Origin of the sequence: Oceanospirillum sediminis (assembly GCF_014164585.1) — a bacterium.
Taxonomy (GTDB): Bacteria; Pseudomonadota; Gammaproteobacteria; order Pseudomonadales; family Halomonadaceae; genus Oceanospirillum; species Oceanospirillum sediminis.
The window spans coordinates 57,672-115,342 of the sequence record NZ_JACJFM010000012.1 but is presented as its reverse complement, the minus strand read 5'-3'; the positions used below and the strand labels follow the sequence as shown (position 1 = coordinate 115,342).

Below are 57,671 nucleotides of genomic sequence, written 5' to 3'. Positions count from 1 at the left end.
CCCGGCAGCGGCATAACCGTTGAGCTATTTTATCTCATTGCTATTATTTGGCTCTATCTCACTTTATTATTCTGAACTAAGCTCTGTTTCTACCGGGAAATTCACCGAATTCGCTAAAAAACAACTATGATGAGCTTTATCATGCAATGCTCGTAGCTGCGACATATCCGGCTGCTTACCCACAAACTGAACATCAGGCTTAAGCACTACACTGGTCATCACTGTTTTCCCTGTATTATCAGCCCCCATAGTACCAATAGCCATATCTGTATACTGATCGACACAAAACCCAGCCTGTGCAGCATAACTGAGAAAAAACAGCATATGACAGCTGGATAGGGCTGCAACAAACGCTTCTTCAGGATCAACATTCTGTTCTACAGAATAAGGTAAAGGGACAATATGAGGAGAGGATGAAGCAGGAACCGTTACACCGCCATCAAACTGCCACTCATGTCCCCGACTATAGCGGTTGTCAGTAAATACCTGATCGCCTCTCTGCCACTGTACTACCGCATTATATTCTGCCATCACACTCTCCTCTTTCATCACAGCTCAGGGGCAACCCCTTTTACTCTGGTAATCATTCATTGCATGACATTGTGATATGAAATAAATTTGAAAGTAAGCGATATATATTGACCCTGCATTGAGAAAATCTCACACCATAGAATTCACCTATGCCTGATCATATCTCCCTGACTGCAATACGCACCCTGGCCATTGTAGCCCATGAACTCAGTTTCAGCCGGGCAGCGGAACAGCTGCATATCAGTCCCAGCGCCGTCAGTCATCAAATGAAACAACTGGAACAACAGCTGGGTTATGCGTTATTTGTGCGTCATTCTCAGGGTGTAGAGCTGACACAGGCCGGGCGAGAGCTGGCACGATATGCTCGACAGGCTATGCAGCAGGTGGATACCGGACTGAAAAAAGCCAGGCAACAGAGTCAGAAAACAACACTGACACTGGCGGTTACTCCTAGTCTGGCACAGAGCTGGCTGATTCCGAGACTGAATAGCTTTTACCAGATAGCCCCGGACACTGAATTGAAACTGTTAGCCCGTGATGCTCTGACTGATTTCAACCAGCAGGATACCGACTTACATCTACATTTCGGAGATGGTCAGGCTGTGGGCCTGCGCAGCGAATTTCTGATGGCAGAATCTATGGTCGCGGTATGCCATCACAGGCTTATCTCTCCTTCTGAAGACAGCAGTAATCAATCTGATGCTTTATCCCTTCGACAGCGACTTGAGAAGGGAGAGATACCTTTATTACATTACCAGGCCGGAGAGGAAGATGCTCCCGGAGGTCTGAGCTGGCAGGACTGGTTCAGTCGCAATAATCTGACCATGGCTTCAGACCAGCCTCACTATCATTTCAGTCATCTTCAGATGGTCCTGGAAGCCGCTCGCTGCCAGCAGGGTATTGCTCTGGTCTGGGAGAATTTACTGACGCCAGCTGACACCGCGTTAATCCGTTTACCTTTTGATCCGATCGCCCTGAAATACGGCCACTACCTGGTTGCCCCCGAACATCACTGGCAACGTGATGATATTAAACAATTCAGCCAATGGCTTAAGTCTCAGGCCTGACAATCATGATAAGACCATAATACTTATCAGCCCTCAGTTCCGAAAATGGCTGGAGCTTAACCAGAAACGTCATAGACTAAACAGGACTGCACTTATTACTTGAATCCAATGGATAAATGAGACCAGAGATGAATAAAACCGTCATCAGTCAGAATACTCCGATAATAATGACAACAAGTCGGGACATTATCGGGATAACACTGAATGCAGACGAGTGCCGTAAAGCACGGCTGGCCAGAGATGCCCGTTTTGACGGTCTGTTTTTTATCGCGGTCAGAACCACCGGAATTTTCTGTCGTCCAATCTGCCCGGCTATACCACCCAAAGAAGAGAATGTCGAATATTACGCTCACTCCAGTCAGGCACTGACAGCAGGCTATCGCCCTTGTCTTCGCTGTCGTCCTGACAGTGCGCCGGGATCATGGGCCTGGCTGGGCACCGAGACCACGTTTCGTCGGGCAATGAAAATGATTGAACACGGTGAACTTCAGGAGCACAGTTTGCCAGAACTGGCCGAGCGCCTGGGGATCAGTGATCGCTATCTGAGACAACTGTTTAATCAACAACTGGGGATATCCCCTAAACAGTACGCTCAGTATCAGCAGCTGATGTTTGCTAAACAGTTATTGCACCACAGTGATATGGCGATTGCTGATATTGCTCTGGCATCGGGATTCAATAGCGTTCGTCGTTTTAACGATGCCTGTCAGAAAATTCTTCAGCTGACGCCCAGCAGTATCCGCAAAGGCCGGATAAAAGACAGCACCCGAAAAACAGCGGATATATCCCACTCTGTAGCCCGTCCGGATAATAGCCTGATACAGCACCAGCTGGAACTGCATCTGCGGCCGCCTTTTAACTGGCAGCATCTGTTAAGTTTTTATCAACTAAGAGCCATCAATGGCCTGGAAAAAGTCACGAAAAATAGCTATCAGCGCGCCTTTATCCTGGATGGTCAGCCCGGCTGGTTTCTGGCGCAACAAACTCAGACGGATCGATTGCAGATTACCTTTGCCATTAGCAGCCTTCAGCAACTGAATCCTATGCTACAGACCATTCGCCGGATGTTTGATCTGGACTCTGATCTGACCACCATTGAGCAACATTTACAGCATACGGCTCTGGCCAGTAAGCTGACATCCGGCATTCGAATTCCGGGGGTATGGAGTAGCTGGGAAGCGGGCATCAGGGCCATTCTGGGACAGCAGGTTTCCGTTAAAGCCGCCATCACCCATCTGAACAATCTGACGCACACACTGAATCAGCGCTATAACCCTACCGCCACAATGCATCATACAGATACCATCTGGCAGGACTGTTTACTGCGCTTTCCTGAACCAGAATGGATTATCAGGGATGATCTGTCCTGCCTGAAGATGCCCCAGAGCCGCAAAGATACCCTGAAGCGCTTCGCGCGCTATATACAGGAATATCCGGATAAACACCCCCGGCACTGGCAAGAAATAAAAGGCATTGGCCCCTGGACCATACAATATGCCTGTATCCGGGGATTATCCGAACCGGATCACTTTCTGGAAGGTGACCTGATCATCAAAAAAGTGATGCAATCCCTGCCGGAATGGGATTCAGCACCTGTCTCTCCCTGGGGAAGCTACGCGACTTTTCAATGCTGGCAGTATTATAACGATCAGACCAGCCAATCCCATAATAAGACCGATATTGCGACGAATAAGGAATCCCGGAAGATGAACGCTTCGACTACAGTCAGTAAAAAACACACATCATCTGCTGAAACCAGATATTACACCCGGTACGACAGCCCTCTGGGATGCCTTACTCTGCAAACAACGGATCAGGGGCTGACCGGGCTATGGCTTCCGATTCATACCACACAACCGGATGATTTAGGGGAAAAAAAGGATGACCACCCTCATCTGATGACAGCGATTCAGCAGTGTCGTGAGTACTTCACCGGGGAACGCCTTCAATTCACAGTTCCCATCGCAGCACAAGGCACTCTCTTCCAACAAAAAGTCTGGCAGGCGCTTTGTGCTATTCCTTATGGTGAAACCTGGAGTTATCAGCAACTGGCCGATGCAATCGGTAATCCTAAAGCGGTTCGGGCCGTAGGGCTGGCCAATGGCAAAAACCCGATATCCATCATTGTCCCCTGCCACAGAGTGATCGGTAAAAACGGCAAACTCACAGGCTATGCTGGTGGTATTGAGCAAAAAGAAAAGCTACTCAGACTGGAAGGTGTACTGAACTGACCAGATATCATCACAACGGATATTGCTCTGCCGGAGCTATGTTCTCCGGCCTTTTCTTACTTTACCGACTCACCTCAACAGAGCATTCTTCTCTGTCCACCTGACAATTCAGGCCTGTATGGCCAGGTTTATTGTCCGAATATGTTAATGATATGACTGGCTTTGCAATTGCAGGCAGGATCAAATCCGGCAAGACTAAAGTCGCAAAAATGACGTGGTAAATCACGGGCTCCCCCACCCTGGATTAACACCAGAAATGATGCTGAAACCCTGACCAGGTTGTCAGCTATCCCCTGAACTCCAAAAACAATTACAGGGCTTTCGTATGTTCAGTATCTTACTTTCACCAGCTATAGGGCTGATGAATCGGATGAGCTATTTCTACAAGTTTGTCCTGATCAATGTGCTGTTTCTCCTGCCATTGCTCTGGCTGGCCTGGATTCAGCTGGCAAGTCTGTCAGCACAACAGAATGATACCCGGCGTGCTCTGCAAGGCATTCAGACACTGCGCACCAGCATTCAGCTGACTGTTGCTGCTGCAGATATCAGAGACATGCAATTCATTCAGGGAAACGAACAAATTTTGCAGGCGCAGATAAAGCCTCAGAAACAACGCTACCTGCAGCTGCTGGATCAACTGAGCCAGGCACCGGATAAAAAAACAGATCATAGCCAGGCTTTACAGAGCATTCAGCAACTCAGATCTCTGGTTAATACCGAGCACTCTTTCCAGAGTACCAGCATCAATATTGTATTTAATAAGTACCACCAGCTGGTTGCGGGTAGCTGGAATCTGATTCGGGAACTCAGTCAGCAATCCGGTTTATCCAGGGATAGCAGTAAAGCCAACTTTCAGTTGATGAAGCTAATTCTGGATCAGATGGAACCGGTACTGAAGCATCAGGGGCAACTCAGAGGTTATTCTACCCTGGTGATACGCAACAACAGTATCAACTCATCCATGATCGGTGCGATGAACCGCCTGTTGGATGAACTGATCAGTGATCAGGAAAACCTGAACAGTATCGCCTCTCCTATTCTGTCTTCCCGTACGATGTATGACCCTATTCTGATTCAGACTTTAAGTGCTTTGCCAGAACAGATAGAAAAGGCCACTGCCCGCTATGAAAATGACCTCTTGCTGGAAGAAAACCTAGACCATGACTGGCAGGCTTATTTTAAACAGGAGTCTGCGGCCCATAATGCCGCCTATCAGTTTATCCATCAGGCTATCGGCTTCGTTGAACAGAATCTTCAGGACCGTTTTGATGAACAGAATCAGTATTTTTATCTGGTACTGATTGGCGTACTGGCAACTATCTTTATTACCAACTATCTGATGCTTGGCTTTAATGTATCGGTACGTCAGGGGCTGGAGGAAATTCTGACCGCAACAGAACAAGTGGCAGAGGGCGATCTGACTTGCAAAGTAGAATTATCCAGCCGTGATGAACTGGGGCAATTTGCAGAAGAGTTCAACAGTATGACCCGCCGAATGCGCTCACTGCTCAGCACTGTCAATCAGACTGCCGGGTCTGTTGCCGGTCAGGCACAAACCGTCAGCCAGATTGCGGCTAATAGCCGACGTTCAGCAGATGAACAGCATCGCCAGATTGAGCAGATCGTTAACTCTTTTAATGAGATGGTCAACAGCGCTCAGGAAATCGCCGGACAAACCCAGACCGCATCCCAACAATCCAGAGAAGTGGGTCAGCAAAGTAGCCTGGGGCAACAAAAAGTTCAGAGTACCCTGAGTGACATTAACCAGCTTAATGCCGAGATCGAGGAATCGGTTAGTGTGGTCAATCAGCTGGAAAAAGACAGCGACAATATTACTCAGGTACTGGATGTCATCAAAGGTGTCGCCGAGCAAACCAACCTGCTGGCTTTGAACGCTGCGATTGAAGCTGCCAGGGCAGGAGAACAGGGACGAGGCTTTGCGGTAGTAGCCGACGAAGTGCGGACACTGGCTCAACGTACCCAGAACTCTGCCTCGGAAATAGAGCAGATGATTATGCGTCTGCAGGAAGGAGTAAGCAGTGCTGTACAGGCAATGAATCTGAGTCAGAAAAAAGCACTGCAAACCGTCAAGAACTCCTCTGCAGTCTCTGATACCCTGGAACATATTTCTCAGCTGATCGATCAGATTGCAGATTTTAATTGTCAGATTGCTTCAGCCAGTGAAGCACAGACCATGGTATCAAATCAGATTGAACAGACGCTGCACGGTATTCATCAGTCTGCCAGTGATACGGCACAGGGTGCCTGTGCCACCGTTGATGCCTGCCAGCATATGATGCAACAAACCACTGAACTGCAAAGTAAGGTCAGCAGCTTCCGCACCTGATAACAACAGACGGACTGTAACCATATAAGAAAAGCTTCTGTGCTGAATAAGGCCCGGAAGCTTTTTCTGCCTGTACAATATTGCATGTTATGCAACCCTATATGCTTGCGGCCCGATAGGCTATCGCTATTCTGGAAAGCAGATCCTGGCGCTGATCAAACGCCAGATAACACTTGCTCTCATCAACAGCCTCGCGCATTGATAATAATGACTGCCACAGTGTTTTTTTATCTTTTCAGATCAGTCCCCCTGAATCAGTACAGCCTGTTTATTTTTTTCCACCCATTTCAAAAATGTCCGAATAGATCAATTATTTTCTGATTTTATTATTTTTCCTGACTACCCGGTCTGACAAACTAATCGTAAAACAGGGTCAGGCATCGTTATGCTGCGCTCATAAAAGAGCCAAAAGCTAAGCCCTTTATATCCGAAAAAATTATTTTTTATTTTAAAACAGATAGTTAAACAACATTATTTAAAACCAGCCAATCAGAATAATCATGATAAACGGCGACTACAAAGGCTAAGGGCGACCCGATGACATCAGACACCTTATCATCGCCAGAAAATAAAGAGCGAAATATGACCGAAAATGCCATGCAAGAGCGATCGGCAGAAATAGCTGAAGGGCAGATTACTACAGCACATTTTAAGGTGCCTTTACCAGGTGAGCTGATCTGCATCGCACCCGGCATTTTCTGGTTGCGTATGCCACTGCCATTTAAGCTGGACCATATCAATCTGTATCTGCTGAAAGAAGAGGATGGCTGGACGCTGATTGACTGTGGTCTGGCCAATGACGAAAGCCAGACACTCTGGCAGACACTGGAGCAAGAGTACTTTGCCGATTTACCAGTAAAACGTATCATCGCCACCCATGCACATGTTGATCACATGTCTGCAGGCGGGCAACTGTGTCAGCGCTGGAACGCACCTCTGTATATAACAGAAGGTGAACTGAAACATCTGAACCTGCAAACGGATACTCAAACGCTGCAAAGCAGTTATCTGGCAATGCTGACGGCCAGTAATATTCCTGAAAAAGAAGCGAACAGCCTGAGCCAGATGGGCAGTCAGCTGGGCCACATGTTCTCTGAACTGACAGCACCTATTTTCTTTATGCAGGATGGCGACCACCTGACAATAGGAGATTACAGCTGGCAAGTTATTGTGGCAGAAGGACATTGTATCGCTCATGCCAGCCTCTACTGCCAACAAGCAGGTATTCTGATTTCCGGTGATCAGGTACTGCCTGGTATCAGCTCAAATGTCAGTGTTCGCAGTGATGATCCGGAAGGTAATCCTCTGCAACACTGGCTGAATTCATTGCAACGTCTGAAATCGCTGCCTGCTGATATACTGATTCTCCCCGCCCATGAAATGCCTTTTTATGGTCTGCATGAGCGATTAAATCAACTGGAAAAAGATCATCATAAATCGTTGCAACAGCTCCGAACCGCTCTGGATCATCAGGCATTGAACGGCGAGCAAAATCAGGATTACAGCGTGCTGGATCTGGTAAAAGTACTGTACCCCAGAGCATTATCTCCTTTTGAGACAGTACTGGCTTGCGGAGAGTGTCTGGCGCATCTGCATTATCTGAGAGACGATGGTTTTCTGGAAAAAACAACGGATACATCAGGGATATGGCGATTTACCAGAGCCAGCCTGGCTTCAGTTAACCCGTCGGATAAAAACACTGTGACAGGCTAACCAGTCATAAAATCACGACTGGCGATAAACCGCCGGAGGAACGCCTGTCCATTGTTTGAACGCTCGGGTAAACGCTGCAGGCTCTGAAAACCCCAGTCGTCGGGAAATTTCCGCTACAGGAATTCCCGGCTGACTCAGATAGTGAATGGCTGCATCCCGGCGTATTCCGTCTTTTAATTGCTGAAAACTGGTTTTTTCTTCCGTTAATTTACGTCGCAAAGTACGGGAAGTCACATTCAGCTCAGCAGCAATCTGCTCCATATTCAATGATACAAAGCCTTCATCTTTTTCAAGACAACGAACCACCTTACGGGTAAACACCGGGTAATATGCCTGACGTTTGAACCAATTCAGCGGGCTGCTCTGCAGATAAGCCAGTAAGGTTTGTTTAGTCTGCACCACAGGTGCCTGAAGATATTTACGATCCAGCACCAGGCGATTAACTGGTTGGTTATAGCGGATCGGACAAGGATAAATTAAGCGGTATTCGCTACTATGCTCTGGCTCCGGGTAAGTGAACCAGATCTCCTTCAGCTGAATTTTCTGGCCTATCAGCCAGCTGGGAAAACGATGCCACAACATCATTAACAGCTCACATAACGCATGATCCATATCCTGTTCCGGAGAAGTCAGGCGCATATCAAAATAAGCATCCTCACCATGTACTTCCAGTGACAATGTCAAAGCATCCGCGATCAGATTATAGAACCGGGTAATATGATATAACGCTGACTTCAGGCTTTTACAGTTAATGGCCTGACGAGCCATCAACGAGAAAACACCATAACGACAAGGCCTGCTACCCAGCCCCAGAAATTCATCATCCATTCTCTGCCAGGCTAACAGAATCAGACGACTGAACTGCTCGGGCGTCACTCTTAACTGGGGTAACTGCAACAGTTCCGGGTTCATCCCGGCATCCAGCATTGCCTGCCGGGCGTCAATATCCGACTGTTCCATAGCTCTGACCAGTGTCTGAACAAAATGTACCGAAATAGAATGATGTTCGATACTCATAATGGCCACCAAAAAAATCATACGTTCGTATTAAACACAGAGTAAAACAGATGGTGATGGAGTGAGCAACTGGCACATGTTATTAAGACAAACACTCTGAACGAGCAACTTTCATCTTTTTACCACTTAATATGATCTGGTCATAGCTCAGTTTGAACAGTATGCTCAGATAACGACGCACCCGCCATATCCAGAAAGGAAGCATGATATGTCTGATGGACTCACTACGGCTGCAGCAGTGTTATTAGCCGCTATTCTCTCACCCTTCGTCAAAGTATACGATGTATTATCGGGTACAGAGGCTGCAGAAAAAGCAGAAATTGAGCGGCGCACAGCTCTGTTTCATCCTCTTTATGAATCAAGAATAGCTGAGCTAAAAAAACGGGATCCAACCCAGGATGCCAGACATGTATTTAAGAAAGAAATTCTTTTTATTCCGGCAGAGCGAGAAGGAACAAGTTATCCAGGCATAACATGGCAGCAAACAGATTATCAGATACCCTCAGATAACTCCGATCGTTTAGCTGAAAACCCGTACATCCGGCCCTATATGTTTGCACTGTATCCAGTCAATGAGGAACCCTTAGGGGAAAAGCCTTATCACCATGTTAAATACACTATACTTGTTACAGATTATAAGTCTTCATTTAACAGGGAGATGTATAAGCTTGTTTTCCCGAATACACACTGACAGAGAAACAAGCAGTGACCGATCATCTCTGACGACCGGTCCTGCAAACTGAACAGCGTTGTATTGAATTATTCATAAATACAGGCATTCAAAATTCAAGATAACTCTGTTAGAGTGCGCTGCTCCGGTGGGTTGGATACACAAAGACCTGATACATTCTGCCTGATGGTTTGATTTACCAGTCTGGTTTAACCGGCTTTCTTTCCCGTTGATCCGGCCTCTCGAATCAATGCTTTTTTCAGACAATTAATTATTTTTCCTGAGTATAAACATGGACTTACTTGTTTATCTGAATGCTCTGACAGGATTGTTTGTGATCATTGATCCTATTGGCGCAGCAATTATTTTCCACTCTCTGGTACCTGTCGGAGATAAACGCCACAGAAGAGTAATGGCTATTAAAGCCATGCTGATTACGACAGTGTTACTGATTATTTTTGGTAACTTTGGCGAGGCATTTCTGGCCAAACTGGGTATCAGCATTGAAGCACTCAGAATATCTGGTGGCCTGCTGCTGTTTTACACCGCATTTAATATGATCACTCAGGATCAGGAGTATCAGGTTACCACCGAGAAAAAAGATATTTCGGTGTTCCCGATGTCCATCCCTCTGACAGCAGGGCCAGGCTCCCTGACTCTGGCAATTCTGATGTTTTCCGATGTGAATAATGTGACAGAAGAAATTTCGGTGATTCTGGCAATTCTCACCATTACCGTGCTGACACTGGTACTGATGCTGCTGTCCGGTTTTGTGAAAGTGCTGATCGGACGAACGGGTGACGAGATTCTGCGTCGATTCCTGGGAGTGATTCTGGCAGCACTGGCTATTCAGTTTATCTATGATGGTATTGTGCAAATGGTTGCCAGTGCCTCGCAAACTCTGGGAAGCTAACATCAGATAAAAAGCAGAGAGACATAATCTGTATCCTTATTCCGATAAGTGCCTGCACAGAAGTTTTCCGATATTTATACCCTTTGCTTCTCCGGCCACTGGCCGGAGAAGCAAGAAGTATTTATGTTGAGGTGCTTACCTATACTACGAATCTGGATCAGGGCATCGTTAAGAACCACGTTAATAACAATGTTCAGCATTACTTTAATAACAGCGAGAAAGCGACAGTATCATCAGTACACCACTGAGTATTAATAGCCCATTGGCAATATGCCGGAATGCCCGTTTACTGATTTTCTTCAGTATTGCTTTCCGGCTTTATATTATCCAGAGTAGCAATGCAGGTCAGACCACTCATATGAGCCCTCTTTCACATATACCTTTAAGCATGTGTTAATTAACGGGAAAATGAACTCTGCCGAAAGATGGTATTATGATGTTTCTATTTTATACGGTACATCTGTAGTACATGGCGATTTTTATAGCCTTCGCCAGCAATCAACATCAGTTCAGGCAAGAAGCCGATATATTCCTCTGCTGTCATCCGGAGAATATAAGAACACGGTTATTTCAGCGGTACACAACGGTGAGTATTACAATCGTCATGCTGATCGTTGGTTATTAACTCTGACACTACTATCATGTACGGTCAGCGCGGGGAAATATTATGCAGACCACACCCTTAACGTTCACTCCGAAAGAAAATCCTTGTGAACATCCAGCAGCAGAGCTATCCCGTCCGGCAGACTATTTTCTGCTGCAATTTCAGGCTATGGGCGGCAACTGTGAATTAATGATCGATCTGCCTGACAGTGAAACCGGACTGGCAGAACAGCTGTCCCGGTTAGTAGTCTGTGAGACCTGGCGCATTGAGTTTAAGTACAGCCGTTATCAAAAAGATAACTGGCATGATCATCTGCATAAAAACAGGGGGCAGTGGATTGATCTGGACAAGGAAAGTGCTCGTCTACTGGCCTTTGCGGATCAGGGCTGGCAGCTGTCTGATGGCCTGTTCGATATTACGTCAGGTGTTTTGCGTAAAGCCTGGCAATTTGATGGCAGTGACAGTATCCCCGATCATGACGAAATATCACCACTGTTGTCCTTTATTGGCTGGCAGAGAGTATTGCTCAGCCCGGCAGAGGAACGACCGGATGGCACGGTGAAACCGGCGCGTATTCATCTGCCAGAAGATACCGAGCTGGATCTTGGCGGTATCGGAAAAGAATATGCCGTTGACCGGGTACTGGGGCTCGCCATGCAGTATCTGCAGGAAGAAGTACCGGATAAACCATGTTCATTACTGATCAACCTGGATGGTGATATTGCCTGTTCGGGACCGCGTATTCGTGCAGACGATCAGCCTGCAGAAGGCTGGAAAGTCGCCATTGCATCTATGGAAAAAGATAATCGGGACATGACATTACTGAATATGGAGGGTGGTGCTCTGGCCTCATCCGGTGACAACCAGCGTTACCTGCTGAAAGAAGGCAAGCGTTATGGTCATCTGCTGAATCCTAAAACCGGCTGGCCAGTGGAAAATGCCGCGCGCTCTGTCACTGTAGCAGCCCCTACCTGTACCCAGAGTGGTCTGATTGCCAGCCTGGCATTACTGCAAGGAGAAAAAGCCGAAGAATTTTTGCAACGAACCGGTCTGAAATACTGGATTGAGTATTGATGCAAGCCTTTTTTCAGTAGATGTTTTCTCTGCCTTATCCGGGCCGCAAGGCCCTTTCCGGCTGCTTACGTCTTGTTTTTCATTCTGTTTTTTCTGCCTGAATTCTGATCCTTCTTTGTAAAACCAAAAGGTAAGCAATTGTTTAACTTTAATTAAATAAGTACGAATTTATTAAACTTAGCTTCACTTCCACAATAGAGCCATCAAATGAGTTCAATGTCGCTCCATTCAGAGGTGGCCCGTGGAAAACAAAAACACTAACAACCCGGCAGGTCTGACCCAGGCTCAGCTGGACGCTTACTGGATGCCTTACACCGGCAATCGTCAGTTTAAAAAAGATCCTCGCATCATAGTATCTGCAGAAGGTAACTATTATACCGATGCCGATGGTCGCAAAATTTTTGATGGTCTGTCAGGTCTGTGGACCTGTGGTGCAGGCCACAGTCGCCCTGAGATTGCAGATGCGATCAGCCGTCAGGTACGTGAGCTGGATTACGCTCCGGCGTTCCAGTTTGGTCACCCTAAAGCATTTGAGCTGGCCCAGAAAATTACCGAGTTTATGCCTGAAGGTATGAATCGTGTTTTCTTCACCGGCTCCGGTTCTGAGTCTGTTGAAACCGCACTGAAAATTTCCCGTGCTTACTGGCGTAAAAAAGGTCAGGCCAGCAAAACTCGCCTGATCGGTCGTGCCAAGGGGTATCACGGTGTTAACTTTGGTGGTTTCAGTGTTGGTGGTATTGGTGCTAACCGCGCTTTGTTCGGTCCTGGAGTAGAAGCAACACATCTGCCACACACCATGCTGCCAGAAAATCGTTTTGTTCAGGGACAGCCTGAAACCGGTGAACACCTGGCCAATGAACTGCTGGAACAGATTGCTCTGCATGATGCATCCAACATCGCCGCTGTGATTGTTGAGCCGATGTCTGGTTCTGCCGGTGTGATTCCACCACCAAAAGGTTATCTGAAACGTCTGCGTGAGATCTGTACTCAGCACAACATCCTGCTGATTTTTGATGAAGTAATCACGGCTTTCGGTCGCATGGGAGCCAATACCGGCGCTGAAGCTTTTGGTGTGGTACCGGATCTGATGACCACAGCGAAACAGCTGACCAATGGTGTCGTACCTATGGGTGCTGTTATCGCTAAGCAAGAGATCTACGATACGTTCATGGAAACCGGTGGCCCGGAATATATGATGGAGCTGCCACACGGTTATACCTATTCCGCTCACCCGGTTGCCTGTGCTGCAGGTCTGGCCTCACTGGAATTGCTGCAGAAAGATAACCTGATTGAGCGGGTACGTTCTATCTCGCCTCAGTTCCAGGAAATGCTACACAGCCTGAAAGGCACCCGTTACGTGAATGATATCCGTAACTTTGGTCTGGCTGGCGCACTGACGATTGAAGCGGCTCCGGGTGAACCGGCACTGCGTCCATTCCAGATTGCGATGAAGTGCTGGGAGAAAGGTTTCTATGTGCGCTATGGCGGCGACACTATTCAGCTGGGTCTGCCATTTACCACAGAGCCTGAAGAGATCGATCGACTGATCAATGCACTGGGCGACGCCATTAACGAACTGGATTAATCGATTTCTAAACCAGAGTACCGGGATATACCGGCACTCTGGCGGTATCCGATACAACACAGATTCAATACAACAACTACAGATAGAGATGCACACCATGACAATCGTTGGCCACCTGATTAACGGAGAAATCCGTGAAGACGCAGGACGTCTGCAAGATGTATTCAACCCGGCAACGGGCGAAGCCAGTAAGCAGGTTGCACTGGCAACTAAAGCCACAGTAGAAGAAGCGATTGCCGCTGCAGAAGCCGCTTATCCTGCATGGCGTAATACGCCAGTTGGTAAACGTGCTGCAGTGATGTTCCGCTTTAAAGCTCTGTTGGAACAGCATGCTGACACTATCTGCCGTATGATTGGTGAAGAACACGGTAAGATTGGTCACGATGCAGCAGGTGAACTGCAGCGTGGTATTGAAAACGTAGAATATGCTTGCGGTATTGCTGAGCTGCTGAAAGGTGAACACAGCCGTAACACAGGTCCAGGCATTGATTCCTGGAGCGAGTTCCAGCCTCTGGGTGTCGTAGCCGGTATTACACCGTTTAACTTCCCGGCGATGGTTCCGCTGTGGATGTACCCAATGGCGATTGCTTGCGGTAACACCTTTGTACTGAAGCCATCTGAGCGTGATCCATCCTCCACGATGTTTATCGCACAGCTGCTGAAAGAAGCAGGTCTGCCGGATGGAGTGATGAACGTAGTTAACGGTGATAAAGAAGCCGTTGATGTACTGCTGACGGATCAGCGTGTTAAAGCAGTGAGCTTTGTAGGTTCCACCCCAATTGCGGAATATATCTACAGCACAGCAAATGCCAATGGCAAGCGCTGTCAGGCACTGGGTGGTGCAAAGAACCACGCTATCGTTATGCCGGATGCGGATATGGATAACGCAGTAAATCAGCTGCTGGGTGCTGCCTTTGGTTCTTCTGGTGAGCGTTGTATGGCACTATCTGTAGCAGTTGCGGTTGGTGACCAGGCGGCAGATACACTGGTGGCTAAGCTGAAAGAAGCGATGAAGCCTCTGAAAGTAGGCGCTTATACTGACAGCTCCAATGACTTTGGTCCTGTGATTACTCGTGCTCATCAGGAGAAAGTTGTGGGGTATATCAACAGCGCTGAAGCCGATGGTGCCAGCGTAGTGGTTGATGGCCGTGATCCTCAGGTGGCGGGCTATGAAGATGGTTTCTTTGTTGGTGCAACACTGATCGACAACGTAACAACGGATATGGTCAGCTATCAGGAAGAGATTTTTGGTCCTGTACTGCAGGTTGTACGTGCGGATTCTATGGAAGCCGCTATGAAAATGATCAACGATCATGAGTACGGTAACGGCACCTGTATCTTCACCCGTGACGGTGAAGCCGCACGTTACTTCTCTGATCATATTGAAGTAGGCATGGTAGGTATCAACGTACCCCTGCCTGTACCTGTGTCTTACCACAGCTTTGGTGGCTGGAAACGCTCCCTGTTCGGTGACCTGCACGCTTATGGTCCGGATTCTGTACGTTTCTACACTAAACGTAAGACGATTACTCAGCGTTGGCCATCCAGTGGTGTACGTGAGGGCGTAAGCTTCTCCTTCCCAAGCTGATCGCTGTAAATGGTGCTACTAAGCACCGTATGGCAGAGGATTTTGCTCTGATCCTCTGCCTGCATTAATCTTGCACTCTTAGCACTAATTTTCCGGATCAGAAGGTCGCATACCCGGACCAGTTCACACTCTGCAAAGGCTTCTATCGAGCCTGTAACTGATATGCTGTCGATGATGATTCGGATGTTGCGGAATAACCTGCTTGCGGTTATTCCGCTTTTTTATGTCTGCTTGCTACTGAACATCTACTTGCGTCATTCAGCTTCCGGTATATCTGTACAGTTAATATGCCACCCTGGATATTTATGTCTCTTGTATTAAAGCAAGGCTTTTAGTTATAAGGCCTGCATAGATTTTAAAATTTATTCTCTTATACGTGATTGCGGCATTTAAAGTCGCCTGATATTTTTATACTATTTCAGGTTACGCGGATAAACTTTTACAAAATGTTTTTTATTGTTTCAAAACTATCAGGACAAATTAAATTCATACAAAACATAATATATTGATGGTATATTTGCGCGGGTAAAGGAACAGCCGAAAAGAATATATAAAATGGAAAACAAAGGAATCAATATGTCTTTATCTGATCACCTGTCCGAATATAGCATCACAATCTCCGAAGCACGTGACTTTATTGTTAGTAACATTGGTAATCCTGGAGAGATTTTATCTTTTGGGAGAAGTCATAACCTGACAGCACAGATGCTGGCAGATATTTACGGGGACCTCAATGCAGAACAGGTCCACAGTTATTTTGATGACGCAGGCCTGGACTATGACTCAGTCTATAACACTGCCAACAAGTTAATACTATCTGAAACACATAGTGAGATAATTGCTAGTACAAATGATAAGTCTGATATGTACTCGATTGAACTGCAAGCTGATCAGGCTTACATGATAACATTAGAAAGTGATGACATCGAAGCTCTGAATCTTATAATATCCCATAAGTGGGGTATGTATCCAATAGAACATGAAGTCATTAACGATGGAGCTATTCAAATAGAATTCACTCCTAATGTCACTTCAACTTACCATTTAAACGTAAGTTCAGAAAACTACATTATTGACAACGGTTGGGTAGTCAATACTGGCGACTATTCTTTAAATATATCTGAAAGTACTGTAGAAGATAATACTGGTAATCGGGCTGAAACTGCAATCAGTATGCAGGTAGGAGAATCTCTGGAAGGCGTTATAGAAACAGGCGGTGATCAGGACTGGATTGCTGTAGATTTACAGCTAGGCTCAGTATATGCTATCAGTCTTAGTGGTGATCTGACAGAGTTAAAATCCGCTATGACAGTCAATGGAGAGTGGAGAGATTCCATTTCAATGACTCTGTATGGTGGTACTAGCGACGTTCAATCAGCTAAGCAAGAGGATGGTGACCACTTGCTGGTATATACTCCACAGCAGACCGGAACCCATTATATTGCTATTGATCCTCAGGCTAATAGCGACACAGGTTCTTATCTGGTTGGTGTTGCAGACATCACACCTGACACACTATAAATTGTAATATTAATTGCAATGGCTAAGTGTAATATCAGTGATGATTTAAAACCATCTCTGATATAGAAGACTACAGGCAATAAAGTGGGCATCGCTGTATGTTACGCGACACCTTACTTTACTGCCTGCTCTATCCTATCCTTTATAATACTGAGTCTATATTGATAAAAATCCTGGGGTATACTGGTTATCGATATAAACATCATTCTGCAACCTTGCAAGTTCCGCTATACAGGCTATTGGTCTGGTTTACAGAATAGCTTCTTTAGATACAGATACCGGTTCTACATCATGAAATGCCACTTCTTCAAAAGCATAAGAAATATTATTTGAATCCGTCAGCAAAGTTTCTTTAGAGCTAATAGCAGGTTCAACGGCTTTCAGTACAATAACATCGTTACTGATTGTTGAGCTGCCACTCAGATTAGCTTCCTGAGAATAAGCTGCAGGTTCAATTGCTGCAAAAGGATTAGATTGAGTATCGGCCATTGCCTGAGTTGAAATAGCTGCGACAGATGCGATAACCAGTTTAGTAAAAGTATTCATAATGTATTCCTCGTAATGAGTAAGTCGTGACTTGATGTTGCGTATATTAATCTTACTGTTTTTTTTAGGTAGCCCTGTGATTGTTACTTGTGTGTTAACCCAGAGTTAAAAGCAGCAATCGATCTGCTCTTATAATCAAAAGTAAGGATTCGGATAACGAGGAAAACGATACGTATACCTGGATGCAGAGAGCAAAAGGTGTCGTCAGCTCAGGGTAATCAGGCAAAACAGTGCACGGCAGAAAAACAGAGCAGAGCCTCAGGAGCAAAACCACTTGCAAAAACGAGTCTGTCACAGAATAAGATAATGAACATATAACATCTTCAGCAGTCACACAGTGAGGCTATTCAGATTGAGTTGCTGAAGCTTTGAGAAAACAGGCTTGAAAACACCGTAGGCAGAATGTTTGTCCAAACCATAGAGGATTTTGATGATGACCACCAATGATCATCCAGAACAGATCAACCGTAATCATTCTGAAACCAGCACAGATATGACCGGGCTGGAATATGTGTCATTTGAAGAGATCGCCCCGACAGATTTTTTGCCCATACTGAATAAATCGTCAACCCGGACACACCTGATAGCCCATGAGGTATTTGATCTCGAAAGTGTCAATGCATGGATGCAAGGTAAAATAGCTGTTGATGCAATGCCAGGATGTCAGGTCAGGGCAATTCGGATTGATCATCAGCTGGTTGGGTGGTGCGGTATACAGCTTGAGAACGATCAGTATGAGATCGCCATAATTATTGATGATGCTCATTGGGGCCTGGGGAAAACTGTGTTTCGTGATCTTATGAGCTGGGCAAAGGCATTCGGGCACAACACGGTGTTTATTCACTTTCTGCACACCCGGCCAGAATATAAGTTTCTGCGCAAATTATCAAAAAATGTCAGCCAGAATGAATTTATGGGTCATCAGTTTACCAGCTATGAATTGGCCGTTTCTGCTTCTTCCCGTTAAAGAATAAAATGTCAGTCAGGGATAAATACAGGCACTCAGGTCAATTAAGAGGCAATAGGGAAATTTCAGAGCATGTCGCATAAAGGGGTATGCTCTGATACAGCAACATATCAACAACATATAAAGTGATAAATCGTGAATCTGTTGACCAGATCCACGATCTGTGAAAAGCATTATATTTTTGCACTCCGATAAATTACAGTCTGGATCACAAAGCTACATAACGTACCAGGTAACGGCAATGAGTGTACTCAGAACAAAAGGCCAGTATGCTACCTTAGGAATAATATTGTCATTATAAGAGATAATATTTCCCCAGATGTTCGACCGGATTGAAAAAAGATATGTATTTGCAGTGGCTGTAACCAGTAGTCCATACATAATGATGTAGAAATACTCTATATAAACGATCCCCTCACCACCAAACTGTTCACGCAATTGAATATGAGCAAGCATAACGACAAAGAACAATGCAGAACTAGCACCGATAAAACCTGAAGTATTAAATCCAAATCTATTTGATAACTCATCATTACTACTGACTGTCAGCAAGGCTGCAAACAGAAGCGCCGACACAAGAAACAAAGGGAGCAAGTAAATAATAAATGCGTTTTCAAACTTACGTTTTACTACAAAGTTATAATAAAGCTCTGGAAAATCAGTCTGTCCAGTATAATTCGCTATACCAAAATTAGTATCATAACTGGATAGTTTATAATCAAAAAAGGTGTTCTGCCGCTCCCAGGTTCCCAGCACAATGCTTTCTGCAATACCGAAAGTATCCGACGGTCCGGTTGATTTATAGGCATTAAAATCAGGGACTAATACTACGTTCTGAGAAAAGCTTTCAGGCCAGATGCGTACCCATACTGTCTTATGGTCAAATGGATATTTGGAATAATCGAACGGCTGACGTAATGTTGCTTCAAAATACCAACCAATGACCTCTTCATCGCCATTGCGGATGCGATAAGCTTCACGAGGTTGAATATCACTGCCAGAGTTGACTTGCTCCGGGAGTATAAAACCTACATCAGAAGGTCCCGGCTTAATATTATCGTGTACCCCATCTTTGTAGGTCTGCCAGATATAACCTGACAGATTCACTTCAGTTGAGTTAAAAAACTTCAGTGACTGTATGAACAGACCCGTTTTAATTTTAATCATAGGTCCGTTTTTGGTGGCGTCCACCTGGCTTTCCCAGTGCTCCTGCAAATAAGTATTTGCAGACTCTTCATCAGTTAACTGAGAAGGTTCAATATAATACTGGTTCATTTGTGACCACATGTTCACTAGTATTATAGCCAACAAGATGGACACAATGGCTGATATTCGCCATAAGGTTGCTGTTTTCAACGTGTAAACTCCTTTTACTCAGTTATGATTTCATTTATTTGTTATGACCGTAATTTAAATATCATAACCTTCATATTTATAGGCAAGAGCTGTATCAAAAGCCCTCAGACTCAGCTACATTATGATAGTTATAATACAAAAACACGAACTTATCAGTATCAAGCTATTACAGATGAAGTCATTTAATTACTATTGGTAGTAAAAGTACATCCACTATGACATGTTATGAGATGTAATCTGAAAAACACATCCGATCAATTGCCAGTAATGCTCTGTTCTTAGTAAAAAAATAAACAGCTGGCACTTTGCCCTGAATGCAGCAACAGCCATTATTGCTAGCGTATCGACTCATCCTGTCTTGTCGCCCTAAAGCGCGATTAAGAGGAAATCCTGAGGGCCGCATAGCGACCATCCAGGCATCCGGAGCAATATTTAATCTCTCCAGAATAGGCGGTATCGCAGCACCAATGGCATCGCGTTTATCCTGACGACAGCAACGACCGCTCCAATCCACCAGCTCAAGATAATCGGCATAATCAAAAGCAATACAACGATGACTATCCGCTTGTCTGGCAGAAAAGCCTTTTAAAACCGGATGATCCTGATTATTCCGTTCGGAATGATATTCTCGTATCCGTTGCTGTACCGAAGTAAAATCGGACTCTTCCGGGCAGCTTGCCATCACCGCACGCACCGGATTAAGATCAACGTATGCCATACACGTCAGCAAGCCCGCTTCATCCAACAGAGCCTGACACTTAAACCGACTTTCCCAGAAATGACCCTTGCACTGATCTTCGGCATTGGCTCTTCTGGCAATGTACTCATTCAGACACTTCATAAACCAGCTGATATCCGCCAGGCGCTCACGCCATAACGCGATAATCTCAGCCACCTTTTTATACTCTGCCTGAGTTTTGCACTCGCCTCTGATATAACGATGCACCAGCATGGGACCGGTAAATAAACGCATCCAGCGTTCAATCACCTCATCATCAGACCAGGCTTCAACCTCAGGCTGATTAATATAAAGCACCAGATGGTAGTGATTCGACATAATGGCATAAGCACAGATATCAATGGCAAATATCTGATCTAACAGGGTTAATCGCTCCAGAACCCATTGTCGACGATGATCATAAGAACGCCCGGTGAAACGATCTTCACCACAAAGAAATGCACGACGAACACAGCGGGAAATACAATGATAGTAAGCCGTATCAGCCAGGCTGATTTGCTCTTTGCGAGCGCGGGTCATAACAAGCCTCCTTGCCAGTAGTCAGACTCTTCCTTAGTCCGTTAATAAAGTGTAGAAGATTGATTGCGACATTACTAATGGTCAATTTTTTCTTAAAAATCAAAGAGATAATTTTGCCTGTCCTTTTTCTTTTTTTTTCTTTTTTTGCAAATTGCTGCCCCTGTGGCAAATTGCTACACTACCTGAAATAACGCATAGGAGATTTATAAAATGGCAACATCAAGTATAAGACTCGATAAAGAGCTGGTAGACAGAGCTTCTATTATGGCGGAAGCACTTAATCGGACAACGCCAAAGCAAATTGAACACTGGGCTAAAATTGGCGAAATAATGGAGGATAACCCTGACTTACCTTATGAGTTTGTAAAGCAGGCTATTATTGCAAAAGCTGAAAAAGAAGCTGGAAAATTAGAGGCTTACGAGTTTGGCTAAAATCACTCAGGTATTACAAACTGCTTCATTCAAAAAATCGGTTAAGAAACTGCACAGCAATCAAAAATCAGATCTTGATGCTGCGGTGAAGGAGCTTATTCAGAACCCGTTGTTGGGAGAAAAAAAGAAAGGTGATCTGGCATTTCTGAGGGTATATAAGTTCAAGATGGTGAAGCAGCTGACTCTCCTGGGTTATAGTTACGAAGATGGTACTATCACCCTTGAACTTATTACTCTTGGTTCTCATGAAAACTTCTATCGTGATGTAAAAAACTTGATTTAATCTTTCCTCCAAAAGTCCTGTTAATTCTGATCCGCCCGACTTTTTCCTTTTAAATCAAGAGAAAAGTTTGCAGGTCTTTTTTCTCCTTTCTTTATCTACATAGAAGGTCCTGCATGCCAAACCTTAATTTTGTTTACTGAGGTCTTTAAGTTATCAGAATATTCTATCTCTCCGACCACCGACATTAAACCACCTAAAGGGATAGAAAATTCATCAGATGTTGCATTTATCTTGGTTATACTAAAATCATGGAGTCCAAGACGCTGACGAATTAGCGCATTCAGGTCCCTGTCGTTCCGTGCAATAGCTTTCCTATCGCTATAGTGTTTCCGTGCACCTAACGCATTTAGTTTACCAATCAGTTCAATTTTCTTGACGAGGTTGAGTTTTGCAACCTCTGTTTTTCTATTTGACAAAGCGTCAATTCTTTTTTGTTGTGCACCGTCATCAGGTAAAAGATTTCCCGCCGAAACAAGTCGAGCGAAAAAAAGCTCTTTCATATTAGGATGTTCGTATAGTTGATAGTTCACTTTAGTCCCTCTGTTAAAGTTTACTCCAGTTTCGTTTTTTATTTTTAACTTTTTCCCTTCATGGGAGACAAAGAAAGCGGTGTCGTAATCTATCAAGCCCGTAAATGTCTCCTCGCTTTCTTTAGCATCTCCTAGGTCTTCTTCCCTCTTCCCTTCGACACGTTTTTCTCCTTTATTTTCTTCTCCCAATAAAGTGAATACTTGGCTTTGGTCGTCATCACCTTCCCCTGACCTATTTTTTACAGCTTGTATGGTTTCTGATGTTTTTTTAAAGCCGTACTTATTTACGAGGTAATAGATAGTATAAACCCCAATACCTATAGTTGTAGCCATCGCTATAAGGGTATTGTAATCCCACATCATCTGAACAGTAGAATTATTTTGTTTTGTAGAACAGTTTGATGAGCATTTTATTTGCGAGTTCGCAGCTTCTCCATTTTTTGTACGATTATCAACAAACCTAACACCTTGCCCCCCATTACTTTTCTTCTGAGCAACAGGATTAGCAAACACCCTACTTTTATTCTCTTCTGGCTTCTCTACTTGTGCATACATATTTCAAACCTTCAAAATTGGATTTTATTGATTGTTATAGGCTTTTCCTTCATTGCCTATCACAACTAAAATAGTCGAAGTCGACTTTATCCTGGCTATATATTTATTATTTAGTGTTCTTTTAATAGCCAATTTGGCTGATAAAAAACCCCTTATATATCCATCTCATCCAGTGGTGAACGAAGATTCTCAACCCCCTTCATCGTCATATGAGTATATATCCCTTTCGTTTTTGAGCTTGAGAGCCCAAGTAACGCTTGTATATAACGCAAGTCTGTCCCCTTTCTAATAAGTGAGTAGCAAAAGAATGAGTCTTTGAGTATGCAGTGAAGCTTTTTATTGATACCTGATGCGATCAATGCCCGTTAGAATATTGTTCTTATACTTACCGCTGAATATTCACCGCCGCCGCCCTCAAACAAATAACATTCAGGACAACAACCCTGCGCTAACATTCACCCACATACTTCCGATAAACCGCATCAATCGGCATCAACCTCAACAACCGCTGTCCCATATCACTACCCAGCGCTTCACTTATCACCTTGCCAAGATCAATACTCACACCACTTCTAACCCACACCAGCCAATGTTTCACATACTCTGCAATGCGATCCCAGCTTGCACCCTGCTCATAAAGCCGCAAAAGTTTGCTCACATGATTAGCCCAGGTTTTCCAGGCCAGAGACACATTCCGCTCTGTACCCGGCGTTATCCTGTACCCCAGAAAATCAAACCCTTCCTCCCGTATTCGCCCGATATATGTCTTATAAGGATGCTTACACTGCTTAACCGCATCCAGGCACTGATTCATAATCCGAACCACCTGCCGCAACTGACGCCGTGTTTTACACAAAATGACCCAGTCATCCATAAAGCGAAAATACTTCAACCCTCGCCGGGCACAAAACTCACCCAACTGACGATCCATCACCAACAAATAAATGGCCCCTAACAAAGGCGACAACGCACACCCTTTACTTAACCCACGAAAAACCGGGAACAAAGCCCCATCCACACTATCAACCCGCTGCAACAAACGCTCTATCAACGCCAGCACCCGGCCATCATCACCCAGCTTAATCAACAAAGGCGCTAACTGCCGTAGCAACACACCATGATCAATACTGTCGTAATAAGAATCCACATCAGACCGACAGACAAAACGATACTGATCCACGCACCCTTTCAACTGAGACACACACGCTTTAGCCCCACGGCCCTGCAAGTGATAACAACACGGGCTTAATTCATCCCGACTCAGTACACGGGTTAACGCTTTAAGCACCAGCGCATCTTCTGCACACCACAGGCTGACTCGTTCACCCTGCACCACCACAGACCGACAAGGAGAAAAGTTATATTCTCCCTGCGACAACCGCTGACAAATCTCATCACGCTTAACTGGCCAGTAAAAACGTAAATGCCAGATATCCTGATTATGATGATCACCCTGTCGCTGCTGGCACAGTTGGTTCCAGGCTGTCGAAATCACCGCCTTATCCGTCACTTGATCCATCAAGGCGATGCCCCGTCGACTAATCATCATCCTTAACCCCTGAATCACTCACGTGTTCAGCCCTGCACCCCGTCTTTATCGGTACCTCTTATCACTGCTGCCGTCTTACCCACCCAGACTCAGCGCCTTATTCCCCATCGCGGTCGCTTCATTTTCTAAGCCCGGATTATCATTCACTGCCATACCACCTACAGTGGTTGTTGCCTGAACCCGGCCCTGAGCCTGCTGTACCACATGCCCCAGTTCATGAGGCAGGTGCCTCTCCTGACCACTGGCCAGATGAATATCACTGCCCTGAGCATAGGCATGGGCCTGTACCGCTGCTGGTTTTGACGAGTTATAGTGCACCCGGACGTGATCCAGACTCATACCCGACAAACTCTCCATGCCTGATTTCAGATTATCCGGCAATCCTGTTTTATTGGGTTGGCGTTGTAGTAAGTCAGTTTGCAACTGCGCCGCTGCCGTAGGGTATTGCTTAAGCTGCAATATCCGCTGTAATAAACCCGAGCTTTCCCCGCTCTCAGCGCTAACGCCGCCCCCGGAACTGACACCGCCCCCAACACGCTGATCTTTTAACTGCAGGCTAATGCCTGTATTGCTACTGTGTTTTCGTCGCTGAACGGCGTGGGCGGCAGCGCGAATACTGTCATCTTGCTGTGTCTGCTGATTAAGCTGATTGGTCATAACGATTCCCTTTCAATAGCATGAAGCAGCGCACTATAGCGGCCTCTGCCCCATAACATGTGTCTCACAGGACTTATCCTGTTGACTCTGTTCATTGATACCAGTGCTCTGCCCCAGTGCTGTTTTCCTTTAATATTCCTGCTGTTGCTTCCACTTCTTTCACTGTGGCCTGCTCTCTGCTTCTATAGCAGATCTTTTGCCTTTCCTGCTTCAGGCCTGGTCGGGCCATTACGGATAACGCCCTTCCCGGCTTTTATGCAGCTGAATAATCGCACCTGTAATCAGCAGCACCAGGATAAAAATAAAGAAGATCAGCGGCTGGCGTTCCCGCCAGTAAGGATCACAGTTAAACACCAGCATAATAAACACCGACAGCACCACGATAAAAATGGCAAAGTACCATGATTTAACCAGGCTTCTCAGGCGGTAAAACCACAGGGTACTGATGACACAGGCCACCACTGTAATAAAAAGCAGAAACAGCAGGGCGCGCAGTGTCCAGCGTTGCGGGCATAAGATATCGCAAGTGCTTGTTGCTACTTGACTTATAAGGCCTGGTATCCCTTCGGCTTCCTCTTTGGGGAAATAGGCATTACTGATGATGGTGTAATCGCTTGTAATTAACGGTAATGTCCAATAGGCTGCGCCAGAAAAGCTCCAGCGGCTGTAGCCGACCAACTCGTTCAGTAAGGCATGGGTGTTTTTATTGTCCTGCGTTAACAGAATGGGCACCATTTTACTGAATAACCAGGCCATCTCATCCTGAGATTGCTGACTGAGAAAGCGCCGGAAATCCCGGATCAGATCCAGTTCATTATTGCGGGTAATACCCTCACCAGGGTTGGCACCACTATTTTGCGAAGTATCGTCGGCTTGAGAAGCACCGCCATTTTTCGAGTCAGAGGTATCACCTTCAATGTCCGATATGCCTTGTACACGGAAGGCCTGATCATTCTGATCCGGCTGGTCCGCCACCAGAATAAACAGATTGATATAAGGCGCGATGCTACGCAGGTTACTCAGCGTAAAAAAGCCCTGACCGGCAATCAGTTGACTGACCGGCACCATAATATTCAGGAAGTATTCATCCTGATTATTTGCCTTAACTTTTTCCCCCATACTGCGCTGTTTATCATTGGCGGACAGTTTTTGTTTCAGTTCGGTGATAAAGGTCTTAAAGGCTTCCTGTTCACTTTTGCTGTTCATCTGGCTTAAATCAAGATCCAGAGTAACGCCATCAGCCATAGTCCGCATTGGGCTGAAACCAAAAGACATCACTGGTTTAGCCCGGTTAATCCAATAATTGTCCAGCGGCACTTTGACCGTGCTAACAATGCGATTGATCAGTCCTTCGCCATAGAAATTGTTAATACTGGCTTGCTGGCCCGAATCAGATGCCCCTGATCCTCGGATTCCTTTAACCGGAGCATTGTCTGTATAATTACGTGGACTGGTAACCACCAGATCCACCTTAACTTTGTGCTTATGGGCTTTATAAATGAAGTCAGCATAAGGTCTGGTTTTCTGCCAGTTCTGTGGTAGTTTCAGCTCAGCAACCGGATTACCCTGATCGTTAATTTCAGGCACAATGGCGGCAGAGAAGTACCCGATACGACTGAGCTGACTGAAGTCGATCCCTTCCCCGTCTTCCAGAACCGTCCAGTAGGGATAAAATCCATAAAAGAAGTTACGATTACCATTGGTCTGAAACTGGTTGTCAGAACAGCCGCAACCTTCTGTGGCCTGCCAGACCATAGGTCGGGCATTATTTAACGGTACGCCCAGTTTAAACGCCTGCTCAGCGATACTATGGCGCATCGCTTGACTCAGATAACTTAACCCGGCCAGTTTCAGGGCAACATTCAGTTGATATTGTTGCGCAAAGACCTGATCCTGAAGGACTTTCAGTTGTTTCAGGGTCTTTTTATCCAGGCTGACGATCCCCAGATCCAACAACAATTGCCGGACGCTGTTCTGGGTCATGGAATAAACCGATGCCGCCTCTGGCGCAGCCAGCGATTCACTGGTCTGGGTGCTGTTTGCCGTTTGAGTATGGCTTTGTGTTTTCTGTTCTTCACCTTCACCTGTTGTGGTGGTCACGGTGGTGGTCGTTTCCGTCTTAGCTGTACCTGTGGTTCTGGTCTTTGCCTGTGGCTCTGCTGCGGGTTCGGCCTCAATCACCTGGTTTAACAGCAGTTCATACCGTTCAGTCAGCTGTTTCAGTATCGGCCGTACTGCATTGTTGGCTTCCAGGCGGCTGGTAAACTGCTGACCAATAAGACCATCCAGTTGTTTCAGAATGGCATTGCGTTCGGCCAGATAGGCCATGTCATCAACAGTCAGGCGATAGTAATAGGCAATATTGGGTTGTGCCGACGTCAGCTGATTTTGCTGATAACCGTCCAGCACCGGCTGGCTGCGCTCTGTTGACCAGTGCAACAGATTGTAGGGAGTAATACGTTCCCGCCAGAAGGGGTATAGCTGACTCAGTTCGGCAATCTGAGACAATGCTGTCAGAAGATCAATGATAAAAGCATCGGTATCCACCTGAGTATCCATACCAAATTCGCTGCAGAAATACGCCAGCCATTTTCCTGTGACAAAGCCAAAAATACCATCTGACAGATAATGGCCCGGCTTATTGCGATCTTGCAGATAGTCCAGATTATCCCGGTAGATAATTTCAATCTGTTGCTGCGTCAGCTGGCCAAAACGCCGGACCAGGGTAAAACCGGTTTCGTTAACGCGATCCAGTACCACCACACAGGCGGCATAGGCTTTACCCTGAAAAATACGGTTATCTGCCTGGCGCATGGGCTGATTGCCTGAATGGGCAAAACCTTGTCCAGAATGGGTGGAAATATACTTTCCTGCTACCGGGTGTTGATCTGTCAATGCCTGAGAATGCTTTGCCGCCTGGGCTTGCTCTGCCGTCAATGATTGCGCCTGTATTGAGACCGGTGCTTGTGCAGGGTTTAAAGGCGATGTTTGAGCCTGTGCCTGAGCGACACGACAGAACAGCGTGATGCTCAGCAGTATAAACAGACTCAGCCATAAACTATAACGCCTGAACTGACTTATGACGTCCCGAGGCGCTATGGCACCCTGGCAGTAGACAGAGTCATGGTTGCAAATCGAACCATCCCATTGCACCGAACTGTATCGAACAGAAAATCCCTGACTAAACATAGCTTATATCGTCTTCCCTTCTTTTCTCAGTTCTCTGGCAATACCCGCTCTCAGATCCCGACAACGCATGGTGTCGCTTCCGACCTGCAGTGCCGAGATAGCGGCATAACGCACCACATTGATAATAGCACCACCGGCCAGTTCGTATTCTTCAGCCAGTTGCTGCAGCTCATTCGCTTCTTCACGGGCATAATGACCGTTCAGTATCTTCTGCCACAGCTCCAGCCGCTGTTCGGCATCAGGTAGTGGAAAATAGATCAGCGACTGAAAACGGCGGGAAAAGGCATCATCAATACTGGCCCTCAGGTTAGTGGCCAGAATCACCACGCCCGGAAAATCTTCAATACGCTGTAACAGATACGCCACCTGCTGATTGGCATGGCGATCATTGGCACTGCTCCCCCCGGAGCGGGCACCAAACAGAGAGTCGGCTTCATCAAAAAACAGAATCCAGTTTTTGTTCTGAGCCTGATCGAACAGTCCGGCCAGGTTTTTCTCTGTTTCACCAATGTATTTAGAGATCATGGAGGACAGATCAATGCGGTAAACATCCAGCCCCAGTTCATCTCCCAGTAACGTCGCGGTCAGGGTTTTACCGGTTCCGGGCGGACCATAAAACAACGCGCGATACCCCGGCTTCAGGGTTTTCTCCAGCTGCCATTTATTAAGAATCTGCTCAGATGAGCGAATCCAGGTGCGTATCTTATCGATCTCTTCCATCACCTCCGGTGCCAGTACCAGATCCTGCCAGCCTAATGCGGTGGTAATCAGTTTGGCAGGAAAGCGGCTGCTGTAATCCAGCTTCTCGGTGATCCCCGTAGTGAACTTGTTCAGATATTCACCGGACAGGGCTAAAACGCTGCTGAAAAATGGCTCACCTTCGTTATGATGCTCCAGCGACAGAATGCCTGCTCTGGCAAAAATATGCTGTGTTTCAAACATTGGCATAATGGCAAAACGGCGGGACAGCTCATCTCCGGCCAGTACAAAAGCGGCGGTTTCACAGGTGGGCAAAAAACCACTATGGCTTTTACCCTGAATACCGCCAAACTCGGTATAGCCCCGATCAAAATGGCTATTCTGAATAAAAAATGTATCCAGAATCTGTGGCCGGATATGGGGCAATAACGCCATCACCAGCACAATGCGTTCATCAAAATTAAGCTGGTACTGACATACAACCTGAGCATAAACAGAATCATTTTCGCTCAGTGTCGGAGGGGGGATCTGGTAAATATGATCCAGATCGGCCCCTTGTTCAAAATAGAGACGAATGCGCAGATCCAGTACCCGTGTAAACCAGTCGATCTCTTTCTCCAGTGTGATCGCATTAGCCTGACTGAGCGATGTCACGGTAAACCCCTGAATGCCTGTTGCATCAGAAGCTGAGTGCACAGCGTGGTTTGTCACCACATCGCTGGTCATCGCATTCTGTTCCATGGAGAAAGAATTCATGGAGAAAGCGGTGGAGGTCGATAACGATACCCCCACAGAGCCTGCGGCTCCGGTCTGAAAATAGGTGTCATCCGGTATGCTTTTACCGGGCAACCCCATAACGCCTTCGCTCTGATCTGTCATTTATGACCTCCAGGTCACATGTAAAGGCATATCCATCCACGGATACATAACGGTGCTATAACTCCAGGGCAACTGGTCCAGCAGCATGTCATAAGGACCAGGCTGTACCTCCAGTAACCAGCTTTCTTCCTGGCGGCTCAGTACACCTTCGCGCTGTAGAAACGTTTGCTGAAAACCTTCCATTGAGGTGTTTTTCATCACCGTCCAGTGCTGCATAACTGCACCGATCAGGCTCTGCATGGTGCTCTGCTCTTCCTCTGTTATCTCGACAGATAAGGGCACCGGATCTGTCAGGACAGTCCCGGTTAATAACTTATTAAGTGCGAGATAGTGCTCCGGGGTAGACAGCTGACTATCCACCAGGTACTGAAGCATATGCACAGCCCGGTATCTGGCTTCCACATTCGTAAACTGACTCTCCTCCATCAAAGAGAACATACTGAATAAACGAGGCAGATAAGGCGTAATCAATACCAGACCAGCGTTATATACCGGTACTTGTTGGTAATCCTGATCTGTATCCCGATCATCTTCAGGCCAGCTTAGCGCCGTCGCAGTATCCTGGGATGTCTGTAAAAACTCCTGCGTCTGGACTGCCCCCTGGTTCTGCTCCGTTTCTTGTTGCTGGCTCGCATCTTGTATCTGAAGTGCATCCGGTGTTTGCAGCACGTCCTGCTCCATCATGTTTCTCTGATCCTTCTTCGGATGTTGTTGAGTGTTATCGGTAACCTGGAGTTTATTGGTGGTATGCTTTTTATCTGTCACCCGGTTTTTATCTTCTTCCGCTCGGTTTTTATCTGTAGCTTGCCGCTTATCCATCTTGCTGCTGGCATTGGCAGGTCTGAGTTCAGAGCGGATAATACGAGCGGTTTCATTGGCCAGCGCTTGTACTGAAACAGGGGAACGCTGTTCCAGGGCCTGCAATAAAAGGGTTCTGAAATCCTGAACATCAGAAAGGGCTGATCCTTCTGATAAGCGGGCGGTTTCTGATAAAGTGGCAGTTGCAGGCCAGTAATCAGCCAGATAGCCCACAAAGCCGGTCACAAAACGATGAGGATTAAACGCCAGTCCTTTTAATAGCAGGTAGTGAATCAGATAACGCCATTGCAGAGCATCAATAATCGAACGGCTGACCAATGCCAGCCCTGTACTGGCTGGGCTTCCAGAACCTGAGTGATGATCAAAATAGCGATAACAGGCATTAGCAATCAGACTGCTGTAAGCAAAAGCCGAGGAAAACTCGGCGGGTTTCAGCAGATATAGCAGCTCATTAAGCTGATGCTCTGAGGCGTTATTCAATAAAACGTCTGCCAGCGTGTCTGATTGCATCGCCAGCAGCAGTACTTCTCGTAACGCATAAGCCTCTGTTGATTGCTGTTTCAATACGGTCAATGCCTGCCAGAACTGAAGCACATCCGGGCGGGATAGCTTGCTCCGATCCGACTGGCGATAAAACCGTTTATCCCGATACCAGCGGGTCTGACTGAACCAGTTATCCGGCAGATACCGGAGTAGCCATTGAATCAGAAGGTCTCGCGCCTGATTGGTTTCCACTATAGCCTCTACTGCCTGATGATCCTCTGCAGAAAGCCGGGCCTGACTGATGGATGCCTTTTGCTGATCAACGGGATTATCAGCCAATCTTTTCAGGATCTCCTCTGGGTCAATCACCGTATCATGGGCAATGGACTCCATCACCAGCGCATAAAAAGCCTGCTGTTTATGAGCATCTGACAATGAGGAAGCATAACCGGACAGCGATTGCATCAGGGCCTTACTGCTGGTACTGGTCAGGGCCATCGATGGATGTCTGAGTGATAGCAGACACAACACCATATATTCCAGTTGTGTCCGGCTCAGCCCCTGTACCCGTTGCAACCAGTATGCAGATATTACCATTGACTCATTCAGCCACCGTTGCAGCAGCCAGGGCTGGTAATGTCTGAGTATGATTAAAGCCGAGATAAACACTTGATCATGATCCGGCTGTTGCAACCATAAGATCTGTTCAGTGCTGAGCGCCTGATCTGCCAGCTTTCTATATTGTTTGATCTGTTTAAACAGATCTGTCCGTTGTGCTATTGTGCTCCGTCCCTGCAATACGGCATCAATATACTGATAGCAGGCGATGCTGAGGGCATGTTCTGCTCGTTTGTCTGGTAACTGTTCTGGTAATAATTCTGCTGAGGGCAGCGATTCATCTGAAGATGGCGGTTCTTCTGAAAGCTGAGAGTCTTCTGAAAGCAAAGCTTGCACGGCAGGCTCTGCTTTATCCGTAGAACTCACTGTGTTATTCAGTTGGGAACGGGTATATTTTTCCTCAGCCTGTCCCGGAGGCGCTGGATGTTTTATATCGGTTTTAGCAAGCGCGGGGGCAACAACATGGTTTAATACCACCAACAGATCTGTGCGTATTGGTGCAGCCAGTGCCGTGGTCTCGCTCATCACTCGCAGCATACTGCCAGCAAGGTCTATCAGCTTAAGGTTTTGATGAGCAGCCATCTGCCTGAGCACACTGGCCAGATAAACCTGCTGATTAAAACGACTGCCTCGCTCTGTCAGCAGGTAACTCAGGGTAAATTCCCACAGACTTTGTTTCAGCAGCCTGGTATTAACCCTGCTTTCCGGGTAAAGCGAGCGATGACTGTCAACGCCTCTGATCGAAACGTGTCTGTTATGTCCCTGGCCACTTTGAATAATATCACTCGCTTGCTGCTCCAAACGCTCTGATGCCAGATCTGAACGGGTAGACAGAGGGTTATCAACTCGGCCAGTGACTGACGAAGCCCCGGACCGATCAGATAAACCTGACCACAATGATGGCTTAATATGAAATACCGGGCTTGATATTAAAACGGATACCCTGTGTGCACGAGCAAAGTATTCTACCGACGCGATGGTATGACGAATAAAAGCCACTGCATCCGGTGTCAGTAAGTGAACAATAGCCATCAACAGATCATCCGGCAGAGCTAAAGCCAGTTGTCGTCGGAAACGTGCTTTTTGCCCCTGTCTTTGTAGCATGCGCTTCAGAGAGCCTGCTGCATTTTGAGAAATGATCTGCCACAGCTCACGAAAACGCACAATTTGCTGTCGCTCCAGCTGATATAACAACTCACCTAACCGGCGTTTTGTTTCAGGGGAGCTGGCAGCATCAGCAGACTGGTCTGGCCATGACAGACTGGACGGCGAAGATAAAACGCCATCAGGATCAGAAAAAGAGCGATCCGTTTTACCGACCGCAGTTTGTCTGTCCGGGTTGGTTAAACGCACCGTAACATGATCTAACAAAACCAGCAGTTCATTTCTGAGTGAGGATTGATCATTAATCCCGGCAACTCCCCGCTGTAATACGCTTAGCATGTCGGCCACGCTGGTATTATGGTATCCGGCCATTTTTTTAATCAGATCTGCCAGATAACTGACCCGGTTAAAATGACTGCCTCTGTTAATCAGCAGATAACTCAGGGTGAAGTACCAGAGGTTTTGTCTGGTATCATGGCCTGCGGCTATGTTCACGCTCTGTTCTGATGTCAATGAATCAGTCATCGCAGGGCTGACTGTAAACAGTACATCAGGCCGTTGAACCACCCGGTGAATAAATTCATATTCCAGAGGCTCTAACAGGCGAAGCAAACCAACAAAGGCCGGGACTGTCATACCCTTGACCAGTGCCCTGATGCCCTGGCTGCGTTGGGCAAATTGTTGCAGCACCCGGATCAGCAGATCGCCATGTTGCGCCAGCAGCATCGACCAGATCGGCATCAGAGTCTGACCGGGTTGAGCCAGGCGCATGCCCTGTTCAATGCGCTGTTGCCAGTAACGGTTCAGTAATGGCTGTAAAGCCGGACTATGGCTGTTTGAAGCAGGCAGGCTTTGCAGACTCTCGATCACCCGGTTAAATAAACCATCGGGCAATTGTTGGATAAAGTGCGCCAGATCCTGATTCGGCAATTGCCAGATCAGACGACGGATTATTCTTCCGGCCTGAGGGCTATGATGCAACAAGGTGATCAGTGACATTGAGTGACGCTTTACGGACTCTGTCAGCCATTGCTGCTGAGCTGAAGAACCCGGTAGCGACTCACTGTTATTGTCCGGCGTTTTATTAAAGTGCCAGGGCATCTCTCCGGTCTGCAGAAAAGACCGTAGCTGCAGCCAATCTGATTCCTGACGGGATAATACTCTGATGCCTTTACCTGATTCAGGTATCCGCTGGTTCAGCAGATCAATCAGAGTACGTTCGATGTTTTGTTCCAGTACCTGTCTGAACTCATAGGACAATTGCCCTGGTTCCTGTACCGGTGCGCCGGTCAGTAAAGTTCCCAGATCCAGTTCCAGCGAATCAATGCGAATCACCTCATCAGAATGAGAATAACGGTCGAAGACACGTTCAACCATCGGCAGCAGATGCCGGGTGACCCACTCTCCGGCATAACGACTGAAACTATCCGCATCGTGGTTATTGTCAAATTCAAGGTTCAGTTGCGCAGATTCAATCAGGTGGCGGGTCATATCACCACCTCATCATCCACTCCAGGATCAGAATGAAGAAAATGCATCAAACGGTCGGCAGCTTGCTGACAGGTTTCATCGGGCCAGAGTGATTCTTGCCGGGTTTCCAGCCAGTTCAGGTACAGGCTTTCAAAGCGACAGAGCGCTCTGAACGAGAGCCAGTGACACTCAGGTACAATATGAGCCGGACAGTTGTACTGGATCAGCTGTTCTGCTTCTGTTCGGAATGCAGGGTTTGCACATCGGGCGGTAAAACCAGGCAGTACTACACTGATGCGGAAGGAATAATGATCCTGCTCTGGCTCAGATCTTTCTGGCACGGATCTCTCTGACACTGACTTTTCCGATGCTGATATTTCTGAATGCGGTGTTTCCGGTTGTGGTCTTTCTGATGGCGGCCTTTCCGTTTGTTCTCTTAACAACAGGTGCTCAACCACATAGAGACCTTCACTCTGACGATTCAACTGTATGACCAGCTGACAGCACAGATTAGCAAAACGAATCAGTTGCTGTTTTTTGTGACCCCGACCGATATACAGCCAGCGGGAATCGTCGCCATCCCCCAGACGGAAGAAGACTTGATAATCATCCCGGTCATTCCGACTCAGAATCTGATAACGCTCTAATTCAATCCCCTGGCGCAGAAAGGATTCCGGTATCAATTTGTCTTTAAATGCTGCGATAGACTCCAGCACCCGGCTGATGCGAGAAACATCTGAAGGTATGGGCAGAGACACCGCAGGTATATCCTGCAGACGTTTGCGGTACACATCACGCAGGCGCAACAGTGTTTTTTTACCCGTACAGTGCTGTCTGAATTCATCATCAGGCACCACATTCAGCAGGTACTGGGTAATCGCCCCGGTGACTGGCCAGTTGGGGCTATCCCGGAAGCCCAGTAGCAGAGCAATACGTTGTTGAAAGCCACTTTCGCCGGGCATAGCAGGGAAACCATCAGAATCTCTGTACCGGCCTGATTTATCCATTTGCCTGCGATAATCTGATTGACGCTTTCTGCGGTTGTCATTTCTGATCCATTCCGCCGGTATTTTATGCCCGTCATCAGAGAGGTAATCGTACCCTGCCGCCCGGTCACGGGTCAGGGAAGCGATGCGCTGGATAAATTCACTCTTGTATTCCAGTAGCCGGTTCTCCAGAGCCTGCTCAGTATCGTAGCAATTAAAACGACGGAAGAAAGCATCATCCAGGTGCTCACCGTACAGAGCCAGCAGATAATCCAGCAGGCGTCCCTTTCGTTCCGCATAATGATCTGTATTGGCCAGAATGGCCTGAAACACCTCATCGGGTGTTTTCGGATAGATCTGCCTGATACCCCGGAAACTGCCTTCATCCAGTATGCAGTAGTGATAACTCTGACGATGATGAATCTGTACTGAAAACAGCTCCCGTAATCCCTCCAGGTTGACACAATAGTTGGCCATTAACTGATCAAACAGCAACAGATAGCCCCGTAACTGCAGTAACCGGGCTTTATCCCCCTGCTCCATGGCTACAGGGACACCCTGAACGGATAGTTTATAGCTGGCCGGAAAGTGATTCTGAACCGAGGTATAACGACCAGGAGATCGCCAGTGCCCTTGAGGCCGTGAATACAGAGCCGTGACATCCTGACGGGTATGGCGCAGAGCCTGATGACGAAACTGCTTCTGCTCAATACGGATGCAAAGATCGGTAAAGCGGATCGCCAGCGGATGTCCGTTTCGGGTCAGCCTGACTTTAACCGCCTCCATACATTCAGGCATAGCCAGACAGGTGCAGGATGTCACTTCTGCTGGCCCCTCATCAGAAAGCAACTGCAGGTGATGGATGCGGGCAACGCCGGGAATTCCGGTCAGAATCGAATACAAAGTGGCTAATGACTTAACTATCCGGGGTGGGGCATGTTGTGCAGGAGGGCTGCCATGCTCCGGTAAATGGGTCACCTGGCTTTCAGGGCCCAGGTAACTTCCGGTGTGTTGGTAACGAGTATGCGCTTCGGCTGTAAAAGGTGTAAAACGGGTCAGAGGTCCGGTCAGAATCTCATCCAGACTTTTCCCGCTACGCTGTTGCTGCTCATAGCTAAGGATCTGAGGTTCTGAGCTGGTTTCGCCTTTCAGCCACTGGCTGGTGTTGAAATAGATGTCAGCCAGAACATCATGGGCTTCCCGTTCACCTTCCAGATCAATACTGGCATCCAGCTGCAGGCTGTTGTTATCTAAGATATGAATCCGGGCGATATCTTCACATAAACTCCGTCTGGCGGAGTAAATTCTCATAGCCTTACTGATAATACGCTGTTTGTAACTCGGGTTAGTCTGACAAAGCTGGTTATGTCTGTCACTCAGCTGCAGCTCAAGAGAATACAGCCCCATATAAGGCGGTAACTTCAATGCCTGTGCAGACTCTGGCGGCAATGGCTCCAGCCAGATCTGTTCTGCTTCTTCCATCTGATCCAGCATGACAGCAACCAGATCAGCCAGAGTGCAAGGACGGGCGGGCAGAATCGCTTCAGGCAATTCTAATCCGGCCTGTTTCAGATCCAGTTGCCCTTCCTGATCAGATAACAGATCTGCCACACTGAAATCGGTCCGATAGGACAGATCTGTCAGCCCGTAACAGACCTGCTCCAGAATAGTCACTCCCGGATCATGCAGGTTATAGTCGGTCCACTGATTGCCGGAAAACTGTTGTGCATACTTTATGCCTTCACGACGCAGGCTGATAAAGCTACAAGGATCATCCTGCGCCTTACGTCTGGGAATCACCGACTTTCTATCAGGTTGCTGCACTGGCGTTGCGCTATCCATCAGCTACCTCCTGTCTGCCGTTCTGATGGTGCAGCACTGTGTTGCATATAGTCATCATGCCAGAGACGGGTAATGTGGTAGCGGATGACGGTTCCTGCGTCATAACGGGTGTTGCTGCGTATCTGCAGATAATACGGGCGATAAGTATCACTCTGGTTCGGGTCGTTCAGGTCCCGGACCCAGCGCAGTTTCAGCTTATCAGCCGAGGAACGGTAATAGGCGTGCTGAGCTTTAATCCGGTTTTTGCGCTTCAGAAAATTAAAAAAGAAGCCATCGGGCGCGCAGGTATTCATCGCAACGGCCCGGATCAGGGCATAACGTCCTGAGCGTCTGATACCGACACCTGCGACCACTTCCAGTGCCTGACACCCCTCTAATCTGGGTGAAATGGTATGCCAGTGACCATCAGCCGGAACACCAGCTTGCTGTCCCTGCTGCGTACCTTCCCGGCCATGACTACGCATAACACCAGCAACATCCAGAGTTTGTTCCGGTTGCGCGGTGCCAACACCAATTCGTCCTTGCTGAGTCAGAGCCAGTACCGTCCGACCCCGCTCTTTTTCGGCATTACTAAGCAGAGGCTGATCAGTGGCCGGAGAATCCTGCGCCCCATCACGGGATAAAGTGGCGGGCAGATGTCGGTTAAATAACAGAGAGTCAATTTCATTATGATAGCTGGCAGACCACAAACGGGCATCCGGGTCACTATCCCGGTAAAAGCTCATCAGGCTGGCATTTTCTTCCAGTGAGGAGATTTTAAATCCTTGTTCAGGGGTTTTATCAAAGCCTTCTTCCAGAGTGTTCAGAGAAGAATCAACCAGATCAGCAAAATGCTCTGCAGATGGCATAGCACCACGGCGAAAATAGTTTTTAAGCGTACTGCGATTACGTTTAGCCACGGTTTATCTCCATTGTGTTCTGGCTTTCTGCTCCCGGATAAAGGCGTCCGGATGTCTATTTTTCAATACATCACTGCACTTGCTTGCAGTATTCCCTTGCGCATCGGGTTTGCTCTGCGCTGAATCTGTTGTGCTATCCATCTGACTGGCGGATCAGGACAGAATAAAGTTGTCACCCACCTCCAGCTCTCCAACTCCGGTTTTACAGGCGGTCATCGCAACAGGCTCTGGCTGCACAATAAGATAGTGTCGTGCCACAGGCATCAGCAGGTGCCAGGGATGCAGGGTACTCAGCACGTTACGCTCAGAAAGGTTATTTTCTGCAACAAGTGCCTGTGCTGACAGAGTGTCCCGGATTGATTCGGATTCTGAGTTACGATGGGACGAGAGCCTTGCCTGAACCTCAGTTTCGGTCAGTACCGCACTGTCGTTCAGTTGCCAGGTATTGCTGCTGATATCCTGTTGGCTGATCTGCAGCACAGAAAAGTCCGTCACATAGCTCACATAACTCTGATGACTGATGAAGGATTCGATCTGCCGGACTTCCGGTTGCCAGCCAAACCCCTGATTCATACCTGTGTGCTGCCAGGGACACAGATACTCACATAAGGCCTGGTTAAGACGCCTTAATGCCAGGCCATGATGCTCATCGGGCTGGAAGGTGACAGTGCAACGTACCTGTACCCGCTCATATTCCGGATTGCGAACATCAATACTGACAAAAGGGCTGCTGACCGATTGCAGAAACGCTTTAATCTGCACCAGCAGCCGGGTGCTGATCCTATGGCTACCGCAGGCTGAATGAGCACAATCCATGACTTTTTTGCGCACAATAATCAGGATATGGCCGGGGAAACTCCCCGTCTGATCAAAACGTACTCCGCAAAAACAACGCACCCGGTCAATGCCCGGAAAGTGCTGCAGAATAAGCCGCTCATAATCCCACGGCGTAACAGCCCGACCTTTATGGCGCAGACGTTCACTGACCCTTTCCCGAAACTCAGGTTCCTGCTCAATCCGGCTGTTACCGGCCTCATAATCCATAGTGACAGCGGGGGCTAATCCACTGATTTTTCGGGCGGGCTGCCAGTCGCCCTCTCTGGCCATCTGTTCTATCTGGAGTTCATCTGATGCCGACAGTGCCGCCGTTTGCTGCAAAGCCATCGTGGCTTTAACGACATGGGTGGCAACGGTCAGGCAGTTACCCGGATGCTCCAGTCCTTGTAATGAACTGACTCTCAGCCAGAATAAGCCATCAGGCATCACGGTGTGTGAACGATCCAGACCGGCTGGAAGATCCAGAGTGATGATGCCGGAGGTCATAAATCCATGAGTTGAGTCGCTAATGATCTGCTGACTATTCAGGCGCTGCCAGCGATTGCCCGTCAGGAAGAACCATTGCAATTGATCTGAATCGGGTTGTGAGGTGAGCCGGGTGCTGTCATCCATACGGAAAAACAGATTGATTTGCCCTTGCAGTTCTGAAGCTTCGATACCGATAAACAGATTGCCATCACCGGCATAACGAGGGAAAAAGCAGACCGGCTGATATCGGTTCTGCTGACCGGCTATCGGCCAGATCTGCTCATAACCAAACGGATGCAGATGCAGAATTCGAACATCCCTACGAGGGTGTTTACCATTCAGCGAGATACGCGAACGAGCGGTATATCCCAGAGCCAGACGACTCACCGTTGGGGTATAAGGCAAAGCAGGTAAAGGCTGTTGCTTTTTTGTTCTGGCGTTTTCCAGTAACCGCTTACTGAGTAAAGGCGCGTATTCATGATGACCAAATCCACTGACAGGATCAGCCAGAGTCAAACGAAACAGCCCATCCCGGCTACGGATATTGTAGTGAAACTGATCTTCACGCAAAGTGTGACGCACAGGCTTGAACTTACCACTGACTCCGGCGATATATCCGCTACACTCGCTGAGGCGTCCACTATCCGCGTGTGTCCGGAACATCGGCACACCCTGAGTGGCAACAGTATTTTTCCATTCACCATCTTTCAGGGTTTCCAGCATGATTCTGAAGCTGTCATTGCTGTAAGCCGTTTCATAGCCCTGATAATACTCGGTAAAACCATCGGAGAGTGCGGGCAAATCGGCCCAGTGAATGCGCAGGCGCAGTTCGGTTAATGGTTTGCGGGCCGCTTCGTAATTTCCCAGTACACACCAGCTTTGCTGGCCCGGCTGACTGCCAAAAGGAGCAAACGGCTGGGAAGGATCTGCCTGCCCTTCACTGTTATAGATCTGCAGATCGGTTACGTTATCAACCCGAGTCTCAATATCCAGCTGATTCAGGGTAAAGCTGCGAAATACAGAGTAAGGAAAAAAAGCGGCCTGCGGGCGAATTTCCAGGCGCACAGCGGGTTCGTCAAACTGCCAGAGATCACCATGAATGGTCGGATCACAGGCAACCAGAGCAGGTGCACTCTGACCCAGTGTAAAATCCAGTCGGAAGCCATAAGGCCCGGCTTCATGGTGATCCAGCGGATGGAGCCTGTAGTCATTCACCGATAACCAGCCTTCTTCTGTACTGATCCGGATATTAAACAACTCACTGTACAGCTCGTAAAACGTAGCCAGTGGACTATTATCCAGTAAACGGCAGATACGCGCTGCACTTTGCGAATTTAATAGCTGCTGACTACGGGCTTTAATCTGGCTGATTTCCTGTTCGGTCAGCCAGTTTGCTCCACTCAGGGTATGACGACTGAACAAACGTCCCATCAACCGGAAAAACAGCTCTGCTGTTTTGCTCTGATCTGCCGCCTTGCTCTTAGCCTGTGCCAACAGCTCTGTCATGGCCAGCAAAAAGCATTTATACAGTAATCCTGTCAGTGAATGTTTATCAGCGTTCAGTAACTGTTGAATCCCATCATCAGGCAGACACTGGCTCAGAGCGATGCCCGAATCTTTTGGGTGTATTCCGGTACAGGCTGTAAGGGCACTTTGCATATCAGGTTCCGCTTGCAGCAATTCTGCAAACAGATCTGCCAGCCCTGCTTTCTGCTGCTCTGGCACGGCTTCTCTGATCATATAGATCAGCTGCTGCATCCGGCCATGTCTGAATTCTCCCAGGCTAATCCGGATACTGACCTGACGAAGGCCTTCTTTCAATAACAACACAGGGTCAGAAAAAGCGATTCCTGTTGCTGTATGCACCCGGCTACCGTGAGTTTCCGGTGTTTCACCAAATACCCGAATGCCTTTATGGGATATTCCGCCACCGCTTTTGATATTCAGGCTATCTGCATCATCAAAGAGACTGGCTGATGACATATTACCGGCAGCCTGCATATCCGCTGAGATATCATCTGTCACAGGAAGCATGACATCGCCCTGAATGGCCGTGACATAGTGCAACTCTCGTTCCGGGGAGATCAGCCTGTCCCGCTTCAGATAGAGCGAACAAACCTGTGCCACCCTGGCATCTGTCACCATCACAGACTGTTCACTGTGATAAACAATATCGTTCAGCTGTTCATCCTGACCGCAGGTGAACGGAAAACCTTTGCCAACGGCAACGGCAGGCAAAGAGGCAGAGGTTTCGGACTGAACGGCAGGAATATCCCGGCTGAGTTTCAGATAAACGGCAGGAGGTACTGCAGGCAGGGTGGAAAATTGCAGCAGATCCCGATAATAAAAATCCAGATGTCGCTCTGTAAAGCGATTCAGTTTTAACCGGACATTGCCCAGCAAACGCAGAAATGCCAGAAACAGTCCCAGAGCCGGTGCATGATCGGCTTTTGCCAGTGATTGATCCAGGCTGCTCTGACAGTCTGTCTGTAAAAACTCAATGGCGTTCATCGCAGCAGAGAAGCAAAGCTGCAAGCTTTCATTGATATTCTGCCAGTAATCAGGAGGCTGATTGCTATCCTTGCTGGCATTCAGCATCGGCTCACCGGATGCCTGTAATTCCGGGCGCAGAATAATCAGTTTACCCTGATCGGTTCTGATCCCCCATAGCGTGTCCAGAGTATCAAAATGACGGAATAACTGATTGGCAACCACTGGCGATAGCTCATCCGACGGTGCCGCGAGAATCAGCTCTGCCAGACGGATCATATGTTGGGCTAACTGCTTCTCAACCACCGAGGTCAGCTTTAATCTGAGCTCTCCTGCTGAGCGGGTATCGGCTTTAAATAACCGCTGCAACCAGGTATCCAGCTGCTGATACAGAGACAGCACTTTTTCCAGAGCAAAAGACAGACCTCGGGCTTGTTCTGCCTGAAACAGCTGTTGTTCATGGGAACATTGTACCGACAGGATAGCGGCAATCACGGCGACTTCGCTATGATCGAACAAAGTATTCCACTGGCCGCTCTGCTGACCTTGCAGATCATAAAAGTTCAGCTGAGCCGCAATATCACGCGACAGTTGTAACAGGTTTTCAAACGAGAGTTCATCAGGCTGAAAGTACCCGTTGTTTAATGCGGGTAACAGCCTGTCTGAACGACCGGTATCTGTTTGTCGTCGACGCTGAGCGGAGGGCTGCTTTCTGTCTTCAGGCATAAGCAACCATCACAGAAAAATGGCCGTGACAGATACAGCCCATTTTTTTATAAATCAACAAGCGTACCTTCCATGATAAAAAACGGATACACCATGTTACTGCGCCGGTTAGTGGTAATGATGGTGTATTCCAGCAGAATTAACAGGCGACCATTCAGAGTATCCGTGGCATCGACAGAGACCTTTTCCAGCTCTATCCGGGGTTCAAAATACAGAATGGCCTGCTCAATTAAGGCTCTGATTTCTGTGATTGTTGCCAGATTGAGCTCTGCAAACACCATCGTCTGAATACCACAACCATAATCCGGTTGCATGACACGCTCACCAGGACGGGTGGATAACAGAATCGTCAGGCTCTGTTCTATATCCTGCTTATCGCTGACCATCAGAACATCTCCGGTATCAGCACGAAATTCAGGGGGAAAGCTCCAGCCAGTGCCCAGAAAAGCGTTATCTTCAGACATGATTTATCCTCCGATCATTACCGTAAACTCACCCAGTACAATGCTGCCGCCATGAGCCGTGCTATCGCCTAAGCGGGCTGCAGGTTTACCACCAATCGTGACGGTCGAAGAACCTTTTACAATGGTATCCGGAGGTCCGACGCATACGCAGTTGTCACCAACTACAGCCGCGGGTAATTTACCGATCAGCACCGTCGGTACTCCAGGCCCTATAACCGGACCTCCTACATGAGGGATGGGAGGTAAGCCCGGAGTTTGCATCGGGCAGGTATGCATATCTGTCAATCTTGCAGCCGGGGGCATAGCGTGGTCTCCCTTTATCAGTTAATGGCAACCATTGCACCTTTAACGGTCGTCTGACCCGATGCGGAAAATTCAGCGGTGCTGGAGCCTTTTGCTGTCAGCGCAGCCTTCGCGGTGACTTTGACATTCATGCCATCGAGGGACATATCGCCCTTTGAACTCAGAGAAATCTTGCCTGTCGCTTCCAGAGAGATATCGCCTTTAGCACTGGCTTTAATATCTTTTGGTGTATCCAGAGTGATGCCACCGGAGGCCAGTTCGACTTTATTATCGTTCTGATCCTGCAACAGAATAGATTGGTCTTTATCACTGATAACGATCTTGTTTTCACCCGGAGTGATAATCGTGGTGATCTTATCTTTCTCATTAAACTCGATTTTCAGTTTGCTGCGCGTCACGATCGCTTTGGTATCGTTTTCAGATTCGATAGTGTAGGGAGGCTTATTCTTACTACTGTACAGGCTGCCCAGAATAACAGGCTCAGAAGGATTGTTATTAAAGTAACCCAGAACAACTTCATCACCGGGTTCAGGTATAAAGAAATTGCCAAATTCGGATGATGCATAGTAAGTGGCAAGGCGGGCCCAGACACCTTCTGTCTCTGCCTGTAAAACAGGAACCGATACCTGAATCCGATTCTGCTCCTCAGGATCGCCATCCAGCTTTTTCACAACGCCAATTTGCAAACCTTCAACGCCGGGCAGCAAACCTGACGCTGAAGGTGCCGCCAGATCCCGGTTCTCTGCAGACCAGCAGGGTGACATACCAAACTCGGCTTCTGTTAACCATTGCCCGCCCGTCACACTGTGATGAATAGCGCTGACATAAACGTCACCGTTAAAACGGTTGCCGACGCCATTGACCTCTATCAGACAATCAATATCGGCTTTAGCACTACCCTGGAAAGTCATCGCACCACGAATTCGGGATAACGCGGATTTGACCTGCTGGCCACTGGCCCAGTCCTTTAAAGCCCCTTTTTCCAGTACAGAGGTTTGCATTCGATATTCACTGAATCCCAGTACTTTGGACAATTCACTGGCATCCAGATCACCCTGGCTGTTCAGTGTCTGTATCGCTGCTTTTTCAGTGATCACTTTCTGATTTTTGATATCCCAGCTGATGCCAGTCACGGATTTAAGCTGATGACGGGCATCGATATCAGCATGGAACTCCATCAGGTCTTCACCATAAGTCACTTTCAATACAGCTGATTTATCTGTCTGAGGCGGCTTAACAGTGATCTTATTATCCTGAGTACATACCACATAGCCATTCGCTTCTGCACGGGTCAGCATAAAGTCCCAGTCGGTACTGTTAAACTGCACCAGCTCCTGAAACTGTGTGCTCGTCGCTTTAACGTCAGAAGATGTGCCAGAGCAGTTCCCAATCAATGCAGAGATAATGTCACTATCTTTCTTTTTGACATAATTATTGCTGCGGCGAGCCAGGGTCATACCAACCGCTTTATCCTTGCACTCAATAATCAGGCGGGAATCGTTATGACCGGCAATCGAAATACCATGACGAATGATGACACCTTTGAATATTGTTTCGTTATCGCCGCCATAACCCACAGCAATCTCAATCTCATTTCCCGGCTTAAAGGTATCTTCGTTACTGATCGGAAAATCTTTTTCCGGCATATCGCCATCCTGAATGACGATCATGGCTGTGGCGATGGCATTGACCGCTTTATACACATCAATAGATACCACACGTATTGAGTCCTTAATTGCGGACCCCGCCGCCTTGATGGAGTAACTGATAACGCCACTGCTATTTTTTATTGGAGAGTCAGGCATATTGCTTCCGTGAGGTATTGATCAGTATTAGTCCAGAGGGGGAAAGTACAGCCGGGTGCCAGGACGAATATCCCGACAATTGTCCAGATTGTTATGGCGCGCCACTTCCTGATAGTAAGAGCTGTCCTGGTAAATGTTATGGCAGAGCAAAGGCAGACTGTCACCCGCCCTGAATTCGATAATATGGGTCAGATCAGGCGATGAACGTTTGGCCTTAAACGCCTGCTCATTTTCTTCCAGATAGCGCTCAAAGCTCAGACTGATCGCTGCGCGTAATGGTTTTCCAGAGGGCGCGAATAAGGTGTAATTAATGTTCAGTGTTTTCAGACGCCCTTTAAAAACAAAAGTACCCCATTTAATCTGTACGACACTGGGTTCATGCTTTTTGCCCACATAGCGGTAAACGACATCTTTCAATTTGTCGATCTGATCATCGACTGATACAGATGAATCGGATGGCACGACACCGGTAGAATCCAGCGTGATATTGAAGCTGACGCTTTCCGTCTGATAGTCGGAAAACTCCAGTCGCGGTGACAAAGTACCTATCGCACGTTTTCCACCGCATTCAGCCTGAGAGCCGGAGCCTGTCGTGTAGTTAATGCCATGATCATGTTTGAAACTGGCCGGGTTAATGGCTACAGTAAACGTTCTCTGATCATCAATGGCCCGGATAGATAGTTTTTCCATTGTATCTCTCTCTGGACGAATCAGCGCTCACGGCATTCTGAGCGTAAACGATTAAACAGACGGGCGTATTCTTTAGCTGTCTTGCCACTGGCCACAGGTTCTGGCGATGTCGTACAGGCTGGTGCTTTATTCTGAAGGCGATCAATACCTGCCTCAGGCTGAGCATTGTTTACTGTACTGGCTTGTATGACCATCTGTCTGACTTCAATCGACATATTGCGTATCCTTACTTCACTTCACACGTTTTTGTTCGCTGTAGCAGAGTTCAATCTCCTCAATGGCGACTTCATTTTTGGTTGAATTCAATGCATCCATTTTCCAGCCAACCGGATAAGCATTGCGAAATAGCCAGATCCGTACCGGCGTTCTTTTCTCATCCAGCAGACGAACAGTGAGATCTTTAGGTTCCAGCTTTTTGGCAAAGCCATCATCAAAAAACGTTTTGCACCACTTTGTCAGCGTAGAGTCCAGTGTAGTGACGCCTCGTTTCAGTATCAGATTGTCGTGTTTAGCCGCTTTAGGCAGGTGATAAACAACCGTATTATTGCCTCCTTCCGACAGCGTTTCTGTCTCTATCCGGGTACTGATTCCAGAAACCTCCTGAAATCCGGCATCATCACTGTCTTTGCCAAAAACCACTGAAAAGTGGAATGCTGGCAAAGGCCAGTTATCAGCGTTTTTGGCCATAGTGTTATCTTTCCTGTCATCCTGAAGTCAGGTATTGAACCAGGCATCAGTGAATCCGGGCATCCTGACTTAAAGATCAGCCGAATGCCCGATTAACGATGATTATGGTGCTGAAATTTCCAGCCCTTCATGGGCCAGTTCAATGGTTTCTACAGCAACTTCATTGCCGTCTGATTTAAGATCCGTGCCTGTAACCTTAGTCGGCCAGGCATTTTTCAGTTTCCAGACCATTGCCGGAGCACCCGTTTCATCCAGCAGATTGATCGTGACGGCTGTGCGGGCTACGGTATTCATCTTGATCTTAGAGAACCAGTCATAGAATTTATTATCTTTGACAAAAATACCCTTCTTCAGCGTGACATTGCTGCTTTTAACAATACCAGGCATTTTTACCGTAGAGAAAACAGGGCTGTTACCCGCCCGGTATTCAATAATCTGAGACTCGACATCTAATCCCGACACTTCCTGAAATGCAGCAACCATATCTGCACCGGCACCACCATCCCATTTCACTTCAAAATGAAATTTCGGCATCGGCCAGACGGTTTGTGACTGAGCTGAACCATCATCTGCCATGTCAGTTCTCCTTTATCCTTTAACAATCAATGTAAAAATTAACGGCCATGTTTTTGCCGGATTCCAGCGATATCAGGACTTCTGCATCTGCTGCTGGAAGGTGATTTCGATAAACTCAGCCGGACGGGTTACAGCTACCAGCACGGTGATTCTGAGAATACCTTCCAGGATATCTACACTGGTCATGGTTTTGCCCAGACCAACGCTGACGCTATAAGCGTCATCAGGAGAAGCGCCTGCAAGCCCACCGCGTTTCCAGATACCATTCAGGAAATTACCAATCATGCTTTCCATGGATACCCAGGTGTTAGCTGTGTTGGGTTCAAAGACATAGGCTTTCGCCGCCAGACGAATGGATTCTTCCAGCATAATCATGGTGCGGCGTACGCTGATGTAACGCCAGTCGAGGCTGTTACCATCCAGTGTACGTGCGCCCCAGACCAGAGTGCCTTCACCGACAAACGCCCGCAGAGCATTGATAGATTTACCCTGAGTAGTAACGTTCAGGTCTTCCTGTTCATCGTGACTGATATTTACAGCAGGTGAAATCACAGCATTCAGGCTGACATTAGCGGGTGCTTTCCATACACCACGGGAGTTATCCACCATAGTGTATACACCTGCCATTGCCGCTGCAGGTGGCAACAGGTTCAGCTGATTTTTAATATCTTCCAGAATGGCCTGATAACGTGGACTCATGGTCTGCAGAGTTTTGTGCAACAGGTTTTTCTCAGCGATATCTGTAGCAGTCTGCAACTTGCCAATTTCTTCCAGCATCTGATTCTTTTTACTCAGACGCAGTTTGTTACCACCGCTGTTCAGATCTTCGTCACTCAAGCCATCCAGATCTGAAAATGCAACATTCACTTCATTGGTCAGAATGGTCGTTAATACATCCATGTTATTAACGTTGCTATAGTTCAGGTCACTGTCCTGAATAATACTGGTATTCAGCCATGGGTAATAAGCCGCTGAGAAGTCAAGATAGTTGATTCCCAGTTTAGAGCGGAAGCTGTCAATGCAATCCCCATCCGGGTCCTGACGATCTTTAAAACCATTCCAGACATCCAGAATAGCCACCCGGTTACGCATTTTTCCGCCACAATGTCCCAGCATGGCCTGCTGGACATTAATACAATCATCTTCAGCTAACCTTACTGCTTCAGGAATAACCAGCATGGTCGGTTCCTGCTCTTTGACCAGCGGGTTAATGCCCGCTTTCAGCTTGCCAGGATCAATATCATCTTTATAGCTGCCTACCGACACGATATAGCAAGGACCGCCGCCATTCTGGAAGAAGAACAACATACTGTAATACAGCAGATACGGAGCATTGGCCTGCTTCATCAGGTACTCTTTACCGTCCTGTATAAACGCAGCTTCTTCCAGTGAATCTTCTGGCTTTTCGGTGATATCAAAAACAGGTTGAGGCGCATCACCAAAATAATTGCGAAACTCTGACATAGACGTAATCCGCCAGGGTTTATTCCGCAAGGATTTACCGCCATTTTCTGCTTTTTCGGTATAGCCAATAAATGTCGGTACTGCTGTCGCCACTTCAACAACAGAATTAGGAAAGGCATTTTTTTCAACAATATAAACACCGGGAGTTTTCATTACGCCCATAGCTGAATCCTTTATAGGTTTTACGAAGTACTGTCAGTCTGAATAAACTGACAACATTTACAGGGGCTTCTGAAAAAGTCCTTTTTATCTCACCTGAACAGGATAATGACCTTTCCACAGATCCCAGGCATTAGCGACAAATAAAGTCATCAATATTTTTATTGATTGTTAACTGAACGCTATACCGTGTCTTAGTCGATACATTTTTTATAAAATACTCTGCACCGTCAATTTACCACTATTTCAGCACATGCCATTTTATTACCACCTATTACAACCAGCCCGGTATGTGCTGGCGAAGCGACCGGTAAACGCTTAATAACGATTTTGCTATTTCGTTTTAGCTGAAAGTTGTAATCTGAGTGTTCTCGCAGACTTAACGCCTGATCCGATATAAAAATATCTGCCTGATATTTTCCTGATGACTCTTTACCCAGGTAGCGGAATGTTATACTGCTGTGCATATCCAGAATATTATCCCCGGAGAAACATTCAGTGCGATTATTCAGTAAAATATATTTCCACAGGTAATGTCGGCTCTCAAAAAAGATGTGGCTATTAACACTTTGTTTTTGTTCAACAAAATAGTGAATATGCGCACTGCTAACCGTGAACTCCAGAGTAAAACACAGCCCCCGATAAAGATCCTGCTGACAAAGGGTGCCCTGTTTTAGCCATGTATCGGTGTCTACCAGATCATCTGCTTGAACGGTGCTGTGATCATGCAGACAAATATCAACAGGCTGACCATTTTCTTTTATGCCTGTGTCGTCCAGACGACCTCTGAAGAAGGGGAGTTTTTGCAGGGCATTGATCTCTGGCGCGCTATAGTTGAAAAACAGCGAGTCCTGGCAGAAGACTTTAAACTGTAAGGTAAAAGGCTCATCCTGATCTTCAGCCATCATTGTCAGGACATCCCTGTTATCATGATCGGCCAGTATCATCAGCCCACCTGCGACCGGCCTGAGTATCAGACCCGCTGATCTTATCAGCTTCTCACATGAATCCGTGGCAACAAACACCAGAGACTGGCAATACCCACTGGCAAAGTATTCATGATGGGCTGCAAACGACAACAGGCACGCATACCCGGACATATTACCGCCCCCTTTCCGTATCAATGCGGGTATCCGGAGTACTGATCCCGGACGTTACGCTGACCGCTGCTTCACTGTCCGGTATTGCCAGCCTGATCCGATACGCAACAGAAGGCAGATACCGACTCCCCAGCATGCTCCACATAGAGTTCAGATCATGCCGCTGAATATTTTCTATCTCCAGAAATATTCTATCGGTTTCTACAGGCAGGTCCGGGGAGTTCTGACGATCAAACAGGGGATTACGATGAAAAAAGGCCATAACATGGGAGATGAATTTAAGGGCTTCCGGGTAATTCGTACCGGTAAAATGAGCGGCAATCACAACAGATATATTAATATAAAGAGGCTGACTGCCAGTTAACGCTCTCTGGCCTGAATGAATATAAGGGTCAGCCTGACGCTGAAATGGTGTCGCATCTCGCTCTATATTCGCCAGGGTGATAGTGATTTTATTATTAGTATTACCTGAAACACCATCAGTCTGTTCATTAAGGTCCGCTAACAGTACAACATCTTCTGTTAACTGGTAGCTATGCTTCAGATTCTGATTTAACCGGGCAGCAATATATTTCAGACAGGAATAAATCACGGTTCATCCTTATCGATTCTGACTTTCATTATTAAATACCAGACAAAGTACTCTGGCCCACCCTGACCGCTACCAGAATGATACAAACATTTTTCCAGAAAAATAGTTATTCAGGTACAGAGATATTTTAAAACAGTATCACTAAGAAAATATATTTCAAGATGCGACCTGAAGACTTTATATGGTGTAATAAGGTTTAATGAAGTGTGATTGAAAGTAATTAACGAAAATGATTGTCGCGTTATATTTTTTGGTATAAAAACGCCGATAAACACAGGAACAAAACATTGAACGTTCATTCAAGCATAACTATTGGTTAAGCGCCTGAAAAACTTTAATGTAAACGACTGTCATATTGCCCCATCAATAGCGGAAAATATTGAAAGACTTGTGCTCAGGTATATCTGAACAATTTTCCGTCGAGTATCTGTTTTCTGCTTTCACTCTATCCCATGTTACCGCTACCATAGTCGCGACTCAGCAGCGCAGGAAGCCTTTCGCGCAGCCAGAGAGGTGATCGAAGAGTATCAGGCAAAAGAAAAAACCTGATTCCGATAAAATACTACGGTCATTTATCGGGTTTGACCATAATTGACAGACTGTTATCCTGACGGGCGATTTTTAGCAGTTCAATTTATCCATAGCGGTTCTGAGATATTTATCATGCGCAGCAACAAACAGGCTCCGGCACCTTATATGAAACCCGGAGAACGGGCAGAAATTACCCTGGAAATTAAACGCAGTCAGTTTATTACCATTGCCGCCCCTGTCGCGGATGTTGCGGCCTGCCATGCTTTTATTCAGTCTGTACGGGATGAATACCCGGATGCCAGACATCACTGTACCGCGTTTGTCGCTGGCGCTCCTAATGACACTCAATGTTATGGAATGAGCGATGATGGTGAACCCTCCGGTACAGCCGGTAAACCTATGTTTAACGTACTGAGTCATAGCGGTATTGGTCAGATCGCCATTGTGTGCGTGCGCTATTTTGGCGGGATCAAGCTGGGAACCGGAGGTCTGGTGAAAGCTTATTCTCAGGCAACTCAGATGGTGCTGGATGAACTGGACCTGATCGAGGTACGCCCTCAGTATCAGGTGGATATTCAGGCTGACTATGCGTTTGAATCGGATATTCGTCACTGGTTACAGCAACTGGATGCCACCACACTGGATTGCCAGTATTCAGACAAAGTCAGCCTGACGGTACGACTGGAAGAACCTGAAAAACTGGCCGAGAAACTGCAGCAGGTTGGCCAGGGCAGAATTGAGTGTAAGATTCAGGATCAGAACTGAAGCATAAACGGTCGTCAGGCATCAACCTTCGTCCCCTTTCTGACCGGACGTTTTTCATAAACAACGACCCGGTCACGGCCCTGTTGTTTCGCCGCATACAGGGCGGCATCGGCCAGACTGAGCAACTGATCTGCTGATGTGGCGTAGTGCTTCTCACAAACGCCGACACTACAGGTAACCGCTTGTCGGGTATTACCCTCTTCAATAGCAATGGTCTTTCTGAAACCTGTACACAACCTTTCGGCAAAGTTCAGGGCTGTTTGCTGATCACAACCAGGCAACAGTACACAGAACTCTTCACCACCATAGCGAGCTGCAACATCGTATTTTCGGGACATTGATTTCAGGTAACTTCCCACCTGTTTCAGCACCTGATCTCCGGTACTGTGGCCGTAGGTATCGTTGATCTGTTTGAAGTGATCCAGATCCAGAATAACCATTGATAAGGGAATATCTTTGCGCTTAGCCCGCTCAAACTCTTCTTCAAAACGCTGGGTCAGAAAACGGCGATTATACAGCCCGGTTAGCGCATCTGTGGATGCCTGCAGCATTAACTGCTCATTAAGCTGTTCAACCTCATGGGTTCTCCGTCGTACTTCCCTGCGCAGATGGCGCTGGGAAAAACGAAGCGCCAGATACAGAATCACCTCCAGAATAATAAAACCAACCAGGGCAATCATCACATTCAGCCAGGTATCCGCTTCCATGTCATTCAGCAGTTCATCAGCCGGATACCAGAGAAACACACGTCCCACAGGTTCCGTATGCTGATCGCGCTGACCAATATAATCCTGTATCCCAAAATGAGTAACAGCAAAAGCCCCTTTATCAGTATTAATCAGCTGAGTTCTGAGTTGAAAATCATGACGGCTGAACGGAGTCTCTGTCGCCATCAGGTATTTCAGAGAGTCGTCTGAACTGGCTTCAATAAAGCAGCCGCAGTGTGTTTTTAACGCTTCTTCAGGTCGCACCCAGGTAGCCTCTTCTACCCGTTGCTCCTTCATCATGACCGCCACGCTGGCCTTAATAGATTCACTTAACAGCTGAATAATAGCCCGGTAGGAGGTACCTGCTTCCAGAGCGCCCACCTGATTCATCTGGTGATCAAATACCGGAACGACACCTCTTAGCCCGGAATAGATACGCCCCAGCTCCAGGCCCGTACGGGGAATTCCATCGCGGTTTACATCAACAATAATGTGTCTGAGGTTATCCATATTATCCCCGAATTTTTCGGGTTTATGGACTCGCAGGAAACTGGTGGAACCGGGACCGGTGTGAAAGTGCAGCTGGCGGACATGGTACTGTTCCGTCATCTTTTTCCAGCTTGAAGAAACTTCGTTATACAGCTGTTTTCTCAGTTCATCTATCGTATCCGAAGCGTAGTCATAGCCCTGGCTTTCAAGTCCATTGACTGCGGCACCAAAAAGCATCCTGACTTCCGGGTCATTGGCGACGAAGGTTGCCAGCTGAGACATATTACTCAGAGTCATCTGCTGGGATATATGAAATGCGGTCTGCAGCCGCTTACCTTCCATTTCCAGTGTTCTTTGCAGATCATCTTTGTCCTGCCAGTAATTAATAGCAATAAACAGGCTATCCAGTACCAGAATAACAAGAGAAACCCAGATAAAAACTGTCTGCTTACCAAGAAATTTCATACATTTGATCAGGCTATGGGGAAGGTATTACCCATAATTAGAGCAAGTTAATGAAAATAAAACAAATAAAAGTGCAGCGTTGGAATGGTGCAAGAGTCCACGGATATAAAGAGCCGGTGCAGACTTAGTGATGAGCTTCAATACGATAGTGACTTTCCTGGCTGCATAACAGGGCCAGAGGGCGCAAGCAGATAAAAAATGCCCCGTATTCAGTAACGGAATATGGGACACCCGGATGCCTGTATTTTTCTTTCTCTCACGACAAAATACGACTCACACCTGATTTTGTAGCTCAGCAGAATCACTTTCCCGAGGGCTATAATTGGCAATACCGGCTCCCAGCATCACCAGTACCAGTGCAATGATAATCTCTGTACTCCAGTCGTTCAGACCGGCCAGTGCCAGGCTGATAGCCGTAATCAGAGGAGCAGCAAAGCTGAAAGAGGCCAGCAAAGTCTGATTGCCTTTGCGCATTCCCAGATCCCACAGATAAAAAGCGCCTCCAACCGGTCCCAGCCCCAGCAATAAAGCTCCGAACCACTCTGACGCCGACCAGCTCCAATGACTGTCTTCTGACAGACTATGGGCGATCAGGGACAGTGCAGCCACGACGATTGATAACCAGCCAATATCATCAGACTTGCCTGGCGACCGGGACAGATACCAGGAATAACCCGACCAGATAAACGCACAGCTGAAGGCAAACAGGTAACCATAGATGGCATTCTGACTATCGATCAGTGATGGCGTCGATGAAGTCTGGCTGTTGATAATAACCAGAGCGATACCGGTAAAACCCAGAATACCTCCTGTCGTTGCCTGTAATCTTCTGCCTGATTTTGCGACAAAAACCGTCAGCAAAAGAGGCCAGAGATAAACAATCAGACTGACCTCCATAGCAGGTGCCAGTTTAAGTGCCATAAAGTAGAAAAAATGAAAACCAAATAATCCGGTTATGCCTGCCAGCCAGCCAGTGATACTCAGAGAAGGCAATGTCATCAGAGCGTCCCCCGATAGCTTTCTGCGCACCAGCATAATAACAGCAGAGATAGAAAAGCAGATAAATAATAACTGAAAAGCCGGAATACTGGCCGTCATACTGCCCAGAAGCGCCAGCCCTCCCCATAGAAGTACTGCGCAGATACCTGCAAACGTTGCCATAAAAACCCCCATGTAATTTGTCAGTTTTACCTGACAGATAGTACAGGAGGAAAATAGCTATAATATGCCGAAAAGCCGGTTTGGTTTTCTATGTAGCCGAAAATGATCACTCAGATCCGGGCATATATAAGTTTGACTGATTTATATAATATACCGTATTCGAAAAAAGGCTTGTGGATAAAAAATTTTGCCGCTGGCGGCCGTTAACTAGCTGTCTCGCGGCTCCGCCTTGCTCACCGGCCTGTTAACTTGCCTGGCGGCAAACCACCTGCTATAGCTCAGGACCTAACGCCAGTCGGAAACCCTGGAGCATATGACGGTCGTCCGTCCCGATCCCGAGGCGAAACGCAGACCGGCAGCCCCGGCCGAAGTGGCCCCAACAGCCGCCACGCACAGAAAAGCGTGGTTCATCAGCATACTCACTATGCTGCAAGCTAGCATCCATCTGCGATAGCCAGTCATTTTTTAGTGCTACTGGTTTTTCTTGGACGGGATATGTATCTTGCCATGGCTCCAGGCACCATTCAAATACATTGCCATGCATATCAAATAAACCCCAGGGGTTTGGCGGATAATCCCCTGCCGGATTAGTTTGTTTGCGCGCCGCTTTAGTATTATCGCTCTCGTTTTTTTTACGAAGGCCCCACTGACCATCATAATTAACCCATGACAGATCCAGCTGATCGCCAAACCAGAAAGGGGTTTGTGTGCCTGCCCGACAGGCATATTCCCACATACACTCTAACGGCAGGTTAACGTTAAGATCCGGGTGTAACTGATTCAACGCCTGAATAAATGCCTGCGCATCCTGCCAGTTTACCGTCTCAACAGGCAGCAGCTCATTCTGTGGCTGACTGTTAAAATGGCTGGGGTTGTCACCAGTCACCGCCTGATATAACCCTTGTGTAACAGGAAATTCTCCCATCCAGAAGCCTTCAGCAAAAGTGACGCCTTGCTGAGTTTCGTTATCTGAACGACCGGTTTCATCCTCCGGTGATCCCATAGTAAAGCTACCGGGTGGAATCCAACGAAACGCATAGCGCTGGCCTTGATAGCTGAACGCCATCCACAGGCCATATTCATCCTCACCCCATTCATTGGCCCAGGGCATAGGAAACACAGGTGGGGATAAAGGGTGCAGATTCATGGGCCATCCTTGTATCTAAATGAATTTAAAAAACAGAATTTCATCACTTATCCTTGTTACGTCTGAAGAATTTAGCCCATCCTTTCCCGAATTTTTCTTTAAGTTCTGCACTGCCCGATAAAGTATCCGTCTCTGATAACTTTGACTCGCTCAACCGAAAGAAATCATCGTGATCCGTTAAAAAATCCGGGCCGCTGCGACTTGTTTCAGGCTTGCTCGCGGCTCCGCCTTGCTCACTGCTCTGAAACCTCACCTTGCGGCCTTTTGCGTCTACGCCGCCCTGCTGTAGCTCAGGACCTAACGCCAGCCGGAAACCCAGGTCGTAGCGGCGGGCGCCCGCCTCGTACCAGACGCGGCTCGCAGACCGGCAGTACAGGCCGTCGTCTTGCAAGCCGCCGCCACGCACAGGGTGATCAGCAAAACTTTTGCTATCAGGCTTTTCCAGACATTCCTGACCGGGGTCTATTACTGCTTCATCCGCTTTATAAGCCCGTAAGTCATTATCCTGACACCACTCCAATACATTACCGTGCATTTCATATAAACCCCACGGGTTGGCTGGCAGGCTTTTTATCGGGATTGTTGTTTGTCTATATTCTGATTTTTTACCGTCGTTATAGGGATAGTTACCATTAAAATTAGCCTGATCAGAGTGAATCTGACTTCCAAAGCTAAATGGCGTGGCAGTGCCTGCCCGACAGGCATATTCCCATTGCGCTTCTGAAGGTAAAGTTAAGCGTAGTGCCGGATATTGCTCTTTAAGCTTCTGGATAAACTGCCAGCAATCTAACCAGCTGATCTTTTCAACCGGATTCTGCTCCCCTTTAAAGTTACTGGGGTTTTCGCCCATAACTGCTTGCCAGAGTTGCTGCGTCACACAAGTATCTGCCAGCCAGTAGCCTTGGGTTAAAGTCACCTGATGTTGGGCCTCATCATTATATCGCTCTGACTCACCATTCGGGGAACCCATCAGGAAAGTACCCGGTTCAATCCACCTAAAGCGTTGAGTAATCCCAAAGAAATTAAGATCCGCGTACAGGCCGTATTCATCCTCAGCTATGGATTGAATCAGAGAACCAAGTTCCGTTAAAGAAATGCCCCATTGCGGAATATCTTTGTTGTCCACAACATCAGAACCAGATAGCGGCACCTGGATACGGGTGTTATTCAGAATTAAATCAGCAGAGACCTGATTGTTTTTATATTGCAGGCTGGCAGCCCAGTTAGGACGTTTGAAGGAGGCTAAACGTAGATTCTGATCACCAATATTGAGTTGTAAGGATTGTTCGGAAAAACGATCTAACTGAAAACTGGTGGTTAAACCTTTTTTAAGGACCAGGTTCTCTGATTCAATGAGTTTGCCTTGTTCTGATCTCTGGTAAACAACCTGATCATAGTTTGTTTTTATATCAGCATTGGACAACGGCTGGTCTAAACCATCTAATTGATGGCTATCAGGCAATGTGCTTTCACCTACCTCGGTAAGCTCCAGATAATTATCTTTAATTGCCAGTTTGATTGTGTATTCAGCACTATTTGCTGTACTGTTCACGGCCTGAAATACACTTTTATCGATCCAATCGGGAATAGCCTGCTCTTTATCTTCAGCAGACAAATTTTTATACCACTGTGACCACCAGTAGGAGTATCGGCGATTGCCCTGTTTTTCTTTCTGACCCAGTCGATCCAGAATACTCTGACTGTATTCGTGAATGCCTTCATATTCTTCATGTGGGGTTGGTGATTTCTCTTTTGCCAGAGCCAGAATAAAACGATGGGTATATTGCTCAGCTTCCGTCAGTAATAGCTGATGTTGTGCAGATAGCTCTGAACAGTGCCTGAAAAAGAGCAACGCTTCGTAATAATCAATCGCCAGTTGTGTTTTCAGAGTTGAAGACAGGGCATTAAATATCTGAACAGCTTTATTAGGATACAGATTGATCTGTTGCTGAAGCTGATCTCTTAATTTTTCATGAACCGGCGATAAGTAAACACACAGATTTGAGCCTTTGTTTACTAATTCTGATTGCCAGAACAGTACTTCATCAGCCACAGACAAAGGC

At 47.1% G+C, this 57,671-nt stretch carries 42 protein-coding genes (1 of these 42 only partly in view); 14 read left to right on the top strand and 28 right to left on the bottom strand.

The features are described from left to right. Window positions 1-66: 66 nt before the first annotated feature. Window positions 67-531 (bottom strand): OsmC family protein, encoded by a 465-nt coding sequence (locus tag H4O21_RS11280; protein ID WP_182808968.1) that lies wholly within the window; start codon window positions 529-531, stop codon window positions 67-69. 149 nt (window positions 532-680) lie between these two features. On the opposite strand from H4O21_RS11280, the gene H4O21_RS11275 reads away from it, so the two are divergent. The 4 genes from H4O21_RS11275 to H4O21_RS11255 all read left to right on the top strand — a co-directional run bounded on the left by H4O21_RS11275 (window position 681) and on the right by H4O21_RS11255 (window position 7,889). Beyond that, window positions 681-1,598 (top strand): LysR family transcriptional regulator, encoded by a 918-nt coding sequence (locus H4O21_RS11275; RefSeq protein ID WP_182808967.1) that lies wholly within the window; start codon window positions 681-683, stop codon window positions 1,596-1,598. 128 nt (window positions 1,599-1,726) lie between these two features. Continuing rightward, window positions 1,727-3,829, top strand: a complete 2,103-nt coding sequence (locus H4O21_RS11270) for a methylated-DNA--[protein]-cysteine S-methyltransferase (RefSeq protein WP_305082228.1) — start codon at window positions 1,727-1,729, stop codon at window positions 3,827-3,829. A 325-nt stretch (window positions 3,830-4,154) separates the two neighbouring features. Beyond that, the gene (locus H4O21_RS11260; RefSeq protein WP_182808966.1) at window positions 4,155-6,176 is read left to right on the top strand and encodes a methyl-accepting chemotaxis protein; all 2,022 of its coding nucleotides are present in this window, start codon (window positions 4,155-4,157) and stop codon (window positions 6,174-6,176) included. A gap of 537 nt (window positions 6,177-6,713) precedes the next feature. Then, entirely contained in the window at window positions 6,714-7,889 is a 1,176-nt protein-coding gene (locus tag H4O21_RS11255) for an MBL fold metallo-hydrolase (protein ID WP_182808965.1), read from the top strand. A 12-nt stretch (window positions 7,890-7,901) separates the two neighbouring features. Here the strand turns inward: H4O21_RS11255 and H4O21_RS11250 are convergent, their stop codons facing one another. Beyond that, window positions 7,902-8,906, bottom strand: a complete 1,005-nt coding sequence (locus H4O21_RS11250; RefSeq protein ID WP_182808964.1) for an AraC family transcriptional regulator — start codon at window positions 8,904-8,906, stop codon at window positions 7,902-7,904. A gap of 208 nt (window positions 8,907-9,114) precedes the next feature. Between H4O21_RS11250 and H4O21_RS11245 the strand changes: the two genes are divergently transcribed. The 6 genes from H4O21_RS11245 to H4O21_RS11220 all read left to right on the top strand — a co-directional run bounded on the left by H4O21_RS11245 (window position 9,115) and on the right by H4O21_RS11220 (window position 16,861). Further along, a complete protein-coding gene (locus H4O21_RS11245; protein ID WP_182808963.1) occupies window positions 9,115-9,597 on the top strand; it encodes a hypothetical protein in 483 nt (160 codons plus the stop codon). A 271-nt stretch (window positions 9,598-9,868) separates the two neighbouring features. After that, a complete protein-coding gene (locus H4O21_RS11240; RefSeq protein WP_182808962.1) occupies window positions 9,869-10,489 on the top strand; it encodes a MarC family protein in 621 nt (206 codons plus the stop codon). 667 nt (window positions 10,490-11,156) lie between these two features. Continuing rightward, window positions 11,157-12,167: an FAD:protein FMN transferase gene (locus H4O21_RS11235; RefSeq protein WP_182808961.1), complete on the top strand. Its 1,011-nt coding sequence runs from the start codon at window positions 11,157-11,159 to the stop codon at window positions 12,165-12,167. Window positions 12,168-12,408: 241 nt separating this feature from the next. After that, on the top strand, window positions 12,409-13,752 hold the full coding sequence (gene aptA / locus H4O21_RS11230) for an omega-aminotransferase AptA (protein WP_368737545.1): 1,344 nt from the start codon (window positions 12,409-12,411) through the stop codon (window positions 13,750-13,752). Window positions 13,753-13,849: 97 nt separating this feature from the next. Then, complete coding sequence (locus tag H4O21_RS11225) at window positions 13,850-15,340, top strand: CoA-acylating methylmalonate-semialdehyde dehydrogenase (protein WP_182808960.1); 1,491 nt, start codon at window positions 13,850-13,852, stop codon at window positions 15,338-15,340. Window positions 15,341-15,916: 576 nt separating this feature from the next. Continuing rightward, window positions 15,917-16,861 (top strand): hypothetical protein, encoded by a 945-nt coding sequence (locus H4O21_RS11220; protein ID WP_182808959.1) that lies wholly within the window; start codon window positions 15,917-15,919, stop codon window positions 16,859-16,861. 249 nt (window positions 16,862-17,110) lie between these two features. Here the strand turns inward: H4O21_RS11220 and H4O21_RS11215 are convergent, their stop codons facing one another. Further along, window positions 17,111-17,407, bottom strand: coding sequence for a hypothetical protein (locus H4O21_RS11215; RefSeq protein WP_182808958.1), 297 nt, complete (start codon window positions 17,405-17,407; stop codon window positions 17,111-17,113). A 430-nt stretch (window positions 17,408-17,837) separates the two neighbouring features. Here H4O21_RS11215 and H4O21_RS11210 point away from each other — a divergent pair, with 430 nt between their 5' ends. Next, a complete protein-coding gene (locus H4O21_RS11210) occupies window positions 17,838-18,374 on the top strand; it encodes a GNAT family N-acetyltransferase (protein ID WP_255487267.1) in 537 nt (178 codons plus the stop codon). A gap of 216 nt (window positions 18,375-18,590) precedes the next feature. On the opposite strand, the gene H4O21_RS11205 is transcribed toward H4O21_RS11210, so the two are convergent. Both H4O21_RS11205 and H4O21_RS11200 read right to left on the bottom strand, forming a co-directional pair. Continuing rightward, window positions 18,591-19,730 carry a ligand-gated ion channel gene (locus H4O21_RS11205; protein ID WP_220495624.1) on the bottom strand — a complete coding sequence of 380 codons (1,140 nt, stop codon included), beginning with the start codon at window positions 19,728-19,730 and terminating at the stop codon, window positions 18,591-18,593. 223 nt (window positions 19,731-19,953) lie between these two features. Continuing rightward, the gene (locus tag H4O21_RS11200; RefSeq protein ID WP_220495623.1) at window positions 19,954-20,988 is read right to left on the bottom strand and encodes a transposase; all 1,035 of its coding nucleotides are present in this window, start codon (window positions 20,986-20,988) and stop codon (window positions 19,954-19,956) included. Between the two features lie 210 nt (window positions 20,989-21,198). Between H4O21_RS11200 and H4O21_RS11195 the strand changes: the two genes are divergently transcribed. Together H4O21_RS11195 and H4O21_RS11190 are read left to right on the top strand one after the other, a co-directional pair. Further along, complete coding sequence (locus H4O21_RS11195) at window positions 21,199-21,420, top strand: TA system antitoxin ParD family protein (protein WP_182808957.1); 222 nt, start codon at window positions 21,199-21,201, stop codon at window positions 21,418-21,420. Then, window positions 21,413-21,703: a type II toxin-antitoxin system RelE/ParE family toxin gene (locus H4O21_RS11190; protein WP_182808956.1), complete on the top strand. Its 291-nt coding sequence runs from the start codon at window positions 21,413-21,415 to the stop codon at window positions 21,701-21,703. Before H4O21_RS11195 ends, H4O21_RS11190 begins: the two co-directional genes overlap by 8 nt. 95 nt (window positions 21,704-21,798) lie before the next feature. Here the strand turns inward: H4O21_RS11190 and H4O21_RS11185 are convergent, their stop codons facing one another. The 19 genes from H4O21_RS11185 to H4O21_RS11095 all read right to left on the bottom strand — a co-directional run bounded on the left by H4O21_RS11185 (window position 21,799) and on the right by H4O21_RS11095 (window position 50,343). Then, window positions 21,799-22,788 carry a hypothetical protein gene (locus tag H4O21_RS11185; RefSeq protein ID WP_182808955.1) on the bottom strand — a complete coding sequence of 330 codons (990 nt, stop codon included), beginning with the start codon at window positions 22,786-22,788 and terminating at the stop codon, window positions 21,799-21,801. A gap of 448 nt (window positions 22,789-23,236) precedes the next feature. Then, window positions 23,237-24,337 (bottom strand): reverse transcriptase domain-containing protein, encoded by a 1,101-nt coding sequence (locus tag H4O21_RS11180; protein WP_182808954.1) that lies wholly within the window; start codon window positions 24,335-24,337, stop codon window positions 23,237-23,239. A gap of 75 nt (window positions 24,338-24,412) precedes the next feature. Continuing rightward, window positions 24,413-24,994, bottom strand: a complete 582-nt coding sequence (locus H4O21_RS11175) for an eCIS core domain-containing protein (RefSeq protein WP_220495622.1) — start codon at window positions 24,992-24,994, stop codon at window positions 24,413-24,415. A gap of 228 nt (window positions 24,995-25,222) precedes the next feature. After that, window positions 25,223-28,183: a tetraspanin family protein gene (locus H4O21_RS11170; protein ID WP_182808953.1), complete on the bottom strand. Its 2,961-nt coding sequence runs from the start codon at window positions 28,181-28,183 to the stop codon at window positions 25,223-25,225. Between the two features lie 3 nt (window positions 28,184-28,186). Next, entirely contained in the window at window positions 28,187-29,761 is a 1,575-nt protein-coding gene (locus H4O21_RS11165) for an ATP-binding protein (RefSeq protein ID WP_220495621.1), read from the bottom strand. Next, window positions 29,762-34,276: a contractile injection system tape measure protein gene (locus H4O21_RS11160; RefSeq protein ID WP_182808952.1), complete on the bottom strand. Its 4,515-nt coding sequence runs from the start codon at window positions 34,274-34,276 to the stop codon at window positions 29,762-29,764. Beyond that, complete coding sequence (locus tag H4O21_RS27805; RefSeq protein ID WP_255487265.1) at window positions 34,273-37,083, bottom strand: baseplate J/gp47 family protein; 2,811 nt, start codon at window positions 37,081-37,083, stop codon at window positions 34,273-34,275. The genes H4O21_RS11160 and H4O21_RS27805 overlap by 4 nt, the downstream gene beginning before the upstream one ends. After that, window positions 37,083-37,982, bottom strand: a complete 900-nt coding sequence (locus H4O21_RS11150; RefSeq protein ID WP_182808951.1) for a hypothetical protein — start codon at window positions 37,980-37,982, stop codon at window positions 37,083-37,085. Before H4O21_RS11150 ends, H4O21_RS27805 begins: the two co-directional genes overlap by 1 nt. 153 nt (window positions 37,983-38,135) lie before the next feature. Then, complete coding sequence (locus H4O21_RS11145) at window positions 38,136-42,503, bottom strand: baseplate J/gp47 family protein (RefSeq protein ID WP_182808950.1); 4,368 nt, start codon at window positions 42,501-42,503, stop codon at window positions 38,136-38,138. Between the two features lie 47 nt (window positions 42,504-42,550). Next, window positions 42,551-42,967, bottom strand: coding sequence for a GPW/gp25 family protein (locus H4O21_RS11140; protein WP_182808949.1), 417 nt, complete (start codon window positions 42,965-42,967; stop codon window positions 42,551-42,553). Between the two features lie 3 nt (window positions 42,968-42,970). Continuing rightward, window positions 42,971-43,270, bottom strand: a complete 300-nt coding sequence (locus tag H4O21_RS11135) for a PAAR domain-containing protein (RefSeq protein WP_182808948.1) — start codon at window positions 43,268-43,270, stop codon at window positions 42,971-42,973. 17 nt (window positions 43,271-43,287) lie between these two features. After that, window positions 43,288-45,075: a type VI secretion system tip protein VgrG gene (gene vgrG, locus H4O21_RS11130; RefSeq protein WP_182808947.1), complete on the bottom strand. Its 1,788-nt coding sequence runs from the start codon at window positions 45,073-45,075 to the stop codon at window positions 43,288-43,290. A 27-nt stretch (window positions 45,076-45,102) separates the two neighbouring features. After that, window positions 45,103-45,765, bottom strand: coding sequence for a CIS tube protein (locus H4O21_RS11125; protein WP_182808946.1), 663 nt, complete (start codon window positions 45,763-45,765; stop codon window positions 45,103-45,105). A 20-nt stretch (window positions 45,766-45,785) separates the two neighbouring features. After that, a complete protein-coding gene (locus H4O21_RS11120) occupies window positions 45,786-45,980 on the bottom strand; it encodes a hypothetical protein (protein ID WP_182808945.1) in 195 nt (64 codons plus the stop codon). Window positions 45,981-45,996: 16 nt separating this feature from the next. Continuing rightward, the gene (locus tag H4O21_RS11115) at window positions 45,997-46,452 is read right to left on the bottom strand and encodes a phage tail protein (RefSeq protein WP_182808944.1); all 456 of its coding nucleotides are present in this window, start codon (window positions 46,450-46,452) and stop codon (window positions 45,997-45,999) included. A 102-nt stretch (window positions 46,453-46,554) separates the two neighbouring features. Continuing rightward, a complete protein-coding gene (locus tag H4O21_RS11110; protein ID WP_182808943.1) occupies window positions 46,555-47,028 on the bottom strand; it encodes a phage tail protein in 474 nt (157 codons plus the stop codon). A gap of 72 nt (window positions 47,029-47,100) precedes the next feature. After that, the gene (locus tag H4O21_RS11105; protein WP_182808942.1) at window positions 47,101-48,654 is read right to left on the bottom strand and encodes a phage tail sheath family protein; all 1,554 of its coding nucleotides are present in this window, start codon (window positions 48,652-48,654) and stop codon (window positions 47,101-47,103) included. Between the two features lie 227 nt (window positions 48,655-48,881). Beyond that, the gene (locus tag H4O21_RS11100) at window positions 48,882-49,751 is read right to left on the bottom strand and encodes a hypothetical protein (protein ID WP_182808941.1); all 870 of its coding nucleotides are present in this window, start codon (window positions 49,749-49,751) and stop codon (window positions 48,882-48,884) included. A 1-nt stretch (window position 49,752) separates the two neighbouring features. Continuing rightward, the gene (locus tag H4O21_RS11095) at window positions 49,753-50,343 is read right to left on the bottom strand and encodes a Pvc16 family protein (protein WP_182808940.1); all 591 of its coding nucleotides are present in this window, start codon (window positions 50,341-50,343) and stop codon (window positions 49,753-49,755) included. 663 nt (window positions 50,344-51,006) lie between these two features. Between H4O21_RS11095 and H4O21_RS11090 the strand changes: the two genes are divergently transcribed. After that, on the top strand, window positions 51,007-51,639 hold the full coding sequence (locus H4O21_RS11090; RefSeq protein ID WP_182808939.1) for a YigZ family protein: 633 nt from the start codon (window positions 51,007-51,009) through the stop codon (window positions 51,637-51,639). A gap of 14 nt (window positions 51,640-51,653) precedes the next feature. On the opposite strand, the gene H4O21_RS11085 is transcribed toward H4O21_RS11090, so the two are convergent. From H4O21_RS11085 to H4O21_RS11070, 4 genes are all read right to left on the bottom strand, one after another. Continuing rightward, complete coding sequence (locus H4O21_RS11085; protein WP_182808938.1) at window positions 51,654-53,300, bottom strand: sensor domain-containing diguanylate cyclase; 1,647 nt, start codon at window positions 53,298-53,300, stop codon at window positions 51,654-51,656. A gap of 273 nt (window positions 53,301-53,573) precedes the next feature. Further along, the gene (locus H4O21_RS11080) at window positions 53,574-54,461 is read right to left on the bottom strand and encodes a DMT family transporter (RefSeq protein WP_182808937.1); all 888 of its coding nucleotides are present in this window, start codon (window positions 54,459-54,461) and stop codon (window positions 53,574-53,576) included. Window positions 54,462-54,732: 271 nt separating this feature from the next. Beyond that, window positions 54,733-55,608, bottom strand: coding sequence for a formylglycine-generating enzyme family protein (locus tag H4O21_RS11075; RefSeq protein ID WP_182808936.1), 876 nt, complete (start codon window positions 55,606-55,608; stop codon window positions 54,733-54,735). Window positions 55,609-55,651: 43 nt separating this feature from the next. Beyond that, a protein-coding gene (locus tag H4O21_RS11070; protein WP_220495620.1) for a formylglycine-generating enzyme family protein crosses the window boundary here: on the bottom strand, window positions 55,652-57,671 show its 3' portion. The gene runs 1,220 nt beyond the window's last position; the window shows 2,020 of its 3,240 coding nt (coding positions 1,221-3,240); its start codon lies beyond the right edge, outside the window; its stop codon occupies window positions 55,652-55,654.

Coding starts and splice junctions, on each gene's coding strand:
- H4O21_RS11200 (WP_220495623.1), bottom strand. CDS start 20,988: ATGACCCGCGCTCGCAAAGAGCAAATCAGCCTGGCTGATACGGCTTAC.
- H4O21_RS11170 (WP_182808953.1), bottom strand. CDS start 28,183: ATGTTTAGTCAGGGATTTTCTGTTCGATACAGTTCGGTGCAATGGGAT.
- H4O21_RS11210 (WP_255487267.1), top strand. CDS start 17,838: ATGATGACCACCAATGATCATCCAGAACAGATCAACCGTAATCATTCT.
- H4O21_RS11090 (WP_182808939.1), top strand. CDS start 51,007: ATGCGCAGCAACAAACAGGCTCCGGCACCTTATATGAAACCCGGAGAA.
- H4O21_RS11270 (WP_305082228.1), top strand. CDS start 1,727: ATGAATAAAACCGTCATCAGTCAGAATACTCCGATAATAATGACAACA.
- H4O21_RS11255 (WP_182808965.1), top strand. CDS start 6,714: ATGACATCAGACACCTTATCATCGCCAGAAAATAAAGAGCGAAATATG.
- H4O21_RS11145 (WP_182808950.1), bottom strand. CDS start 42,503: ATGCCTGAAGACAGAAAGCAGCCCTCCGCTCAGCGTCGACGACAAACA.
- H4O21_RS11185 (WP_182808955.1), bottom strand. CDS start 22,788: ATGTATGCACAAGTAGAGAAGCCAGAAGAGAATAAAAGTAGGGTGTTT.
- H4O21_RS11110 (WP_182808943.1), bottom strand. CDS start 47,028: ATGGCAGATGATGGTTCAGCTCAGTCACAAACCGTCTGGCCGATGCCG.
- H4O21_RS11180 (WP_182808954.1), bottom strand. CDS start 24,337: ATGATGATTAGTCGACGGGGCATCGCCTTGATGGATCAAGTGACGGAT.
- H4O21_RS11160 (WP_182808952.1), bottom strand. CDS start 34,276: ATGACCCGCCACCTGATTGAATCTGCGCAACTGAACCTTGAATTTGAC.
- H4O21_RS11125 (WP_182808946.1), bottom strand. CDS start 45,765: ATGGAAAAACTATCTATCCGGGCCATTGATGATCAGAGAACGTTTACT.
- H4O21_RS11080 (WP_182808937.1), bottom strand. CDS start 54,461: ATGGCAACGTTTGCAGGTATCTGCGCAGTACTTCTATGGGGAGGGCTG.
- H4O21_RS11280 (WP_182808968.1), bottom strand. CDS start 531: ATGGCAGAATATAATGCGGTAGTACAGTGGCAGAGAGGCGATCAGGTA.
- H4O21_RS11100 (WP_182808941.1), bottom strand. CDS start 49,751: ATGTCCGGGTATGCGTGCCTGTTGTCGTTTGCAGCCCATCATGAATAC.
- H4O21_RS11220 (WP_182808959.1), top strand. CDS start 15,917: ATGTCTTTATCTGATCACCTGTCCGAATATAGCATCACAATCTCCGAA.
- H4O21_RS11085 (WP_182808938.1), bottom strand. CDS start 53,300: ATGAAATTTCTTGGTAAGCAGACAGTTTTTATCTGGGTTTCTCTTGTT.
- H4O21_RS11245 (WP_182808963.1), top strand. CDS start 9,115: ATGTCTGATGGACTCACTACGGCTGCAGCAGTGTTATTAGCCGCTATT.
- H4O21_RS11135 (WP_182808948.1), bottom strand. CDS start 43,270: ATGCCCCCGGCTGCAAGATTGACAGATATGCATACCTGCCCGATGCAA.
- H4O21_RS11275 (WP_182808967.1), top strand. CDS start 681: ATGCCTGATCATATCTCCCTGACTGCAATACGCACCCTGGCCATTGTA.
- H4O21_RS11075 (WP_182808936.1), bottom strand. CDS start 55,608: ATGAATCTGCACCCTTTATCCCCACCTGTGTTTCCTATGCCCTGGGCC.
- H4O21_RS11195 (WP_182808957.1), top strand. CDS start 21,199: ATGGCAACATCAAGTATAAGACTCGATAAAGAGCTGGTAGACAGAGCT.
- H4O21_RS11105 (WP_182808942.1), bottom strand. CDS start 48,654: ATGGGCGTAATGAAAACTCCCGGTGTTTATATTGTTGAAAAAAATGCC.
- H4O21_RS11120 (WP_182808945.1), bottom strand. CDS start 45,980: ATGTCGATTGAAGTCAGACAGATGGTCATACAAGCCAGTACAGTAAAC.
- H4O21_RS11250 (WP_182808964.1), bottom strand. CDS start 8,906: ATGAGTATCGAACATCATTCTATTTCGGTACATTTTGTTCAGACACTG.
- vgrG (WP_182808947.1), bottom strand. CDS start 45,075: ATGCCTGACTCTCCAATAAAAAATAGCAGTGGCGTTATCAGTTACTCC.
- H4O21_RS11115 (WP_182808944.1), bottom strand. CDS start 46,452: ATGGCCAAAAACGCTGATAACTGGCCTTTGCCAGCATTCCACTTTTCA.
- H4O21_RS11215 (WP_182808958.1), bottom strand. CDS start 17,407: ATGAATACTTTTACTAAACTGGTTATCGCATCTGTCGCAGCTATTTCA.
- H4O21_RS11175 (WP_220495622.1), bottom strand. CDS start 24,994: ATGACCAATCAGCTTAATCAGCAGACACAGCAAGATGACAGTATTCGC.
- H4O21_RS11165 (WP_220495621.1), bottom strand. CDS start 29,761: ATGACAGATCAGAGCGAAGGCGTTATGGGGTTGCCCGGTAAAAGCATA.
- H4O21_RS27805 (WP_255487265.1), bottom strand. CDS start 37,083: ATGGATAGCGCAACGCCAGTGCAGCAACCTGATAGAAAGTCGGTGATT.
- H4O21_RS11140 (WP_182808949.1), bottom strand. CDS start 42,967: ATGTCTGAAGATAACGCTTTTCTGGGCACTGGCTGGAGCTTTCCCCCT.
- H4O21_RS11225 (WP_182808960.1), top strand. CDS start 13,850: ATGACAATCGTTGGCCACCTGATTAACGGAGAAATCCGTGAAGACGCA.
- H4O21_RS11260 (WP_182808966.1), top strand. CDS start 4,155: ATGTTCAGTATCTTACTTTCACCAGCTATAGGGCTGATGAATCGGATG.
- H4O21_RS11240 (WP_182808962.1), top strand. CDS start 9,869: ATGGACTTACTTGTTTATCTGAATGCTCTGACAGGATTGTTTGTGATC.
- H4O21_RS11235 (WP_182808961.1), top strand. CDS start 11,157: ATGCAGACCACACCCTTAACGTTCACTCCGAAAGAAAATCCTTGTGAA.